The sequence below is a fragment of the Allobosea sp. GW823-FHT01F03 genome (assembly GCF_058798075.1).
On the sequence record NZ_CM179505.1, the window covers coordinates 3041333 to 3096112 of the forward strand.

54 protein-coding genes (2 of these 54 only partly in view) are annotated in these 54780 nt (G+C 67.8%); 22 read left to right on the forward strand and 32 right to left on the reverse strand.

All coding sequences use genetic code 11. The annotated features are described in order from the left end of the window. The 6 genes from tssC to tssH form a co-directional block, all read left to right on the forward strand. Window positions 1-327, forward strand: partial view of a type VI secretion system contractile sheath large subunit gene (gene tssC, locus AC3RCC_RS14585; protein ID WP_492255719.1) — the end only. It extends 1176 nt beyond the left edge of the window; the window shows 327 of its 1503 coding nt (coding positions 1177-1503); the start codon falls outside the window, past its left edge; the stop codon is at window positions 325-327. Between the two features lie 156 nt (window positions 328-483). Beyond that, window positions 484-966: an Hcp family type VI secretion system effector gene (locus tag AC3RCC_RS14590; protein WP_291634810.1), complete on the forward strand. Its 483-nt coding sequence runs from the start codon at window positions 484-486 to the stop codon at window positions 964-966. Between the two features lie 184 nt (window positions 967-1150). Next, a complete protein-coding gene (tssE, locus tag AC3RCC_RS14595) occupies window positions 1151-1696 on the forward strand; it encodes a type VI secretion system baseplate subunit TssE (protein ID WP_291634807.1) in 546 nt (181 codons plus the stop codon). Between the two features lie 6 nt (window positions 1697-1702). After that, a complete protein-coding gene (gene tssF / locus AC3RCC_RS14600; RefSeq protein WP_492255720.1) occupies window positions 1703-3664 on the forward strand; it encodes a type VI secretion system baseplate subunit TssF in 1962 nt (653 codons plus the stop codon). Continuing rightward, window positions 3661-4773, forward strand: coding sequence for a type VI secretion system baseplate subunit TssG (gene tssG / locus AC3RCC_RS14605; RefSeq protein WP_492255721.1), 1113 nt, complete (start codon window positions 3661-3663; stop codon window positions 4771-4773). The genes tssF and tssG overlap by 4 nt, the downstream gene beginning before the upstream one ends. A 12-nt stretch (window positions 4774-4785) precedes the next feature. Next, window positions 4786-7473 carry a type VI secretion system ATPase TssH gene (gene tssH, locus AC3RCC_RS14610; RefSeq protein ID WP_492255722.1) on the forward strand — a complete coding sequence of 896 codons (2688 nt, stop codon included), beginning with the start codon at window positions 4786-4788 and terminating at the stop codon, window positions 7471-7473. A gap of 36 nt (window positions 7474-7509) precedes the next feature. Here the strand turns inward: tssH and AC3RCC_RS14615 are convergent, their stop codons facing one another. After that, window positions 7510-8313: a tetratricopeptide repeat protein gene (locus AC3RCC_RS14615; RefSeq protein ID WP_492255723.1), complete on the reverse strand. Its 804-nt coding sequence runs from the start codon at window positions 8311-8313 to the stop codon at window positions 7510-7512. A gap of 271 nt (window positions 8314-8584) precedes the next feature. On the opposite strand from AC3RCC_RS14615, the gene AC3RCC_RS14620 reads away from it, so the two are divergent. Further along, on the forward strand, window positions 8585-9922 hold the full coding sequence (locus AC3RCC_RS14620) for a M23 family metallopeptidase (RefSeq protein ID WP_492255724.1): 1338 nt from the start codon (window positions 8585-8587) through the stop codon (window positions 9920-9922). Between the two features lie 168 nt (window positions 9923-10090). Here AC3RCC_RS14620 and AC3RCC_RS14625 read toward each other — a convergent pair whose 3' ends face one another. Next, window positions 10091-10276, reverse strand: a complete 186-nt coding sequence (locus AC3RCC_RS14625; RefSeq protein WP_291634797.1) for a hypothetical protein — start codon at window positions 10274-10276, stop codon at window positions 10091-10093. Between the two features lie 239 nt (window positions 10277-10515). On the opposite strand from AC3RCC_RS14625, the gene AC3RCC_RS14630 reads away from it, so the two are divergent. Genes AC3RCC_RS14630 through AC3RCC_RS14640 form a run of 3 tightly spaced genes read left to right on the forward strand, consistent with a single transcriptional unit; the run spans window position 10516 to window position 13879 of the window. After that, entirely contained in the window at window positions 10516-11349 is an 834-nt protein-coding gene (locus AC3RCC_RS14630) for a phosphoadenylyl-sulfate reductase (protein WP_492255725.1), read from the forward strand. After that, window positions 11346-12248: a sulfate adenylyltransferase subunit CysD gene (gene cysD, locus AC3RCC_RS14635; RefSeq protein ID WP_492255726.1), complete on the forward strand. Its 903-nt coding sequence runs from the start codon at window positions 11346-11348 to the stop codon at window positions 12246-12248. The genes AC3RCC_RS14630 and cysD overlap by 4 nt, the downstream gene beginning before the upstream one ends. Next, window positions 12248-13879, forward strand: coding sequence for a sulfate adenylyltransferase subunit 1 (locus tag AC3RCC_RS14640; RefSeq protein ID WP_492255727.1), 1632 nt, complete (start codon window positions 12248-12250; stop codon window positions 13877-13879). The genes cysD and AC3RCC_RS14640 overlap by 1 nt, the downstream gene beginning before the upstream one ends. A gap of 85 nt (window positions 13880-13964) precedes the next feature. Here the strand turns inward: AC3RCC_RS14640 and AC3RCC_RS14645 are convergent, their stop codons facing one another. After that, window positions 13965-14606 (reverse strand): UbiX family flavin prenyltransferase, encoded by a 642-nt coding sequence (locus AC3RCC_RS14645; RefSeq protein ID WP_492255728.1) that lies wholly within the window; start codon window positions 14604-14606, stop codon window positions 13965-13967. Further along, the gene (locus tag AC3RCC_RS14650) at window positions 14603-16123 is read right to left on the reverse strand and encodes a UbiD family decarboxylase (RefSeq protein ID WP_492255729.1); all 1521 of its coding nucleotides are present in this window, start codon (window positions 16121-16123) and stop codon (window positions 14603-14605) included. Before AC3RCC_RS14650 ends, AC3RCC_RS14645 begins: the two co-directional genes overlap by 4 nt. Before the next feature lie 111 nt (window positions 16124-16234). On the opposite strand from AC3RCC_RS14650, the gene ubiT reads away from it, so the two are divergent. The 6 genes from ubiT to AC3RCC_RS14680 all read left to right on the forward strand — a co-directional run bounded on the left by ubiT (window position 16235) and on the right by AC3RCC_RS14680 (window position 21035). Next, window positions 16235-16798, forward strand: a complete 564-nt coding sequence (ubiT, locus tag AC3RCC_RS14655) for a ubiquinone anaerobic biosynthesis accessory factor UbiT (protein ID WP_492255730.1) — start codon at window positions 16235-16237, stop codon at window positions 16796-16798. After that, window positions 16789-17766, forward strand: coding sequence for a ubiquinone anaerobic biosynthesis protein UbiU (gene ubiU, locus AC3RCC_RS14660; RefSeq protein ID WP_452116110.1), 978 nt, complete (start codon window positions 16789-16791; stop codon window positions 17764-17766). The genes ubiT and ubiU overlap by 10 nt, the downstream gene beginning before the upstream one ends. Before the next feature lie 30 nt (window positions 17767-17796). Beyond that, entirely contained in the window at window positions 17797-18693 is an 897-nt protein-coding gene (gene ubiV / locus AC3RCC_RS14665; protein WP_492255731.1) for a ubiquinone anaerobic biosynthesis protein UbiV, read from the forward strand. A 31-nt stretch (window positions 18694-18724) separates the two neighbouring features. Then, window positions 18725-19096 (forward strand): hypothetical protein, encoded by a 372-nt coding sequence (locus AC3RCC_RS14670; protein WP_291634779.1) that lies wholly within the window; start codon window positions 18725-18727, stop codon window positions 19094-19096. Between the two features lie 211 nt (window positions 19097-19307). Further along, window positions 19308-19736 (forward strand): pseudoazurin, encoded by a 429-nt coding sequence (locus AC3RCC_RS14675; protein WP_492255732.1) that lies wholly within the window; start codon window positions 19308-19310, stop codon window positions 19734-19736. Between the two features lie 93 nt (window positions 19737-19829). Continuing rightward, entirely contained in the window at window positions 19830-21035 is a 1206-nt protein-coding gene (locus AC3RCC_RS14680) for an NnrS family protein (protein WP_291645536.1), read from the forward strand. A 42-nt stretch (window positions 21036-21077) separates the two neighbouring features. On the opposite strand, the gene AC3RCC_RS14685 is transcribed toward AC3RCC_RS14680, so the two are convergent. The 14 genes from AC3RCC_RS14685 to AC3RCC_RS14750 all read right to left on the reverse strand — a co-directional run bounded on the left by AC3RCC_RS14685 (window position 21078) and on the right by AC3RCC_RS14750 (window position 32418). After that, complete coding sequence (locus AC3RCC_RS14685) at window positions 21078-21770, reverse strand: Crp/Fnr family transcriptional regulator (RefSeq protein ID WP_492255733.1); 693 nt, start codon at window positions 21768-21770, stop codon at window positions 21078-21080. A gap of 112 nt (window positions 21771-21882) precedes the next feature. After that, window positions 21883-22146 (reverse strand): hypothetical protein, encoded by a 264-nt coding sequence (locus AC3RCC_RS14690; protein ID WP_291645535.1) that lies wholly within the window; start codon window positions 22144-22146, stop codon window positions 21883-21885. 1 nt (window position 22147) lies between these two features. Beyond that, window positions 22148-22699: a cytochrome c oxidase subunit 3 family protein gene (locus tag AC3RCC_RS14695; protein ID WP_492255734.1), complete on the reverse strand. Its 552-nt coding sequence runs from the start codon at window positions 22697-22699 to the stop codon at window positions 22148-22150. Next, window positions 22696-23583, reverse strand: a complete 888-nt coding sequence (locus AC3RCC_RS14700; RefSeq protein WP_291645533.1) for an SUMF1/EgtB/PvdO family nonheme iron enzyme — start codon at window positions 23581-23583, stop codon at window positions 22696-22698. Before AC3RCC_RS14700 ends, AC3RCC_RS14695 begins: the two co-directional genes overlap by 4 nt. A gap of 62 nt (window positions 23584-23645) precedes the next feature. Further along, window positions 23646-24776 (reverse strand): copper-containing nitrite reductase, encoded by a 1131-nt coding sequence (nirK, locus tag AC3RCC_RS14705; protein ID WP_492255735.1) that lies wholly within the window; start codon window positions 24774-24776, stop codon window positions 23646-23648. Between the two features lie 125 nt (window positions 24777-24901). Beyond that, complete coding sequence (locus AC3RCC_RS14710) at window positions 24902-25186, reverse strand: metal-sulfur cluster assembly factor (protein ID WP_492255736.1); 285 nt, start codon at window positions 25184-25186, stop codon at window positions 24902-24904. Further along, a complete protein-coding gene (locus tag AC3RCC_RS14715; protein WP_291634761.1) occupies window positions 25186-25728 on the reverse strand; it encodes a DUF2249 domain-containing protein in 543 nt (180 codons plus the stop codon). The genes AC3RCC_RS14710 and AC3RCC_RS14715 overlap by 1 nt, the downstream gene beginning before the upstream one ends. Further along, window positions 25691-27082: a hypothetical protein gene (locus tag AC3RCC_RS14720; protein ID WP_492255737.1), complete on the reverse strand. Its 1392-nt coding sequence runs from the start codon at window positions 27080-27082 to the stop codon at window positions 25691-25693. The genes AC3RCC_RS14715 and AC3RCC_RS14720 overlap by 38 nt, the downstream gene beginning before the upstream one ends. A gap of 133 nt (window positions 27083-27215) precedes the next feature. After that, window positions 27216-27512, reverse strand: a complete 297-nt coding sequence (locus AC3RCC_RS14725; protein WP_291634757.1) for a DUF2249 domain-containing protein — start codon at window positions 27510-27512, stop codon at window positions 27216-27218. A gap of 106 nt (window positions 27513-27618) precedes the next feature. After that, entirely contained in the window at window positions 27619-27774 is a 156-nt protein-coding gene (locus AC3RCC_RS14730) for a hypothetical protein (protein WP_184231634.1), read from the reverse strand. 11 nt (window positions 27775-27785) lie between these two features. Continuing rightward, window positions 27786-29681, reverse strand: coding sequence for a nitric oxide reductase activation protein NorD (locus tag AC3RCC_RS14735; RefSeq protein ID WP_492255738.1), 1896 nt, complete (start codon window positions 29679-29681; stop codon window positions 27786-27788). A 9-nt stretch (window positions 29682-29690) separates the two neighbouring features. Next, on the reverse strand, window positions 29691-30509 hold the full coding sequence (locus AC3RCC_RS14740; RefSeq protein WP_465247469.1) for a CbbQ/NirQ/NorQ/GpvN family protein: 819 nt from the start codon (window positions 30507-30509) through the stop codon (window positions 29691-29693). A gap of 69 nt (window positions 30510-30578) precedes the next feature. Beyond that, window positions 30579-31943: a cbb3-type cytochrome c oxidase subunit I gene (locus AC3RCC_RS14745; protein ID WP_291634748.1), complete on the reverse strand. Its 1365-nt coding sequence runs from the start codon at window positions 31941-31943 to the stop codon at window positions 30579-30581. A gap of 22 nt (window positions 31944-31965) precedes the next feature. After that, window positions 31966-32418 carry a c-type cytochrome gene (locus AC3RCC_RS14750; protein WP_291634747.1) on the reverse strand — a complete coding sequence of 151 codons (453 nt, stop codon included), beginning with the start codon at window positions 32416-32418 and terminating at the stop codon, window positions 31966-31968. Between the two features lie 253 nt (window positions 32419-32671). Between AC3RCC_RS14750 and AC3RCC_RS14755 the strand changes: the two genes are divergently transcribed. Next, window positions 32672-32902 (forward strand): DUF2934 domain-containing protein, encoded by a 231-nt coding sequence (locus AC3RCC_RS14755; RefSeq protein WP_291645525.1) that lies wholly within the window; start codon window positions 32672-32674, stop codon window positions 32900-32902. 85 nt (window positions 32903-32987) lie between these two features. Here AC3RCC_RS14755 and AC3RCC_RS14760 read toward each other — a convergent pair whose 3' ends face one another. The 8 genes from AC3RCC_RS14760 to AC3RCC_RS14795 all read right to left on the reverse strand — a co-directional run bounded on the left by AC3RCC_RS14760 (window position 32988) and on the right by AC3RCC_RS14795 (window position 43238). Beyond that, the gene (locus tag AC3RCC_RS14760; RefSeq protein ID WP_492255739.1) at window positions 32988-34193 is read right to left on the reverse strand and encodes an MFS transporter; all 1206 of its coding nucleotides are present in this window, start codon (window positions 34191-34193) and stop codon (window positions 32988-32990) included. 104 nt (window positions 34194-34297) lie between these two features. Next, window positions 34298-36013 carry a Na/Pi cotransporter family protein gene (locus AC3RCC_RS14765; RefSeq protein ID WP_291634741.1) on the reverse strand — a complete coding sequence of 572 codons (1716 nt, stop codon included), beginning with the start codon at window positions 36011-36013 and terminating at the stop codon, window positions 34298-34300. A gap of 158 nt (window positions 36014-36171) precedes the next feature. Then, window positions 36172-37239, reverse strand: a complete 1068-nt coding sequence (locus AC3RCC_RS14770; RefSeq protein ID WP_492255740.1) for an ABC transporter ATP-binding protein — start codon at window positions 37237-37239, stop codon at window positions 36172-36174. Between the two features lie 15 nt (window positions 37240-37254). Beyond that, a complete protein-coding gene (locus tag AC3RCC_RS14775; RefSeq protein WP_492255741.1) occupies window positions 37255-39456 on the reverse strand; it encodes an ABC transporter permease in 2202 nt (733 codons plus the stop codon). A gap of 33 nt (window positions 39457-39489) precedes the next feature. Next, the gene (locus tag AC3RCC_RS14780; RefSeq protein WP_291634734.1) at window positions 39490-40530 is read right to left on the reverse strand and encodes an ABC transporter substrate-binding protein; all 1041 of its coding nucleotides are present in this window, start codon (window positions 40528-40530) and stop codon (window positions 39490-39492) included. A 70-nt stretch (window positions 40531-40600) separates the two neighbouring features. Next, window positions 40601-41401, reverse strand: a complete 801-nt coding sequence (locus AC3RCC_RS14785) for an inositol monophosphatase family protein (protein WP_452116501.1) — start codon at window positions 41399-41401, stop codon at window positions 40601-40603. Window positions 41402-41403: 2 nt separating this feature from the next. Then, entirely contained in the window at window positions 41404-42402 is a 999-nt protein-coding gene (iolG, locus tag AC3RCC_RS14790) for an inositol 2-dehydrogenase (protein WP_492255742.1), read from the reverse strand. 35 nt (window positions 42403-42437) lie between these two features. After that, the gene (locus AC3RCC_RS14795; RefSeq protein ID WP_492255743.1) at window positions 42438-43238 is read right to left on the reverse strand and encodes an SDR family oxidoreductase; all 801 of its coding nucleotides are present in this window, start codon (window positions 43236-43238) and stop codon (window positions 42438-42440) included. Window positions 43239-43369: 131 nt separating this feature from the next. Here AC3RCC_RS14795 and AC3RCC_RS14800 point away from each other — a divergent pair, with 131 nt between their 5' ends. The 5 genes from AC3RCC_RS14800 to iolB are packed head-to-tail and all read left to right on the forward strand — an operon-like array spanning window position 43370 to window position 49697. Continuing rightward, window positions 43370-44218: a MurR/RpiR family transcriptional regulator gene (locus tag AC3RCC_RS14800; RefSeq protein WP_452116126.1), complete on the forward strand. Its 849-nt coding sequence runs from the start codon at window positions 43370-43372 to the stop codon at window positions 44216-44218. Beyond that, window positions 44211-46112 (forward strand): bifunctional 5-dehydro-2-deoxygluconokinase/5-dehydro-2-deoxyphosphogluconate aldolase, encoded by a 1902-nt coding sequence (locus tag AC3RCC_RS14805; protein WP_492255744.1) that lies wholly within the window; start codon window positions 44211-44213, stop codon window positions 46110-46112. Before AC3RCC_RS14800 ends, AC3RCC_RS14805 begins: the two co-directional genes overlap by 8 nt. 11 nt (window positions 46113-46123) lie before the next feature. Beyond that, complete coding sequence (iolD, locus tag AC3RCC_RS14810; RefSeq protein WP_492255745.1) at window positions 46124-47965, forward strand: 3D-(3,5/4)-trihydroxycyclohexane-1,2-dione acylhydrolase (decyclizing); 1842 nt, start codon at window positions 46124-46126, stop codon at window positions 47963-47965. 15 nt (window positions 47966-47980) lie between these two features. Continuing rightward, a complete protein-coding gene (gene iolE / locus AC3RCC_RS14815) occupies window positions 47981-48880 on the forward strand; it encodes a myo-inosose-2 dehydratase (RefSeq protein ID WP_492255746.1) in 900 nt (299 codons plus the stop codon). Window positions 48881-48893: 13 nt separating this feature from the next. Continuing rightward, window positions 48894-49697 carry a 5-deoxy-glucuronate isomerase gene (gene iolB / locus AC3RCC_RS14820; RefSeq protein ID WP_492255747.1) on the forward strand — a complete coding sequence of 268 codons (804 nt, stop codon included), beginning with the start codon at window positions 48894-48896 and terminating at the stop codon, window positions 49695-49697. Window positions 49698-49792: 95 nt separating this feature from the next. On the opposite strand, the gene AC3RCC_RS14825 is transcribed toward iolB, so the two are convergent. From AC3RCC_RS14825 to AC3RCC_RS14850, 6 genes are all read right to left on the reverse strand, one after another. Beyond that, window positions 49793-50245, reverse strand: a complete 453-nt coding sequence (locus tag AC3RCC_RS14825; RefSeq protein WP_492255748.1) for a RidA family protein — start codon at window positions 50243-50245, stop codon at window positions 49793-49795. Between the two features lie 86 nt (window positions 50246-50331). Next, complete coding sequence (locus AC3RCC_RS14830) at window positions 50332-51978, reverse strand: benzoate-CoA ligase family protein (RefSeq protein ID WP_492255749.1); 1647 nt, start codon at window positions 51976-51978, stop codon at window positions 50332-50334. Window positions 51979-52133: 155 nt separating this feature from the next. After that, entirely contained in the window at window positions 52134-53324 is a 1191-nt protein-coding gene (locus AC3RCC_RS14835; protein WP_492255750.1) for an acyl-CoA dehydrogenase family protein, read from the reverse strand. A gap of 1 nt (window position 53325) precedes the next feature. Next, window positions 53326-54159 carry an enoyl-CoA hydratase family protein gene (locus AC3RCC_RS14840; RefSeq protein ID WP_291634713.1) on the reverse strand — a complete coding sequence of 278 codons (834 nt, stop codon included), beginning with the start codon at window positions 54157-54159 and terminating at the stop codon, window positions 53326-53328. After that, window positions 54156-54701 (reverse strand): MarR family winged helix-turn-helix transcriptional regulator, encoded by a 546-nt coding sequence (locus AC3RCC_RS14845; RefSeq protein WP_492255751.1) that lies wholly within the window; start codon window positions 54699-54701, stop codon window positions 54156-54158. Before AC3RCC_RS14845 ends, AC3RCC_RS14840 begins: the two co-directional genes overlap by 4 nt. Before the next feature lie 2 nt (window positions 54702-54703). Further along, window positions 54704-54780: the 3' portion of an SDR family NAD(P)-dependent oxidoreductase gene (locus AC3RCC_RS14850; protein WP_492255752.1), read on the reverse strand. The gene runs 685 nt beyond the window's last position; the window shows 77 of its 762 coding nt (coding positions 686-762); its start codon lies off the right edge, out of view — the gene reads right to left on this strand; the stop codon is at window positions 54704-54706.

Consider the following 54780-nt stretch of genomic DNA (forward strand, 5'->3'; position numbering starts at 1 on the left):
CGGCTGCCCTACATGTTCGCCGTCTCGCGCTTCGCGCACTATCTGAAATGCATGGTGCGCGACAAGGTCGGCTCCTACAAGGAGCGCGAACCCCTGCGTCGCTGGCTGCAGGAATGGATCACCGACTATATCGACGGCGATCCGGTCAATTCCAGCGAGGAGACGAAGGCGCGCCGTCCGCTTTCCGATGCGCGCATCGACGTCTTCGAAGACGAGGAGAACCCCGGATATTATTCGGCCAAGTTCTACCTCAGGCCGCATTTCCAGCTGGAGGGCATGGATATCGGCCTGAGCCTGGTCTCGCGCCTGCCCGCGCCCAAGAATTAAGGCGTCGCGCGCCTTCGGGCGCGCGGAGTCTCCAGGCCTGTGCCTACCCCGCGCGGATCGCGCCGGGGCTGAGCGGTCGCGCGCCGGTACCACCCCGCGGGCGAAGCGCAGTCGCAATCGACTTCGTCGGATGACGGTCAAACACTGGAGAGAACGATGGCCAGCGACTTCCTGCTCGAGATCGAGGGAATCAAGGGCGAGAGCCATGATTCCAAGCACAAGGAAACGATCGAGATCGAATCCTTCTCCTGGGGCGCGAGCAATTCGGGCACGCATTCCGCAGGGTCCGGCGGCGGCGCCGGCAAGGTCAGCTTCCAGGACCTGCATTGCACGGCCAATGTCAGCAAGGCGTCGCCGGTGCTGATGCTGTCCTGCGCCTCGGGCAAGCACATCAAGAAGGCGGTGCTGTTCGTGCGCAAGCAGGGCAAGGACCAGCAGGAATTCTACACCGTGACGCTGCAGGACCTGCTGGTCTCGAGCTATCAGTCCGGCGACTCGACCGGTGGCAACCCGGTGCCGACCGACCAGTTCTCGCTGAACTTCGCCAAGATCAAGTTCGAGTACAAGTTCCAGAAGGAGGACGGCACGCTCGGCGCGCCCTCGACCGGGACCTGGGACATCAAGGCCAACAAGGAGTGAGATGACGGCCTGGCCGCCTGTGCGGCCAGGCCTCGTCTTCGCTCCGGCAGCGCTGCGGCCGCCTTTCGTCCGGCGCCGGGCGACTGTTCGAATGTCGCGCCTTGGGAGGGCCGACCGCTCCCTCGGGTGTCGTGGAGAAGGGCCGGGCGCCGGGCCGCCCGGCTGGCGGTTGGAGGGCGTGAGGATGGATGCCAGAGCGAAGAACCGGCTGCGTCCGCCGCTGATGTACGCGTTCCGGGAGGCGCATCGCAGCAAGGATGCGAAGACCGCGCTCGATCTGCGCGACGCCGGCGGCGAACGGATCATCGCCGGGCGCCGGGCCGCGCCGCGTGCTGCCATCACCGAGCAGAAGCTGAGGCAGGAAATTGCGGCCGATCTCGACGCGCTGGTGAACACCACCAATCTGGCTTCGTCGATCGATCTCTCGGGGTTCGAGCATGTCCGGCGCTCCGTGCTGAACCACGGCTTCCCCGATATCGTGAACCGCTCGATCGACGAGCATCGGGTGGGCTCGATCAAGGACGAGTTGCGCGAGGTGCTTATCGGCTACGAGCCGCGGCTGATCCGGCAGTCGATCAGCGTGCAGCGCGATGAAAGCATCGACCGGTCCGAGCTGACGATCCGCTTCCTGGTCCGTGCGGACCTGGATTGCGAGCCGGTCAATGTGCCGCTGCAATTCGTGGCCGATGTCGAGCTCGATACCGGCAAGATCGCGATCAAGAACCGATAGCGCCTCATGAACCAAGAATTCCTGGACTTCTACAATCGCGAGCTTCGGCTGTTCGAGGAGCATGCCAAGGAGTTCGCCGAGGAGTATCCGGGCATCGCCGAGCGGCTCGGCGGCCTGGTCGGCGAGCACATGGACCCGATGGTTCGTGGCTTGCTCGAGGGCGCGGCCTTCCTTGCGGCCCGTGTCCAGCTCAAGCTCAAGCACGAGTTTCCCGAATTCACCAACAATCTGCTCGAGCAGTTGCTCCCGAACTATCTGGCGCCGACGCCGTCGGCACTCCTCGCTGGGATCGCGCCGCCCTATGGCGATCCGGCCTTGCGCGAAGGGGTGAGGATTCCGCGCGGAGCCTATCTCGATGCGACCTATCTGGAGCGCGACCGGCGCGTCGCCTGCCGCTATCGGCTGGGAGCGGACATCGCGCTCTGGCCCTTCGATGTCTCCGCTGCCGAGTATATCGCCGCACCCGGCCCGCTCCAGGCGCTCGGCCTGCCGAGCGACGGGCGGGTTCTGTCGGGCCTCAGGCTTTCGCTGACCCACCGGATCGCGGGCGACCCCGCCGACGAGCCCAGCGCCGCCCAGGCGGCCAAGCTGCCGAGCAGCTGGTTTGCCGGCTGCAAATGCCGAGAGCTGACCATTCATCTGCTCGGCGGCGAGGCCGAGGCGATCGCCCTCTATGAGCAGCTGTTCTCCAATTGCCTCGGGGTCTATTTCCGTCATCTCGACGAGTTCGGCGACCCGGTGATCACCCCGGCGACGGAGTGCACGCTCGAGCAGCCGGGCTTCGACGAGGACGAGGCACTACTGCCGGCCGACAGCCGGGTGTTCCGCGGCTTCGACCTTCTGCGCGAATATTTCTGGTTCTCGCGCAAATTCCTCGGCTTCCGGCTGCGCGGCCTGGAGCGGGTCATGGCGCGGCTCAAATCCAAGAATGTCGACGTGATTTTCGTCTTCGACGAGGTCGATGCGCGGCTTGCGGCGCCGGTGCGTCGCGAGATGTTCGCGCTCTATGCCGCGCCGGCGGTCAACCTGTTCGAGAAGACCACCGACCGCATACCCGTGCGCATCAACGAGCACGAACACCATGTCGTCCCCGATCGCAGCCGGATGCTCGACTTCGAGCCGCACAGCATTCTCGACGTCCACGCCCATTATGTCGGCGGGCGCGAGAAGCAGAAGGTCGCTCCGCTCTACTCCTCGCCCGAAGGGGCGTCCCCGGCGTCCGGGCTGCTCTACACCCAGCGCCGGTTGCCGCGCCGACGTTCGGCGGCCGAGCGCCGGGAGGGCAGGGCTTCCGACTATACCGGCACCGAGATGTTCATCTCGCTGGTCGAGCCCGCAACGATCGCAGATGCCCACGCCGTGGCCGAGCTCAGCGTGCGGGCTCTGTGCTCGAACCGCCATCTCACGGAACATCTGCCGACGGGGGCGGGTGGGGCGGACTTTCGCCTGATCGACAATGTCGCACTCGACATTGCCTGCCTCGCCGGGCCGACGCCGCCACGCGAGCCGATCGTCGCACAACTCAGGCTGCGCTCCGAGACCGCGAGTACCGGTGTCGTCGCCTGGCGGCTGATCAACCTGCTCAGCCTCAACCATCTCGGCCTCGTCCAGCACGGCGCCGGGCGCAATGGCGAGGCGCTGCGCGAATTGCTGGCGCTCTTCGCCGATCTCAGCGATGGGGCGACGGAGCGCCGGATAAGGGGCATCAAGAGCGTCGACAGCCGGCCGGTCGTCAGGCGGTTTCCGCAACGCGCCGGCACCGGAGCGGCGCGGGGGCTCGAGATCACGGTGCTGTTCGACGAGAAGGCCTTCGAGGGCAGCGGCGTCTTTCTGCTTGGCGCAGTGCTCGACCGCTTCTTCGCCGAATATGCGGCGATGAACCATTTCACCCAGACCGTGATCCGCACCGTCGAACGCGGCGAGGTGATGCGCTGGCCGCCGCGCGCCGGCACGAGGCGGATCCTGTGAGCGCGGGCGCTGGCAGGCCTCCGGCGGTCGCGTCCGAGGGCGAGCGTGTCGAGCCGCCTTTCGTCGAAAGCTTGCGGGCCGAGCCCTGGCGCCATGATTTCTATGCGGTGCTACGGCGCATCGAGCGCAGCTTTCCCGAGCGCGAGCGCATCGGCGACGTCGCGGCGCGGCGCGACGAATATCTGGCACTGGGCGAGCAGGCCTATATGGATTTTCCGGCCTCGACCTTCGCCGAGGCGGGCAGGGACGGGCAGGGTCGGCTGCGGCTCTTCGTCAAGTTTCTCGGCCTGCTCGGGCCGCAGGGGGCTCTGCCGCTGGCGACCACCGAGGAGAGCTATCACTGGCAGCTCGCGCATGACGATGCCTTTCCGCGTTTTCTCGACATCTTCAACCACCGCTTCCTGCAGCTCTTCTTCCGGGGCTGGGCGGATTCCCGGCCGGCCGCGCAGCACGACCGGCCCGATCTCGACCGTTTCGTCGCCTATGTCGGCAGCGTGGCCGGGCTGGGCTCCAGGCCCTATCAAGACCTCGACAGCGTGCCGGATGCCGGAAAGCTCGCCCATGCCGGGCTGAGCGGTGCGCAGGCCAAATCCGCTTCGCGCCTGCGCAGCCTGCTCGCCGGGCTGTTCGACATCGAGGTCGAGGTCGAGCAGTTCGTCGGCATGTGGCTGGCCTTCGATCCGGCGGATCGCAGCCGGCTCGGCCGGGGCCATTGCGGGCTCGGGCGCGATGCCCTGGTCGGTGCCAGCGTCTATAGCGTCGAAGACAAGTTCAGGCTGTGCATCGTCGCGCGCGACATCGAGCAGTTCAGCCGCTTCCTGCCCGATGGCGATCGCTGCGAGCCTCTGGCCGATGCGGTGTTTTTCTACCTCGGCGAGCTGTTCGAATGGGATGTCGAGCTCGCCTTGCCGGTCGGACAGGTTCGTCCGCTACAGCTCGGCCGCTTCGGCGCGCTCGGCTGGTCGAGCTGGATGGCGCCGAACTGGAATGTGCCCGACGGGACGCTTCGGCGCGATGCTCGTTTCCACCCGGCCGAACGGATGCGCCAGAAGCGGAGCCGGAAAAACCAGGATTCGCGGCCCGAGGACATGCGTCCGAAGAACCGATGACAGGGGGCAGACATGGCCGACATCAGTCTCGAGGCCGTCACCGGCAAGCTCAACCGCGTCGGCTATGAAGCCTTCATCCAGGCCCTGCGCCAGGCCAAGGGGGCAGGCAACCGCAATGTCGAGCTGGCGCATTGGCTCGCCCAGATCCTGCAGCGCCGTTCGACCGATATCGGCCTGACCGCCCAGCATTACGGGCTCGACATGGCAAGGCTGGCTTCCGATATCGGCGGCGTCATCGAAGGCTTCCGCAAGAACGAGACGGAGATGCCGGGCGTCGCCAACAATGTCGTCGACGTGCTCGACCGCGGCTGGCACTACGCCACCCTGTTCTTCGGCGAGACGCAGATCCGCACCGGCCATGTCCTGGTTGCGGCCCTGAAATCGCTGGAGTTGCGCCGGGCGCTGACCGCGATTTCAAAGGAGTTCGGCAAGATCCCGGTCGAGGAACTGGCTGCCGGCCACGCCAGGATCTGGAAGGATTCGGAAGAAGAGAATCTGCGGCCGATGGATGGCTCGGGGCTGCGGGCCGCCGGGACGCCCGGCGCCGAGCAGGCGCAGGGGCCGAAGGGCACGACGGCGCTCGACCGCTTCTCGCAAGACCTGACCGAGAAGGCGCGCTCGGGCGCGATGGACCCGATCCTCGGGCGCGACGACGAGATCCGCCAGGTGATCGACGTGCTGATGCGGCGGCGCCAGAACAACCCGATCCTCACCGGGGAGGCCGGCGTCGGCAAGACGGCGATCGCCGAGGGCTTCGCCCAGCGCGTCGCTTCGGGCGAGGTGCCGCCGCCACTGCGCGGGGTCAAGGTCTGCGCGCTCGATATCGGCCTGATGCAGGCTGGTGCCTCGATGAAGGGCGAGTTCGAACAGCGCCTGCGCTCGGTGATCGACGAGGTGCAGTCCTCGCCGACACCGGTGATCCTGTTCATCGACGAGGCGCATACCCTGATCGGCGCCGGCGGCCAGGCCGGCACGGGCGATGCCGCCAATCTGCTCAAGCCCGCTCTGGCGCGCGGCACCTTGCGCACCATCGCGGCGACGACCTGGTCGGAATACCGCCAGTATTTCGAGAAGGATCCGGCCCTGACCCGACGCTTCCAGCCGGTGCAGGTCGGCGAGCCGGATGTCGCGCGCTGCTGCACCATGCTGCGCGGGCTGATCGGGCCGATGGAGAAGCATCACAAGGTCCGCATCTCGGATGCGGCGATCGTCGCGGCGGTGCAATTGTCAGCCCGCTATATCCCGGCGCGGCAATTGCCGGACAAGGCGGTGAGCCTGCTCGACACGGCCTGCGCCCGCGTCGCGATCAGCCAGACCGCGGTGCCGGCCGCGATCGAGGATGCCCGCGTCGGCCTTGCGGCGCTTGAGAAGGAGAAGGCGGCGCTGATCGCCGACCAGGATCTTGGCGACGTCTCGGATGAGCGCCTCGCCGAGATCGAGGAGGAGAGCGCTGCGCTGAAGGCGAAGCTCGAAATGCGCGAGGCCGACTGGGCCTCCGAGCTGGCGCTGGTCGAGGAGATCACGCTGCTGCGCGGCAAGCTCGGCGAGGCGGCCGCATCGGCACCAGGCGAGGGCGCCACCGAGCCACCGCCGGGTGACGCCGCGGCCGATCCCGAAGCGACGCGCGCCAGCCTGAAGCAAAAATTCAACTCGCTCGGCGAGATCGATCCGGCCAGCCGGATGATTTACGCCCATGTCGACGAGCAGTCGGTCGCCTCCGTCGTTTCCGATTGGACCGGCATCCCGGTCGGCCGCATGGTCAAGGACGAGATCGAGACCGTGCTCAACCTCGCCGAGACGCTGAACAAGCGCGTGGTCGGGCAGGGGCACGGCATTGCGATGATCGCCAGGCGTATCGAGACCAGCCGGGCCAAGCTCGACAATCCCGGCAAGCCGATCGGTGTCTTCATGCTCTGCGGCCCGTCGGGCGTCGGCAAGACCGAGACGGCGCTGGCGCTGGCGGAATCGCTCTATGGCGGCGAGCAGAACGTCATCACCATCAATATGAGCGAGTTCCAGGAGGCGCACACCGTCTCGACGCTGAAAGGCGCGCCGCCCGGCTATGTCGGCTATGGCGAGGGCGGGCGCCTGACCGAGGCGGTACGCCGCAAGCCCTATTCGGTCGTGCTGCTCGACGAGGTCGAGAAGGCGCATCCGGACGTGCACGAGCTGTTCTTCCAGGTCTTCGACAAGGGCCAGATGGAGGACGGCACCGGCAGGCGGATCGATTTCAAGAACACGTTGATCATCCTGACCTCGAATGTCGGCACCGACGAGATCATGCGCATGGCCGGAGACGCGGAGAGCCGGGCGGATCCCGAGGCACTCGCAGTGGCGCTACGGCCGGCGCTGCTGAAAGTCTTTCCGCCGGCGCTGATCGGGCGCCTCGTCACGATCCCCTATTATCCGCTCTCCGGCGAGATGCTGGGCGGCATCGTGCGGCTCCAGCTCGGCCGCATCGGCAAGCGCCTGCGCGACAATCACAATGCCGCCTTCCGCTATGACGACGCCGTCGTCGCCCACATCGTCGCCCAGTGCAATGATCCGGACTCCGGCGGACGGATGATCGACAACATCATCACCAATTCGATGCTGCCGGCGCTGTCGCGCAGTATCCTCAACCTGCAATTGGAGAAGAGGCCACTGACCGAAGCAGTCGTCACGGTCGAGGACGGCGAGTTCCGCTATCTCTGCAGCTGAGCCTCGAGGCCGGGCCCCGAGCCGGCCTCGAGGCCTCTAGTCCGGCCGCATCGCGGCGTCGTCGATCTTCTTCATCGCCGCGACTGTCAGGTTGTTCTGGGCCCAGGCGGCCGTCTTGGTGTTCGGAAAGACCCTGATCAGATCGCGAAACTGCCTGACCGCCGCATCGTACTGCCCGCGATACACATAGCCCTGGATGATGCGGTTCTTGTAGGCCTCGGCCGAGCGCTCCTGGGCGGCGAAGTCCCAGGTCCGGGTGTTCTCGTCCTGGAGCAGGAATTTGCCGTTCGGCTGGACCGTGACGGTCCGCCCCTCATAGCCCCAGCCCGACATGCCGACGGACTGCGCGTTGACCGCTGCCGTCGTCGGCACATTGAACAGCGAGGCGATGCGCCTCAGCAGCCAGAGCCCATAGCCGTCGGCATCGCCGGTGAAGGTCCCCGGAATGATGTCGGAGATGCTGACGCTGGCGGGATCGGCTCCCGGCCGCAGCACGCTGGTTTCGCTGGCGAGCCCGCAGCCATGCAGTTCGAGCCGTGCCAGCGGAGCCCAGAGCTTGTCCTTCGGGATGTCGCCATAGGTTTGCGAGCAACTGTCGTAATTGCGCAGATGCGGAAAGTAGAAGGTGCCGCTGTTGCCGTGCGCGACGATGCGCATCACCTTGATCCGGTCGCCGTCGGCCACCTTGCGAATGGCGCCGACGATCTGCGCTGCCGTGCTCGTCGCATAGGCGCCGACCGCACCCGTCGGCAGACGATCCGGTGATGGCAGGTTCTGCTTGTAGAGCTTGGCGAAGCCGACATCGGACATGTCGTAGAGATGGATCGCGACATCCGCCATGGACCGCTCCTTGCCGCCGCTCGCCGCAGCCTGCGAACGGCGAGACCCGCTTCGCTCGCGCCGACGTTCAGCCTCAAGACGGCGGATGCGGTCGTCGCCAGGGCGTCGAAGCTGCGCCAGGGCGGTCGATGCCGTATCCCCGGAACGGGCGATCGGGGGCGGGATGCCAGGCTACCGCCTCAGATTAGCGCAGGATTCGTCGCGGCCAAGCCCCATATGCGCTATCATCAAATCGGCAGGCTTGCTCCGGCCGCCGATCCGGACGGGGACGATGCAACCAGTTCGCCTGAAGCGGCGTGGCGAGGCGGCAGCTCCTGCCGCCACGGCGTCGAGCGAGACAGAGCGCGCACCGCAGCGGCGCTTGCGCGGCTCTGGTCGGACTGGTGCGCCGCGCGGCAGCAGCCCCTGGCCCTGGTGCATCGCCGCCGCGGCTTGTCTTGCCGCCGGCGTGACCGGCTATCAGCTCTATCGGGAGAAGGGGCGTCTCGCCGTGCTGGAGCAGGAGCAGGCCCTGCTGCAAAGCAGCTATGACGAGAAACTGAAGGCGCTGCAGCGCCGTCTGGTCAGTGCGATCATCGCCCAGGGCACGACGCCGGGCGCGCCGGCACAGCCGGGCCAGTCGCTCTCCGCCGGCGCGAGAGGGGCGCAGGACCATCTCGCCGATCTGATCACCCGGCAGATCGAGCTCGAGGCGCGCCAGGCACTTTTGGGGGCACTGGCCGGGCAGGCCGTCGGGCCGGTTCTGCCCCAAGGCGGGGCGCAGGCTCCGGGCGGCAATCAATTTGCCGGTGCGGTCAACATCATCGAAAAGATCAATCCGGCCGTATTGGCGCAGCAGCGGCGTCAGGTCTCGGCGCAGGTCAAGGCGAGCGAGCCTCTGCCGCTGGAAGAGCGCATCGCGCTGCTCGGCCAATCACTCGACCGGGTCGAGACCGGCCAGTCGCAGCAGATCGCCGGGCTCGGGCGGCAATTCGTCGGCCGGGTGCAGGAGGTCAGGGCGGCGTTGGGCGAGGTCGGGCTCGATCCGGCAAGGGTCAAGCTGCCGGCGGCGCGCGCCGGCATGGGCGGGCCACTGGTGCCGCTCTCGGCCTCGATCAAGGCGGGCAGCTTCGAGCACGCGCTGATGCAGCTCAACCAGGCGCTTTCGGTTTATGGCCGCTGGCGCGACCTCGCCAGCATCGTTCCGTTCCAGCGGCCGCTCGAAGGCGACGACAGCACGACCAGCAATTTCGGCCCGCGCAGCGACCCGTTCACCGGGCAGACGGCGATGCATGCCGGCATGGATTTCCGCGGCGAGACCGGCACGCCGGTACGCGCCGGCGGTGCCGGCCAGGTGCTGCGTGCGGAAGTCTCCGGCGGCTACGGCAATCTCGTCGAACTCGATCACGGCAATGGCGTCACCACGCGCTATGCCCATCTCAGCGCCTTCGACGTGAAGGTCGGCCAACTCGTCGCCGCCGGACAGGTGATCGGCCGTGTCGGCTCGACCGGCCGCTCGACCGGTCCACATCTGCATTACGAGACGCGGCTCTCCGATCAGGCTCAAAATCCGCTCAAATTCATCGAGACCGGCGACAAACTCTCGGTCGGGCTCGGCGGCCTCCGCTAGCTCGCCGCGCGTCCGTTCGGGAGCGGTCGCGGTGATCTATCTCAGTGTTATCGCATCGGACCGATTGAATCCGCCGCCGTCCGCAGTGACTTCATAGAGAAGGGCGGCGGTCGGATCGGCAGGCCGTCAATGCGGTCCTGGTGCGGCCGTCTGAAGATTTGCGCGGTATCAGGCGCGCCGCTGCTTCGGGGAGCCGGGCGTGGTCGGCGAGACCGGGGCGGCCGGGTCGCTGGCCGGGAAACTCTCGCGCAACGCTTCGTCGAGCCGTTTCTCGGCCGAACCGTTGCCTTCCCTCTTCTGCTCGCGCTGTTCCTTGCGCAGGCTCTCGACGGCTTTGCTGGCGGGCTTGTTCATGGCTTCCCCCTGTCGATCACTGTGATGTGCCGGCCGGCTTTCGGCCGGCTCGCTTCGTCTTTGAAAACGCCGTCCCCCTCTGGAAGGTTCCGACGCGCCTGCTCCGGGGCGCTGCGGGTCGGCGGAAGAAATTCTCCGTGGCCGGGAAAATATGAAATTTCACGCTATCATTCGTGAATTGAGCTTTGGGCAGCGTGCGGCTATTGAAGTGTTCGTTTTACAGAACGTTCGAGTGCCCGATGAAGCGATTAGCGGAGGCTGATGACGGTAGCGCGATCCCGGCTACTCGCCGCGTTCCGGCAAGCGGGAACGAGCCGGAAGCGCTGCGCGCGAAAGTGGAGGAGTTGGTCGCGGCGTTCGGAACGGCGGATGCGGCTGCAAGGCTCGCAGGGCTCTGCGCAAAGATCGATGGCCGGCTCGTCTTCACCACCAGCTTCGGCCTCGAGGACCAAATCGTCACCCATCTGATCGCGGCGCAGGGGCTGCCGATCGAGATCGTCACGCTCGATACCGGCCGGCTCTTCGCCGAGGTCCACGCGCTCTGGGCGAAGACCGAGGCCCGCTACGGGCTCGCCGTCAAGCCGTTCTATCCGCGCCATGACGAGGTCGAGGGCTTCGTAAGCGAGCATGGCATCAACGGCTTCTACGCCTCGATCGCGGCGCGCAAGGCCTGCTGCGGCGTACGCAAGGTCGAGCCGCTCGCCCGTGCGCTGGAAGGCGCTGCCGCCTGGATCACCGGATTGCGCGCCGATCAGTCGGCGGCGCGCGGCGGTGTTTCGCTTGCGGAGGCCGATGCCGGGCGCGGCCTCGTCAAGTTCAACCCGCTGCTCGACTGGTCACGCGAGCAGGCTCTGGCCTTTGCGCGGGCGAACGAAACCCCGGTCAACCCGCTGCATGAGCGGGGCTTTCTCTCGGTCGGCTGCCAGCCCTGCACGCGTGCTGTCCGTCCGGGCGAGCCGGAGCGGGCGGGGCGCTGGTGGTGGGAGGAGGAGGCTGCGAAGGAGTGCGGACTGCATGTCGGCCCCGATGGACTGCTCGTTCGGGCGAAGCCGGCTCTGGAGGTTTCGGCGTGATCCAGCTCAGCCATCTGCAAAAGCTCGAAGCCGAGGCGATCTTCATCATCCGCGAGGTCGCCGCGACCTGCGAGAAGCCGGTGCTGCTCTATTCGATCGGCAAGGATTCCGCCGTCCTGCTGCACCTTGCGATGAAGGCCTTCCATCCCGGCAAACCGCCTTTCCCGCTGCTCCATGTCGATACGACCTGGAAATTCCGCGAGATGATCGCCTTTCGCGACGAGACCGCGCGCCGGCTCGGGCTCGACCTCATCGTCCACATCAACCAGGAGGGCGTAGGCGCCGGGGTGAACCCGTTCAGCTCGGGCTCGAGGCTGCACACCGACGTGATGAAGACGCAGGGGCTGAAGCAGGCCCTCGACAAGCATGGCTTCGATGCCGCCTTCGGCGGCGCCCGCCGCGACGAGGAGAAGAGCCGGGCTAAGGAACGGGTGTTCTCGCTGCGCTCGGCGCAGCATCGCTGGGATCCGAAGAACCAGCGGCCGGAACCCTGGCGGCTGTTCAATACGCGCAAGGCGGCAGGCGAGAGCTTTCGCGTCTTTCCGCTGTCCAACTGGACCGAAAAGGATGTCTGGGACTACATCGCGCTCGAGAATATCCCGGTCGTGCCGCTCTATTTCGCCGCCCCGCGCCCGGTCGTGCGCCGGAACGGCGCCTGGATCATGCGCGACGATGAGCGCATGGCGCTTTTGCCCGGCGAGATGGTCGAGACCAGGCAGGTCCGCTTCCGCACGCTCGGCTGCTATCCGCTGACCGGGGCGGTCGAGAGCGAGGCGGCGAGCCTGACCGACATCATCGCCGAGATGCGCGCTTCCCGATCGTCGGAGCGGGAAGGCCGCGTCATCGACCATGACGGCTCCGGCTCGATGGAGCAGAAGAAGCAGGAAGGCTATTTCTGATGGGCGCGCTCGCCGAAACAAGAGGCGCGCCGGCGCCCGCGGGCGCCTTCCGCCCGGCCAATGACGAGGGCCAGAACGCAGAAGGCAGCGCCCGCGCCCTGCTGCGCTTCATCACCTGCGGCTCGGTCGATGACGGCAAGTCGACGCTGATCGGCCGCATTCTCTACGAGGCCGGCGCGGTCTTCGACGACCAGCTCACCGCGCTCGATACCGATTCCCGCAGGTTCGGCACGCAGGGGCAAGCGCCGGATTTCGCGCTGCTGGTCGACGGGCTGAGCGCCGAGCGCGAGCAGGGCATCACCATCGACGTCGCCTATCGCTATTTCTCGACGGCGCAGCGCAGCTTCATCGTCGCTGACACGCCCGGCCACGAGCAATACACCCGCAACATGGCGACCGGTGCCTCCACCGCCGATCTCGCCATTATCCTGGTCGACGCCCGCAAGGGGCTGCTGCCGCAGACAAGGCGCCATTCCTTCATCGTCTCGCTGGTCGGCGTGCGCCGGATCGTCGTCGCTGTGAACAAGATGGACCTCGCCGGCTATGACGAGGCGGTCTTCCGCCGGATCGAGCAGGACTACCGCGCCATGGCGGCCGGGCTCGGCTTCACGGCGATCGACTTCATCCCGGTCTCGGCCCGCGACGGGGAGAATGTCACGCAGGCCTCGCGCCTGACGCCCTGGTATCGCGGGCCGGCGCTGTTGCCTTTCCTCGAAGCCGTGACGCTCGCGGGCGAGGCGCCCGAGGCGCCGGGCTTCGCCTTGCCGGTGCAATGGGTCAACCGGCCCGATCTCGATTTCCGCGGCTATGCCGGCATGGTAGCGCAGGGACGGTTGCGCTCCGGCGACAGCGTGGCGGTGCTGCCCACGGGACGCCGCAGCACGATCGCCCGCATATTCGCCCCCTCGGGCGAGGTCTCGCAGGCGAGCGCCGGGCAGTCCGTCACCGTGACGCTGGCCGATGAGGTCGATGTCTCGCGCGGCGACGTCATCGCCTCGCTGGCCGATGGGCCGCTCATCCGGCAGGACTTGCGGGCACGGTTGCTCTGGACCGGCGAGACGCCCTTGCGAGAGGGGGGCGAGTTCATCCTGAAGCTCGCCACCGCGACGGCGAATGCCAGCGTCACGCAGCTGCAGCACAGGCTCGATGTCGAGAGCTTTGCCGAAGTGCCGGCCGACGATCTGCCGATGAACGCGATCGGCCTGGTGAGTTTGCGGCTCGACCGGCCGCTGGTTGTGCAGGATTACGTGCAGAGCCGCGAACTCGGTGGCTTCATCCTGATTGAACAGCTGAGCAATCAGACGGTAGCCTTTGGTTTCATTGATGAAGGTCTGTCGACGCAGCGCGGGGCCGGCATCGCCGTACAGGAGCCGAGCCTGCGTCGCGCGCTGGTGCGCGAGCTCGGCCGGCCGGGCTCGGCCCGGCGCCGCGCCTTCGTCAGCGGACTGAGCTGGCGTGCGGGGTCGAGCCTGATGCTGGCCGGGGCGACGATCGCGCTCGGCGCGTCCGAGGGCCTCGCAGCGACGCTCGCTATCGGCGATTTCGTGCTGCGGCCCCTGGCGCACAGGGTGCATGAGCGGCTCTGGCGCCGGGACGATGCCGGGGCCTTGCAGGATGGAGCGGGGATCTAAGTTCGGCCCGCTTCCGTGCGATAGCAGCAGCATGGCGGCGGCGCGGCCGCGATGACGAGGCGATCTTCACAAGGGTCGGCAGGCGCTATGCGCCGGTGGATACGCAGTTCTCCAGTGCCGGCTCGCCCTCCCAGGCAAGGGGGGCGATCTCGTCGAGGCCGAGGCCGAGCAGGCCGATGGCGCGCAGCGCGATCTGGTCGATGATCGCGGCGATGTCCGGCGGGCGCAGATAGAAGGCCGGTACCGGCGGCGCGACGATGGCGCCATATTCGGTGACCTGCGCCATGGCGCGCAGATGGCCGAGATGCAGCGGGCTCTCCCTTGCGATCAGGACGAGGCGGCGGCGCTCCTTGAGCTGTACATCGGCGGCGCGCACCAGCAAATTGCCGAGCTGGCCATAGGCGATGGCGCAGAGCGTGTGCATCGAGCAGGGAGCGACGATCATCCCCGCCACCGGGAAGGAGCCGCTGGCGATCGAGGCGCCGATATCGCAATGGTCGTGATGGACGTTCGCCAGGGCGAGCGCCCGCGCCAGCGCGTCGGGGCCGACCTCGGTGGCAAGTGTGCGCTCGGCCGCACGCGAGATCACGAGATGGGTCTCGACCCGGCCCGAGGCCGCGATCCGCTCGAGCACGCGCAGCCCGATCGCTGCGCCGGATGCGCCGCTCAGCCCGACTATGACGCGCAGCGGTCGGCGCGAGGCGGCAGGGGGCGGAAGCGGGTTCATGGGGAGGCTCCAGGTGGCGTTGCGAGGCCGAGCGAGGGCCAGAGCGCGTCGATGCGGGCGCTGACTTCAGGATCCATCGCCATCGGCGCGCCCCATTCGCGCTCGGTCTCGGGTGGTAGCTTGTTGGTGGCGTCGATGCCGAGCTTGCCGCCGAGGCCCGGCTTGGGCGAGGCGAAGTCGAGATAGTCGATCGGTGTGTCGGCGATCGTCACGAGGTCGCGGCTGGCGTCGGAGCGGGTCGCGACAGCCCACATCACCTGCGCCCAGTCGCGCGGGTCGATGTCGGCGTCGACGACGATGATCAGCTTGGTGTAGCTGAACTGCGGCAGCATCGACCACAGGCCGAGCATCAGTCGGCGCGCCTGGCCGGGATAGCGCTTGGCCATGGCGACAACCGCGATCCGGTAGGAGCAGGCTTCCGGCGGCAGCCAGAAATCCACCACTTCCGGGAACTGCCGCTGCAGCAGGGGCAGGAACAGTGTGTTCAGCGCCTCGCCGATGCGCGAGGGCTCGTCCGGCGCACGCCCCGTGAAGGTCGAGAGATAGAGTGGGGTCCGGCGCATCGTCACCGCGGTGACCCGCATCACCGGGAACGGCTCGACCGCGTTGTAGTAACCGGTATGGTCGCCGAAGGGCCCTTCCGGCGCGGTCTCGTCGGGCGAGACCAGCCCCTCGATGACGATCTCGGCCGCAGCCGGCACAGCGAGCGGCACGCTGACGCAATTCGTGAGGGCCGGCCGTTCGCCGCGCAGCAGGCCGGAAAAGCGCATTTCCGAAACGGTTTCCGGCAGCGGCAGCACGGCGGAAAGGATCGTCGCCGGGTCGGCGCCGATCACCACCGCGACCGGCATGTCACGGCCGAGTCTTCGCCATTGCGCATGATGGCGGGCGCCGCCGCGATGGGCGAGCCAGCGCAGGATGGCGCGGTCCTTGCCCAGCACCTGCATGCGATAGACGCCGAGATTGCACTCGTCCTCGGGCGTCGGCTCGGGCGGCGCGGTGATGACCAGCGGCCAGGTGATCAGCGGGGCGGGCTCGCCCGGCCAGCAGGTCTGCACGGGAAGAGCCGTCAGGTCGATGTCGTAGCCCCGGAACACCTGCTCCTGCACCGGTGCCCGGCTCTCGCCGCGCGGGCGCATGGACAGTGCCGCGCGCGCCAGCGGCAGGGCCTTCCAGGCTTCGGCGAGGCCGCGGGGTGGGCGCGGCTCGCGCAACTCGGCGAGCGTTCGGCCGAGGGCGGGCAGTTGCTCGCGCGTGCGGCCGAGCCCCCAGGCGACCCGCTCGACCGTGCCGAACAGATTGGTCAGCAGCGGGATGGGCGAGACCGTGCCGTCGGGCCGTACCGGGCGCTCGAACAGCAGGGCCGGCCCTTCCTGCGCGATGACGCGGCGATGGATCTCGGTGATCTCGTGCACGACGCTGATCGGCTCGGCGATCCGCCGCAACTGACCGGCGTCATCGAGATGGGCGAGGAAGGCGCTGAGGTCGCGGAAGCGGGGCAGTTCGCGGATCGGCAAGGGCAGGGGCTCCGGTTGCCGCACCTTGCTCCCTCGCATTCCTCGCCGTCTTTGCGATGGCGCAACGATCGGGAGCGTCTCTGCCGCGATCTTGCGGGCCGGAGGAGACCGATGCCGAACAGCGCAACGCCGAATGCAGCACCGCCTGGACCCCCCGTCCTGCCGCCTTGGCTCACCCACGCCATGGCACCGCTGCCGCTTGGGCCGCTGCAGCCGCTGCTGACGCTGACGCTGTCGCGCATCGGTCGCCTCCACCCCGATCTCTATGGCCGCCTCGGCGAGCACGCCGAGAAGCGTTTCGGCATCGCACCGACCGATCTGCCTTTCGCCTTCGTGCTGGAGCCGCGGCCGGAACGCCCGCAGGCGCGCGTGGTGCGGCGGCTGCCGCCCGGGCTCGACGTCCGCATTCGCGGACCGCTGTCCGGCCTGATCGGCATGGCCGAGGGCCGGCTCGACGGCGATGCGCTGTTCTTCTCGCGGACGCTGTCGATCGAGGGCGACATGGAGGCGACGCTCGCTTTGCGCAACGCGCTCGACGATGCCCGGCTCGATTTCGGCGTCATCCTGCTCGGCTGTCTCGGCCCGCTCGGCACCCGCGTCGCAGAGATGCTGCGTCGTCAGACCGGCCAGTCGCGCCCCGCATCTGCCATATCCGGAGGTTCGTCTTGGAACTGATCTGCCCGGCCGGCACCCCGGCGAGCCTCGAGGCCGCTGTCGAGGCTGGCGCGGATGCGGTCTATTGCGGCTTTCGCGACGAGACCAATGCCCGCAACTTTCCCGGCCTGAATTTTTCGCGCGACGAGCTGCGAAGAGGCATCGCATTCGCGCATCGCCACGGCGTCAAGGTGCTGGTCGCGATCAACACTTTCGCACGGGCCGGTGCCTTCCATCTCTGGCAATCGGCGATCGACGATGCCGTCGCGGCCGGCGCCGATGCCCTCATCCTCGCCGATCTCGCAACGCTCGCCTATGCCGCACGTCGCCATCCCGGCCAGCGCCTGCATGTCTCGGTACAGGCAGCTGCGGCCAATCCCGACGCGATCCGCTTCTATACCGAGCGTTTCGGGGTGCAGCGCGTGGTGCTGCCGCGCGTGCTCGGCGTGATGGAGATCGCCTCGATCGTCCGCGAGACCGCCTGCGAGACCGAGGTCTTCGTCTTCGGCGGCCTCTGCGTGATGGAGGAGGGGCGCTGCTCGCTCTCCTCCTACGCCACCGGAAAATCGCCGAACATGCACGGCGTCTGCTCGCCCGCCGGCGATGTCGCCTATGCGGAGCAGGATGGCCGCATCGTCTCCAAGCTCGGTGGCTTCACCATCAACGCCTTCGAAAGGGGGGAGCCCGCCGGCTACCCGACCCTGTGCAAGGGCCGCTTCGTCACGCCCAGGAGCACCGGCTACATCTTCGAGGAGCCGGTCAGTCTCGATGCCGGCGTCCTGCTGCCGGCGCTGCGCGATGCCGGCGTGACGGCGTTCAAGATCGAGGGGCGCCAGCGCGGGCGGGCCTACATCGCCGGCGTGGTCCGCTCCTTCCGCGATATTCTCGCCGCCCTCGACCAGGGCCGCAGCGCGCCGATGACGGGGCTCGTCGCCATGTCGGAGGGTCAGGCCAACACGGTCGGGGCCTATCGCAAGGCCTGGCGTTAGCCAGCTCGTCCTCGATCAAGGAAATTGCCGATGCAACTCACTCTCGGCCCCGTGCTCTATCATTGGTCGCCGGAGCAATGGCGCGATTTCTATTATCGCATCGCCGACGAGGCGCCGGTCGAGACCGTCGTGGTCGGCGAGGTCGTCTGCTCCAAGCGGGCGCCGTTCAAGCAGGATCTTCTGCCCGACGTGATCGAGCGGCTCGAGGCGGCGGGCAAGCAGGTCCTGCCGGCCTCGCTGATCCTGGTCTCGCTGCCGCGCGAGCGCCGCCAGAGCCGCGAGCTGATGCAGGCCGAGGGCAGCATGGTCGAGATCAACGACCTGACCTGCCTCGCCTCGCTGAGCGGCCGGCCCTTCGCCGTCGGTCCGTACGTAAACGTCTACAATGAGGGCACGGCGGGCTTCCTGGCTGAGTGCGGCGCGAGCCGGATCTGCCTGCCGCCGGAACTGCCGCTGCCGGCGATCGCGACCATCGCCGCTTCCCTGCCGCAGCTGGCGATCGAGGTCTTCGCCTTCGGCAAGGTGCCGCTGGCGATATCGGCGCGCTGCTATCATGCCCGCGCCCACAAGCTGACCAAGGATAATTGTCGTTTCGTCTGCGAGCTCGATCCGGACGGCATGCCGGTCAAGACGCTCGACGGTACCGGGTTCCTCTCGGTGAACGGGGTGCAGACGCTCTCGCATGGCTGCGCCAGCCTGCTGCGCGACATTCCGGCGCTGCGCGATGCCGGCGTCGCCTCCTTGCGTCTCTCGCCGCAGGCTTGCGACATGGTCGCGGTCGCCAGGCTGTTCCGCGATGTCGCCGATGGTCGCCTTGCTGGCGAGGAGGGCGAGCAGCGTCTCGCCGAGCTCTATCCCGAGGTGCCCTTGGCGAATGGGTTCCTGCATGCGGTTCCCGGGCATCTTCGGGTCGGAACGGGCATCTGAACCGCCGGTGAGGGCGGAAAAGGAGGCGGGCATGAACGGCGGCCAAGGCGGAGCAGCGCGTCCCGGCTTCGAGCCGACCAGCCGGGCGACCCCCGCGAGCGAGCTGATCGACCGGTTGCGCCGGGTGCTGCGGCCGGAGGACCTCGACTGCGCCTGCCGCGAGCGGCTCGACGGCGCGCTCGAGCGGTTCGACCAGCTCGAACGCCGGCGCGAATCCCGCCGGCAGCTCGCCAAGGCGCGCGATCACAAGGAGCGGATCGCAGCGCTGCTCGGCTTCCTATCCGATCTCGACTCGCTGACCGAGGCGGAGAACGACCGCAGCGTTTTCGAGGAGCTGGCTCTGCTCTTCGCCGAGATTGGCCGCAGCGCCCAGGCGGGCGCGGCGGCGCTGCGCGAGCTTTAGATCGCGCTTCAGGTTTCCTCCCCAAGCGATTCCACGGATGCGAAATTCCGGCCGTCTGGGCGCGGTTCCGGAGACACGTCCGCCGCTGCAGGGGCAGGCCGCGGCCAATCTTCGCGATGTTTGCCATTTCGCAAAGTGCATCGCGCCGCCGCAGCTAATGTTGCGGTGCAGCGAGGGGCTGACGAACCCGCTGCGCTGAAGGAGAAAAAAGATGTTCAAGATGATTCTGGCCGGCGCGTTGATGACCCTGGCCGCGGCCGGCGCGAATGCGGCGGAAGTCGAGGTCAAGATGCTCAACAAGGGCGCTGCCGGAGCCATGGTGTTCGAGCCGGCGCTGATCAAGATCGCGCCCGGCGACACGGTGAAATTCCTGCCGACCGACAAGAGCCACAATGCCGAGAGCATCCCCGAGATGATGCCGGCCGGCGCGGCGCCCTTCATCGGCAAGCTGAACGAGCAGGTCGACATCATTTTCAAGGAGCCCGGTGTCTACGGCATCAAGTGCAAGCCGCATTACGGCATGGGCATGGTCGCGCTGGTCGTGGTCGGCGACCCGACCAATCTCGATGCGGCCGCGGCGGCCAAGCACCCGGGCAAGGCCAAGGCGATCTTCGCCGATCTGGTGGCCAAAGCGAAGTGAGCCGGCCGCGCAGATGCGCCGCCGACCATCATCAGGCTCGTGAAGAGAAGGCGCGGCCGGCCGGCCGCGCCTGTTGCCGCTGGGAGAACCATCATGGCGCCCATTCCGCGACTGCGCTCCTATGAGGGGCCCGCTCTGCTCTCTTATGGCTTTCGTCCGTTCTTTCTGCTCGCGGCGCTGCAGGCCGGGCTGACGATCCTGGTCTGGCTGCCCTTCGTCACCGGGCATCTCACCGTTCCGACGGCGTTCGGGCCGATCGACTGGCATATCCATGAAATGCTGTTCGGCTATCAGGCCGCTGCGATCGCCGGCTTCCTGCTGACCGCGATCCCGAACTGGACCGGCCGGCTTCCGGTTCAGGGCACGCCCTTGCTCGTCCTCGTCCTCGCCTGGCTCGCCGGCCGTATCGCCGTCTCGGCCTCGGCCTGGATCGGCTGGCGCCTGGCCATGGCGGTCGACGCGCTTTTCCTGCTGCTGCTCGCGGCGGCGGCCGCGCGCGAGATTCTGGCCGGCCGCAACTGGCGCAATCTCAAGGTCGTCGTGCTGGTCTGCCTGCTGCTCGCCGCCAATCTCGCCTTCCATCTCGAGGCCGGCCTGACCGGAGGCGCCGAAATCTCCCGGCGGTTCGCCATCGCCGTCGTCCTGATGCTGGTCCTGCTGATCGCCGGCCGGATCGTGCCGAGCTTCACGCGCAACTGGCTGGCGCAGCGCGGCGCGGGGCGCCTGCCCGTGCCCTTCGCCGGTTTCGACAAGCTCGTGCTGGCCGCCAGCGCCATCGCTCTGGTGCTATGGGTCGCGCTGCCGGACTCTCCGGCGAGCGGCCTCGTGCTCGGGATCGCCGCCTTGCTCAATCTCGTCAGATTGGCGCGCTGGGCCGGCGACCGCTGCTGGCGCAATCCGCTGCTGATCATCCTGCATGTCGGCTATCTCTTCGTGCCTGTCGGCTTCGCCCTGACGGCGGCTGCGAGTTTCGGCTTCGTCAGCACCGGCGCCGGCCTTCATGCCTGGACTGCCGGCGCCTTCGGCACCATGACCCTCGCGGTGATGTCGCGGGCCAGCCTCGGCCATACTGGCCGGCCGCTCGTCGCAACGGCCGCGACCCAGGCCTGTTACGTCCTTGTCGTCATCGGCACGGTCGCGCGGATCTGCTCGGCGCTGGGCCATGGCCCGGCCGCGTTGCTGCATGTCGCGGCGTTGTCCTGGTCGCTGGCGTTCCTGGTGTTCGCGCTGGCCTATTGGCAGGTGCTGACCGGCGCCCGCCTCGGCGCGAAGGCGCCATCCGTCGCGCAGCAGGCCTGATTCTCAAGACGGCTGCGAATGGCGTACCGCTCCGGCGGTGCGCTATTCGGCGTTCTCGGCCAGCCGGGTGAGGGCGGCGGCATCGCAGACCACCAGCCGCTGGCGCCCACCCTCGACCAGCCCTTGCGTCTCCCAGGCGCTTAGAATGCGCGAGACCGTATGCAGCGTCGTGCCGGTCATTTCGGCGATGTCGCGGCGCGAGATCGGGAAGTCGACGCGCATCCCGGTCTCGACACGCATACCGGCCTGCTCGACCAGTCGCAGCACCGCATGGGCTACGCGGCGTTCGACCTCCTCGGTCGACATTTCGCGGATGCGGGTATGGGCCTCGTCGAGGCGCTGGCCGATGGTGCGGATCGCGCTCATCGCGAGCTGCGGATTGTTCTCGACGAAACCGTCCCAGGACTCGGTCGGCCAGCTCGCGACCAGACTGTCGACCGCTGCCGTCGCCGTGCCCGGATAGTCGGGGCGGCCGAGGGCCCGGGTGAAGCCGAACAGGTCGCCGGGATGCACGACGCGCACGATGATCTGCTGGCCGTCGCGGGTGACTTGCGTGACCTTCAGCCGGCCGTGCAGCAGGAGGTAGAAGGCCTTGGCCGGGTCGCCCTGCTCGAAGACGGATTCGCCCTGAGGGACCCGGCGTGCATTCGCCTGCGCCGTCATGCGGTCGAGCTGTTCGTCGCCCATCGCCGCGAACAGCGGAATGCTGCGCAGGACGCTGCGGTCCATTCCCACGGTATCGTCTTTCCTTTTGGCGGGCCGGACATCTCGCCCGCGACAAAGCCGCCGGACCCGGCCGGCGGTGCCGGATTTGAGCGCAACCATTGCCAGCATTCAAGCCCGCGCGCTACGCGGAAAGGGCGATCCGCAGACCTGCCAGGGCGCAGAGCAGGGCCGCATAGCCGATGAGCGCTCCGGCGAGCACCCGGCTTTCCTGCTGCAGCCGCATGAAGCCGATCACGAGGAGCGCCGCCTTGACCAGGCTCAATGCGGCGATGGCGAGCCCGCGCGGCAGCGGCGCAAGGTGCAGGCTGGCGAGCAGGCCGAGCCCGGTCGCCAGAAGCAGGGCGCCGAGCACGATGGGGAGCGGCAGATCGCGAAGGGACGACATCTCACCCCAGATAGATAATGGGCAGGATCAGGAGCCAGACCAGGTCGATCGCGTGCCAGATGGCGGCAATGGTCCCGGTCCGGCGCGGCATCGGCCGCCAGGCGATGGCGAGCATGATCAGCGCGACGAAGAGCACATGGGCGAGATGGAAGCCGGTGATCAGGAAATAGAGCTCGACGAGGCGGCTCTCCACGGCGGTGATGGCGGGGATCTCGTGACTATAGGCGACGAGCTTGAGCGCGACGAAGCCGAGCCCGCCGAGCGCGGCGGCGACCAGGTTCCAGCGCGGCCGACGGCCGAAGGCGGCGCGGGCGGCGAAGAAGCCGCTGGTGAGCAGTATCGCCGTGGCGGCGCCGGCGAGCGGCAGGTCGAGTGCGCCATGCAGCTTTGCCAGTGCCGGCGGATCGATCAGCCCGAGGATCAGGAAGGCGACGAGAAACGCGCCGAAGACGGCGAACTCGCTCCAGATCAGGATCCAGAGCAGGAGCTCCATGCCGCCTTCGCTGGTCGGCTGGCCCACGGTGAGGCTGGCCGGCGGAGTGTGTGCGTTCATGCCGGCAGCAGCCTGCGCAGCCCGGCCGGAACCCGGTCCTGCCAGCGCTGCTCCTTGACCAGGCGGAAGCCGAGATTGTCCGGCGGGGTGCCGACCGAGCAGCCGCCGCTCTTGGGATTGCGGATGAACGAGGTCATCACGGCGCGGTGCTGGCCCTCGACCACATAGGCTCCGCAATTCGTGGTCTCGCCGGTCGTCTTGCCGGCGGCGTCGAGCGAGACGCGGCGCAGGCAGCTCTGGGTCCATTCCCAGACATTGCCGGCCATGTCGTGGACGCCGTGCTCATTGGCGCCGAAGCTGCCGACCGGCCGCGGCGCAGGATCGCTCGCCTGCTTGCGGGCGCTCTCGCGGTCATAGTCGGCGAGCCAGCGCAATGCGGGATTGGCGTTGTCGCCGTCGAAGCCACGCGCATCGTCGATGAAGCGCGTGCCGGCCGCGTGAGCCCATTCCCGATCTGTCGGCAGCCGCCATCTCAGCCCCGTCGAAGCCGACAGCCAGGCGGCATAGTCGCTGGCGTCGCCATGGCTGACGCCGGTCGCCGGCAGGTCGCCGCGCGCTGCCTTGCCGTCCAGTCGCTTGCAGGCTCCGGCCGCGACGCAGCGCGTATAGTCGGCGACGGTGACCTGGTAGCGCATGATCACCAGCGGCTTGTCGAGCGTGACAGCGACGCGCGGCGCATCGACCGGCCGCCCGACGCGCAGATATTCGCCGTCGAGCCTGTGCATCATAGTCATCGGCGGCACGATCGCCGTCTGGGGCAGCGGCACCAGCGGGACGGAGGGCCGTGGCTGCGCCGTCAGCAGCAGCGTGGCCGCTCCCGCCATGAACAGGAGTCCGAGCGAGGTCGTCAGCACCGGAAGTCCCATGCGCAGCGTCGTGGCCATCATCGCCTCCTGTTGCCGAAAGAAAGAGCGCCTCCCCGCACGAGGTGGGGAGGCATGGCCGGTCAGATGCCGGCGGGCGCGATGATCTGCTTCATCAGATCGTCATTCCACTCGCCCTCGACCTTGAAATGTCCGGCGGCGCCGAGCTCGAAGGCCTCGATCAGGTTGTGGTTGACATAGGCGTAGATGCCCGGCTGCAGGAAGGTGTAGAGCGCTGCTCCCGCGCAGCCGCCGGGGATGAACCAGGTCTCAAGGTCGCGCTCCGGCGGGTTGCGGAACTTGCCGGTCGCCCAGACATAGTCGCCATGGCCGCCGATCAGATGCGGGCGGGTGTCGCGATTGGCCTGCGAATGGACGATCAGCACGGTTTCGCCAACCTTGGCGGTCAGGGCCGCCTTGCCGGTCAGGGCACCGACCTTGCCGTTGAAGACGACATGGGTCGGGGTCAGGGTACGCATCGCCTTGACGACGTCGTCATGCGACTCGCCGACGCTGGCATAGCGCTTGAAGTTGCCCTTCTCGTCGCGAGGCACATAGAAGTCCTGCTCGCCGACATAGTAGACCTTGTCGTATTTCAGCGCCTTGCCCTGATGGTCCTTCAACCCGTCGCGCGGCAGCACCATGATGGCGCCGTTCATGCCGGCGGTGACGTGCCAGGGGACCATGCCCGGAGGGGCGCAGTGGTAGACGAAGACGCCCGGCCGGGTGGCCTTCCAGCGCAACACGACCTTCTCGCCCGGGTTGACCTCGGTCAGCCCGCCGCCGCCGAGCGCACCTGTCGACGAATGGAAGTCGATATTGTGCATCAGCTCGTTGGTTTCGGCGTTGATCAGCGTCAGCTCGACATAGTCGCCTTCATGCACGACCATCAGCGGGCCGGGGACGGTACCGTTAAAGGTGAAGGCGAAGGTCTCGGTGCCGGCGTCGTCGATGACGATCTTCTTCTCATGGATAGTCATCTCGAACTCGACGAGCTTCGGACCGCCGGTGGCGATCTGCTCATGCGCGTGGACGAACGGGGGATCGACCAGCTTCGGCTTGACGCGCGGCAGCTTGGCCACGTCGGTAGCGCTCGCCTTGGTCATCACGCCCTGGGCCTGCGCCGGAGCGGAAGTCGCGGCCTGGACGATCGCCCCGGTGGCCGCCGCTCCCGCCAGAATGCTGCGGCGGGTCAGTTTGAACTCTTCGCCCATGGCTTGTCTCCTTGCCAACGGCCGGACATCGACCGGTTGAGAAGACTTTAGGACCAGGGCTGAATCGCTCTTTGTCGCAGCGCAACATTTTTGACGATCATGCGCTCAGCGCATGATCGTCGGGGTCATTCGGCGGCAATCATCGCCGGTTCCCAGGCGGGTTCGTAGGTCAGCGCGACCTCCACCGAGGCGACCCCGCTTATGGCGCCGGCTGCCACTGCGACAGCCTCCTTGAGGAAGCCGGCGAGGGGACAGCCGCGCGTGGTCGTCGTCATGGTGATGGCGACCGCGCCTTCAGGCGTCGCGGTGATGTCATAGATCAGGCCGAGATCGACGACGCTACGGCCCATTTCGGGGTCGAGCACGTCGCGCAGGGCGATCTCGACCAGACGTTCCAGCGGGGCGCTCATCAGTGCGCGCTCCCGCCGCCATGGCGGACCAGCAGGCGATAGGTCGCGCCCGGTTCGTCGAAATTGCCGGCCCATTCATGCTGGCGCTTCGCCAGCTCCGGAAACAGGAACACCGGCTCGCGCGCCAGCAGGGCGAACAGCACGTCGCCGGCCTGCAGATCTTCCAGCGCTTCCAGGATTCGGACCATCGGCTCCGGCGGATCGAGATCGCGCAGATCGAGCTCCTCGATCGGCGTTCCCCAGGATACGGCCGAGGGGCTGCTGCCGACGGCGAGGCCCGCCCTGTCGTCCTGCTCCGCCGCAACCGGTGAGAAGGTGACCTCCCAGTCGCCATTGCCGATGGCGCGGTCGCTCGCGGCGAAACCGCGATTGGCCATCACCGAAAACAGCGGCACTGGCCGGAACGGTGCGATCAGGCGCAGCGACTGGCCGGGCGCCAGCGTGCTGACGGCGTCCATGATCGCCTGGAACGGCTCCTCGCCGGCACGCAGCGCCGGCCTGACGTCAAGCTCGCGGATTTGCAGCGGTTCGGTCGTCGACATGAGGTTGTCTCCTTTCCTCGGCGCGTGCCAGCAGCAGCCGCGGGAATTCATGGAAGGGCGGCCGTTGCTCGGCCTTGATTTCGGACAAGCGCCGCACCCTCATCAGCTCGCAGGCGATGCCGGCGGTTCCGAACAGGGCCGGCAGCATGGCATATCTGAAGGCGGTGGCGAGCCCGGCGGCGAGCGCGACGGTCCCGAGCGCGACGCCGGCATAGTAGAGCATGAACCAGAGCCCGGAGCGGGGCATGGCGACGAGATCGCCAACCCGCGGCGCCGGTCCGCGCCCGAGTCGCGAGGCATAGGTTTCGAGCCAGGTCATGAAGGAGACGATCTTCATGAGCTGCGCCAGGGTCAGTCCGCCGAGCCAGCCGAAAACCAGGAGGAAGATCGATGCTGCGAGCCAGCTCTCCGGTGCGTCCGCCGCGGTCACGACGGGCAGAAGCGGCAGCCCGATGCCGAGCGCCGCGAAGGCCGGAATGCTCGCCAGCATGTTGATCTCGAGCGCTTTGCGCCGGCGCGCGCGATAGAGGACGATAATATCGCGGCCATAGAAGGCACTTGCGAGTGCCAGCGCCCCGAGCGGCGCCACGGCGAAGCCGGCCCCGAGCCCTACATCCGCAAGCGGGGCGAGCAGCCCGGCGAGCGCGAGGCCGAGACCGAGGCCGCCGAAGATCAAAACGAGGCGAACCTGCCCGGCCGGCGGCTCCGGCGCCATCAGGAACATGACGAGGAGCCGATAGCTGACGCCGAAGGCGATCAGTCCGAGCCAGCCGCCGAAGCCGAGCAGGGCATGGAAGGGCAGGCCGGCGGGCAGGAGGGCGATCTCTCCGAGCCAGTCGCCGCGGCCGGAGAGGATGGCGGCGAAGGTCGCACCGCTGATAACGGTGACGAGCAGGCAGCCGAGCCCGACCAGGACGAAGCGTGCGAACAGCGTCACCGGCCTCGCGCTCAGCAATGTCGCGACGAGCATCAGCCCGAGCAGTAGGACGCCGCCGAGCAGCGCCAGGGCGGCCAGCGGCAGCAGCGCCACCGGCCAGTCGGTCCAGCCGGCGAGGCTGGCGAAGCCGGCGCAGAGCAAAAGGAGCCCGGATAGAAGCGCAAGCAGCGCCGGCAGGGCGAGCCCCGGAAAGGCGAGGGGGCGCGCGACCAGCACGGGAACGAACTGGAGCAGCGCGCCGGCCATGGCGAGGCTGAGCCAGCCGATCGCCACGACATGGACGACCACGAGAGTCGCGGGTTCGAGGAGCCCGGCGCCGGGATAGCCGATGCCGGCGATGACGAGAAGCTCGGCCGCTAGCAGGAAGCCGAGCGCGGCCGCGAAATAACTCATCGTCCAGCGGGACAGCGACGCCATCGGCATAGCCGGGTCTCCCGAGCGAGGCAGGAGCATCGGACCGGAAAGTGGTTTCGGCTTTCCGGTCCGATGCTGCGAGACAGAAAATGGATCGCCAGTCAGCGGCTCGTCCGGCGCGGCGACCGGGCAGGCATCAGTGGCCGCAGGTGCAGGCCTGGCCTTCGTCATGGCCGCCGCAATCGGCCTCATTGGCCCCGGCATGACCGATCTCGACCTGCCAGATCTCGGGCCCCTGCACGATGTAGGACCAGCTATAGGTGCCGGGATAGCGCGCCTCGATCTGCCGGCGCAGCGGCGCCGGATCGTGATCGTTGACGATACTGAAGCTCTCGCCGGGCGGCAGGCGTTCGAGGATCCCGAAGATCGTCGCATGGCGAACGACCGGCGGGATCATGCGGACGTCGAGGGGTTCGAGCGGCATTGTCGTCATGGTTGTCGGCTCCGGTAGACCCCGAAAATGCGGGGAGCCTGACGAGCCTAGCGGCGTTGCGCCTGCGGCAATTTGTCGAATCTCAAAGAGCGCGCAGGCAACCGCCTCATTGTTCGAGAAACAGCATGGTCGCGATGGCGAGCGACATCAGCACCGCAGCAGTGACGCCGCCCTTCTGGAGCACGCCCATGCGATAGAGCAGCAGCGCCATCACGATGATGGCGGGCGTGGCGACGGCGAGACCCATCTGGGCATCGGTCATGACAGGGCTCCTCAGGCTGCCAGCGCGCGGTAGATCGCGGGCAGGGCGGTCGGCAGACGCTCCAGCTTCGAGACCACGGCATGGCCGTTGCGGCCGAACAGATAGGGGATGTAGGCGCGCGACTCGCGGTCGACCGTCACGGCGAAGACGCAGATGCCGGCGCGGCGTGCCTCGATCACCGCCATGCGGGTGTCCTCCATGGCGAAGCGGCCCTCGTAATGGTCGATGTCGTTGGGCTTGCCGTCGGTCAGCACCAGCAGCAGCTTGCGACGGTCGGGGCGGGCCTTGAGCCCGGCTGCGGCATGGCGGATCGCTGCGCCGATACGGGTGTAGTAGCCCGGCTTCAGCGCGGCGATGCGCGCCTCGACCGCCGGTCCCATCGCCTCGTCGAAGCGCTTCAGCGTCTCGATCCTGACCCAATCGCGCCGGCGCGAGGTGAAGGTCAGGATCTCGTGCCGGTCGCCGCAGGCGGCGAGGCCATGGGCGAAGACGGTGAGCGCCTGCTTCTCGACATCGAGCACGCGCAGATCGTCGAACCAGGAATCGGTCGAGAGCGAGACGTCCATCAAGGTCGTCACTGCGAGATCATGCGCCTGCGGGCGGCTCGCGATATGGATGCGGTCGCTGCCCGGCCCGCCGGCGGCGAGGTCGGCCTGGCGACGCACCACCGCGTCGAGATCGAGATCCGGCCCGTCGATCTGGCCGCGCTGCGGCTCGCGCAGGGGGCGCAAGGCCTCGAACTGGCGGCGCACCTGTCGGACCAGCGCCTGCGTCGCCGGATCGGGGGTGGGGGCAGCGAGTTCCCGCCCGGCGATGGCCGACAGGACGCGGCAATAGTCCTCGCGATAGCTCGCGCTACGAAAATCCCATTCCGGATAGGTCAGAGGCCCGGCCAGCACCGTCTCGTCCATGGCTTCCGGCGGCAGGTCGAGGTCGAAGCGGAAGCGCGAGGCCGGGCGGCCCTTGCGCTCGCTCAGCACCATGTCGTCGAGCTCGTCGGCCGCTTCGGGATCGTGTTCGTCGCTGTCGTCGGAAGGGCGGTCGACTGCGACCATCTCCGACATCGCCAGGATCTTCTCAAAGCGGTTCAGGATGAAGGGGCTGCGTTCGCTCCAGGCTTCCGCCGTCTCGTCGCGGCTGGCGGCATAGGTCTTCATCTCCTCGGCCGCAGTGGGCGGAGTGCCCGGAAGCGGCCTGTCCTCGTCATTGCGGCGCGAACGCGCCAGCTTGCTGGCGCTGGCGAGCGGCCAGAGCGCGACGTCGAGTGCCGGCAGGTAGCCGGGCGGTGCCTTCGCCGGCCAGTCCCCGGCCTCGATGGCGATGTCCTCGCCCCGCAGCAGAGCGCCGATCAGCGCTTCGACCCGGGCTTCGGTCGCCGGCAGGCCGGCACGTCGGCGGGTTTCCAGCGTCGCCGTGGCGAGCCGTCGATAACTCGAAGCGAGCCCCGGGAAGGTCGCCAGGACATCGCCGACCAGTCGGCTCGCTGCGGCAATCAGGGCGAGGTCGCGCCGCAGCGGATCGGTCTCCGTAACGGCGCGCGGCGTCATCCGTGCCATGCAGGCGGTCAGCCAGACATAGAGATCGCGGTTCAGGGCGGCCTCGGGGAAGATGGCGATCTCGGCCGGCAGCTGCAGGCTGTCGGAGGCGCGCAGCGCCTGGGCCAGGCGTTCCTCGCCGAGGCCGACGCGCTGGCGCAGATTGAGCCGGTGGGTCGCGACGCGCTCGCGGGCGGGGACGATCCTGACCCCGGATTCGCCGCCGAAACCACGGAAGCAGACGGCGAGCGCCGGCGCCATCGCGGCCAGGCTCACCGCCGCCTGAGGGTGGTGCGCCAGGCTGCCGGTGTCGCCGACCAGCTTGTGCCAGAAGCGCCCGACGGTTTCCTCGAGCTCGAGGAAGTCCAGCATGGCGCTCTCCTAGCCGAGAACCGCACGAGCGACCTCGACGAGGCCGGCGCGCACTTCGGGCTCATCGGTCAGCGGCTCGATGATCGCCGCCATCACCGCTTCCCGCCGCGGCAGGCCGGCTGCGATCAGGCTCGCGGCATAGACGATCAGGCGGGTCGAGACGCCTTCCTCGATATCCTGGCCCTTCAGGCTGCGCAGCCGCCGGGCGAGGTCGACGAGCGGCGCCACCGCGCTGTCGTCGAGCCCGCTCTCCTGCGCGACCACGGCGATCTCCTTGTCGCGCGGCAGGAAGTCGAAGCTGATCGAGACGAAACGCTGCCGGGTCGAGGGCTTCAGGTTCTTCAGGAGATTCTGGTAGCCGGGGTTGTAGGAGACCGCGAGCATGAAGGCGGGCGGGGCCGTGAGCAGCTCGCCGGTGCGCTCCAGCGGCAGGATGCGCCGGTCGTCGGTCAGGGGATGCAGCACGACGGCGACGTCCTTGCGGGCTTCGACGATCTCGTCGAGATAGCACAGACCGCCTTCGCGCACGGCGCGGGTCAGCGGCCCGTCGACCCAGACGGTCTCGCCGCCCTTGAGCAGATGCCGTCCGGTCAGGTCGGCGGCTGAGAGATCGTCATGGCAGGCCACGGTGAAGAGCGGCAGGCCGAGGCTCGCCGCCATATGGCTGACGAAGCGGGTCTTGCCCGAGCCGGTCGGCCCCTTGAGCAGCAGCGGCAGCCGCTTCTCCCAGGCCTTCTCGAACAGGGCACGTTCATTGCCGGAGGCGCTGTAGGCGGGGATGTCGTAGCCGTCGGCGGGCGGTGCCGCGAGCGGCGGGGGCGAGATCATGTTCATCGGGCAAGTCCCTGGGAAAGCTGTGGGCGAGGGCCCGCCGGCCGGAGCCGGCGGGCCGGGGCGTCATTCCGCCGGCTGGGCGAGGCCGAAGGCTTCCGGCTCGCGCTCGCGGCCGGGCACGAGCACCGCCCAGGCGAACATCAGCGCGGCGATCACCACGACGATCCCGGAGCCGAGCCGGACCCAATAGAACAGGCCGAGCTGGTCCTGGACCTCCATGTAGGACTGACCGAGCACGCGCTGGAGATGGGTCTGCACCACGCCGGCGAAGGTCAGGGCGAAGGTCATCACCATCATCGCCGGCACCATCAGCCAGAAGCTCACGATCGAGAGCCACTGGTTGTAAGGCGCCCGGTTCTTCAGCTCGGGAATGGCGTAGGCCATCACCGCGAGATTCAGCATCACATAGGCGCCGAAGAAGGCGAGGTGGCCATGGGCGGCGGTGAGCTGGGTGCCGTGGGTGTAGTAGTTGGTGAAGGACAGCGTGTTCAGGAAGCCCCAGATGCCGGCGCCGATGAAGGCCATCACCGAGCAGCCGATCGACCAGAGCAGCGCTGCGCGGTTGGGATGGTTACGGCCGGCCTTCCAGGTCATGTGGACGGTGAACAGCACCATGGTGAAGAAGGGCGCAACCTCGAGCGTCGAGAACAGCGAGCCGATCCACTGCCAGTATCCGGGCGCGCCGATCCAGTAATAGTGGTGGCCTGTGCCGAGGATGCCGGAGAACAAAGCGAGGCCGACGATGACATAGAGCCACTTCTCGACCACCTCGCGGTCGACGCCGTTGAGCTTGATCATCAGGAAGGCCAGGACCGAGGCCATGATCAGCTCCCAGACGCCTTCCACCCAAAGGTGGATGACGTACCACCAATACATCTTGTCGAGCGCGAGATTGATCGGGTTGTAGAAGGCGAACAGGAAGAAGATCGCCAGGCCCCACAGGCCGAAAAGCAGGATGTTGGTGACGGTGGTCTTGCGGCCCTTCAGCGAGGTCATGGTGATGTTGAACAGGAAGATCAGCACCACCACGACGATGCCGACCTTGATCGCAAAGGGCTGCTCGAGGAATTCGCGGCCCTCATGGATGCGGAAGAGATAGCCGACCACCGCGACCGCGGCCGCGATGAAGAACAGCCAGAACTGGATGACGGCGAGCTTGGTACTGTAGAGCTCGGTCTGCGCTTCCTCGGGCAGCAGGTAATAGGTCGCGCCCATGAAGCCGAGCAGCAGCCAGACCACCAACGCGTTGGTGTGGATCATGCGCACGATGCTGAAGGGCAGAAGCTCGGACAGCGTATTGGGCAGGACGTAGATCAGCCCGGCGAGGGTTCCGAACGCCACCTGCGCGACGAACAGCGCCAGCGCGCCGTAGAAGTAGAGCATCGCGACGCTTTGGGTCTTGTATCTCGTTGTGTTGTAGCCACTCATGGCTCTCTCCTGTCGCGCTGTCTCAACCGGCATCGTTGGGCGGCCAGTTCTGGGTCTTGATCCGGCTCGTCCATTCCAGGAAATCGGCGAGATCGTTCAGCTCTTGATCGGTGAGGTTGAACTGCGGCATCTGCCGCCGGCCCTCGATCCCGCTCGGCTGCGCAGCCATCCAGGCCTTCAGGCTCTCGCGGGCGCCGGCATGGTCCTTGTCGCCGCCATAGCGCTTCCAGACATTGCCGAGCTCCGGTGCGAAATAGGCGCCTTCGCCGAGCAGCGTATGGCAGTTGATGCAGGAGTTGCGCTCCCAGACATGCTTGCCGCGGGCGACCGCCGGGGTCAGCGTCGCTTCATCGGTCGACTGGGTTCGGATGAACCAGTGGCTATGGGCCGTGAGGCCGACGAAGATGGCGAAGAAGAAGATCGAGCCGCCATAGAAGACGTTTCGCGCCCCCGCCTTTGTCAGACGTTCGGCCATGCATTTCCCCTTCCGCTGAATAGCCGTTGCGGCGGCAAACCGACGAAGGCCGGTGCCGCACTCCCGTCCTGTCGCGAAAGGGAGCGGCCCAGCGATAGCGGGTCGTCCTCCGGGCTTGTTTGCGCATTGGCAAACAGGAACGCGGTGGCCGGCGGCTGTGGACCGTTCTGGAACAGGCGGCGCTTCCGGCCGGGAACCATGCGGCCGGCCAAGCGTTGTCCCAGACCTGCAGTGGCAAGCCAAGGAGGACGACATGGCCGATGTCGGCAATGCGCAGCGGGAGATCCGCAAGATCGCCTACCGGCTCTGGATGGAAGAAGGGCAACCCGAGGGCCGCGATCGCGAGCACTGGGAGAGAGCCAAGGAGATCTGGAACTTTCGCCATCGCAATGACGAGGCCGAAGTCTCGGATCGGCAGATGGAGGCTTCGGGCGGCCGGCACGCCGCGCCGAAAGACGCTACGCCACGGCGCCAGACGCAGTAGCAGCTAGCCGCCAGGCAAGGCGAGGCTAAGTCCTGGAGTTAAAAGGAAGTGCTGGCGTTGCGCGCGATCGCGCGCGGCGCTGAACTCAGGATGCGTTCGGCATGCGCGGCAGCAGGAAGGCCAACAGGCCGACGGCCGGCAGCCAGGAGCAGAGCTTGAAGACCGCGATGATGCCGATCTGGTCGGCCAGCGCGCCGATGCCGGCTGCGGCGATGCCGCCGAGGCCGAAGGCGAGCCCGTAGAACAGGCCGCCGACCAGCCCGACCCGGTGCGGCACGAGATCGATCGCGTAGATCAGGATCGCCGAGAAGGCGCTGGCCATGATCAGGCTGATCAGGATGCTGAGCACGCCGGTCCAGAACAGATCGGCATAGGGCAGCATCAGGGCGAAGGGCAGCGAGCCCAGGATCGAGATCCAGATCACCCGGTCGCGGCCGATCCGGTCGCCGATCATGCCGCCGATGATCACCCCCACCGCACCGACCACGAGATAGAGGAACAGCATGATCTGCGAGAGCTGCAGGCTGATCCCGAAGCGCTCGATCAGGTAGAAGGTGTAGTAGGAGGTGAAGCCCGCCGTGTAGGCGTTCTTCGAGAACAGGATGATGATCAGCATGGTCATCGCCAGCGCGATATGGGCGCGCGGGAGCCGTGCGGCAGCCGGCTCGGGCGGCCTGTCCTTGCTCGCCGCCGCCTGGTCGCGCCGCATCGCGGCATAGCGCGCGCCGGTCCAGGCCATCAGCACCATCGCGGCCAGGGCGACCACCGAGAACCAGGCGAGGCTCTGCTGCCCCCGCGGCACGACGATGACGGCGGCCAGCAACGGGCCGATCGCGTAGCCGGTATGGCCGCCGATCTGGAAGACGCCCTGGGCGAAGCCCTGGCGGCCGGCGGCGGCGTGGCGGGCCATCCGCGTGGCTTCCGGGTGGAACACCGCCGAGCCGAGCCCGACCAGTCCCGCCGAGACCAGCACCATCTCGTAGCTGACCGCGAAGGAGAGCCCGAGCAGGCCGAGCAGGGTCGAGCCCATTCCCGCCACCATCGCATAGGGCCAGGGCCTGCGGTCGGTGATGTAGCCGAGTACCGGCTGGAGCAGCGACGAAGTCACCTGGAAGGCCAACGTGATCAGACCGATCCGCGCGAAGTCGAGCTGATACGCCTCCTTGATCAGCGGGTAGAGCGCCGGGATCATCGACTGGATCAAGTCGTTGAGCAGATGCGCCATGCTGAGCGCCGCCAGCATCGGCATCAGTGGGCGGGCGGCGCGAACATTCAGCGGGATCGAGGTCATGGCGCAGGCTTGGCGGCGGGCGGTCGTTACGTCAATTGGCGGGCGCTGCATCCGGCGCATGGCGACCATGGCGCCAAAGCCGAAATCGCGTCCGCAGGCCGATTTTAGCGGCCCGGTTGTGGCGCTGCCGCCAGCTTGACCTCCGACTTCGACTCTTCATCAGCCTTGAGCCGGCTTTCGCGCAGTGCATTGGCGCTTTCCAGGATCGGATAGCCGATCGCCACCGCGTGGCCATGGATGCGCTTGAGGTCGCGGATGATGTCGAGATGGATCGCGCTGGTCTCGATCGATTCCGGCCGGCCGCTGCGCAGGCGCTCGAAATGGCTCTCGGCGGCGTGGCGCTCGGCGTCGCGCATCGGCGCCTTCTCGGCGAAGAGCTGGCGCGCCAGCGCGACGTCGCGGGTCGCGAAGACGTTGAGCGCGAGGCGTAGCCCGGAGGCGACGCGCTGGTGGAAATCGCGGATCTCGGCGAGGCCTTCCGGCGAGAAGGCGTAGCGCTTGCGGATCTTCTTCTCGCCGAGCTCGCGCAGATTCTTGTCGATGATGTCGCCGATATGCTCGAGATTGGTGATCAGCGTGATGATCTCGACCAGCCGGCGGCTCTCGGCCTCGCTCAGCTCGTTGCGCGAGACCTTCACCAGATAGAGCTTGATCGATTCATGGATGGCGTCGACGCCGTCATCCGCCTGGGCGATGGCGCGCGAGAGCTTGAGCTCGTCCTTGCCGATCATCTCCATGGTGTCGTGCAGCATGGCCTCGACGCGGTCGCCGAGGCTGAGCGCCTCGCGCATCGCGCCGGCCAGCGCCTCGGTCGGACTGTCGAGCACGCTCGGGTCGAGATGACGCGGCTTGACGACGGCGTCGGTCGCCTTCTGGCCCGGCATGAACCGCGCGACGAGAGCCGAAATCGGTCCGACGAAGGGCAGGAAGATCAGCGCGCCGACCAGGTTGAGCGCGACATGGAACTCGATGGCGAGGCGCGGGTCCTGTCCTGGCAGGGCCTGCAGCCAGGCCGAGAGCGGCTTGGCGAAGGGCAGCAGGACGGCGACGAGGATCAGCCGCGTCAGGAGGTTGCCGATGGCGGCACGGCGCTGCGCGGCCGGCGCGCCGAGCTGGTTGAGCACCGGGATGAGCGCATTGCCGAGATTGGCGCCGAGCACCAGCGCGACCGCCGTCGCCGGCGGAAACAGGCCGGAGGCCGCGAATGTCGCGATCAGCAGGATGATCGCGATGCTCGAATGGGTCAGCCAGGTCGCGGCGACGGCGACCAGGATCGCCAGCAGCGGCTCGCCGGCGAGCGCGCCGAGCACGGTGCGGAAGGTGGGCGACTGGGCCAGTGGGGCGGCGGCGGCGTTGAGCTCGATCAGCGACAGCAGGATCAGCCCGATTCCGACGAGGACGCGCCCGATATTGCGGGCCCGGTCCATCGCTTCATGGCCGAGATAGAGCGCGACGCCGAGCGCGACGCACACGCCCCAGACCCAGCCGAGATCCATCGAGATGACGAAGGCGGCGAGCGCCGTGCCGAGATTGGCGCCGAGCAATACCGCCAGTGCCATGGCCGGGACGATGAGGTCGCGGCCGGCGAAAGAGGAAACGAGGAGCGTCGTCGCCGTCGAGCTCTGCAAGACCATGGTGACGGCGATACCGCTGCCGAAGGCGGCGAAGCGATTGCGGGTGAAGCTCTGCAACGCCTGCCGCAGCGAGACGCCGAAGGCGCGCATGGCCCCCGTTCGCACCAGCCGCACCGCCCAGATCAGCAGCGCGACGCCGCCGGCAAGGTGGATGAGAATGGTGGTGGCGTTGTCGCTTGGGTTCATCGTGCAGAGGGTCTTTCCGAGATTTTATCGACTCAGGGCCGCAGCATAGCCCGGATTCTTGAGATTTTCATTAGCCAGCTTACCGCCTATGCACGCCAAACATGCTGATATTGCGGCAGAAATCAGCGATCTGAGAATCGTGATTCTTCGTGCTCAGGTCAGGCGGGCGGGATCAGGGTGATGCCCGATCCGGCGAAACCGAGCGTCACCGGTGTGCCCGGCGCCAGCATGCCATGGGTACCGTGGCGGACGACGAAAAGCTCGCCGAGCTCGGTGGCGACCATGATGTCCTGATGGTTGCCGAGATAGGTGCATTTGCGCACCGTGCCGGGCAGCGAAGCGCCGGCCGCCGGGCCGTCGATGAGAAGGCTCTCGGGGCGAATCGCGATCCGGGCGGGGCCGGGAGGCAGGCCGCGCGCCGGCAGCGACAGGATCGCAGGGCCGAGCGCCGTCTCCGCGGTGTCCCCGGCGACCGAGCGGATCGTGACGTCGAGCAGATTGGCGTCGCCGATGAAGTCGGCGACGAAGGCGTTGACCGGCTGTTCGTAGAGCTCTCGCGGTGCACCTTCCTGAGCGATCCTGGCGTTCGACATCACGATGATCCGATCGGAGACGGCGAGCGCCTCCTCCTGGTCGTGGGTGACATAGGCGACGGTCAGGTTGAGGTTCTGCTGCAGCTCGCGGATTTCCTCGCGCACGCGCCGGCGCAGCTTGGCGTCGAGATTGGAGAGCGGCTCGTCGAAGAGCAGCACCTGCGGCTCCAGCACCAGCGCGCGGGCGACCGCGACGCGCTGCTGCTGCCCGCCCGACAATTCCGACGGAAGGCGCTTCTCGAAGCCCTTGAGGCCGACCAAGGCGAGCTTCTCCAGCGCCATCTCGCGCGCCGTTTCCTTCGGCAGGCCCTTCACGATCGGCCCATAGGCGGCGTTCTCCAGCACGTTCATATGCGGAAAGAGCGCATAGGACTGGAACACCATGCTGACGTCGCGGTCGGCCGCCGAGAGCTTGGTGACGTCCTTGCCGCCGATCAGGATCTGGCCTGCGCTGGCGATCTCGAGCCCAGCGATCATCCGCAGCGTTGTGGTCTTGCCGCAGCCGGAAGGGCCGAGCAGCGTCACCAGCTTGCCCGCCTCGATGTCGAAGCTGACATTGTCGACGGCCGTGACCGCACCATAGCGCATGCTGACATTGCGGAATTCGACGGAGGCGGGGCCCTGCCTGGTCATCGCAGTACGGTATCCTTACTTGACTGGCTCGGCGGCCGAGGTCGCGAGGGCTGGCGCGCTGCGGCGGCCGAGCTTGCGCTCGCCGACGCCGAGCTGGATCAGGCTGATGCCGATGGCCATGACCACGATCAGCACCGAGGAATAGGCGATCGCCAGCCCGAACTCGCCGGCCTCGACCCGCCCGACGATATAGGCGGTGGCGAGGTTGTACTCGGCCGAAACCAGGAAGATCACGGCGCTGACCGTCGTCATGCTGCGCACGAAGCTGTAGACCAAGGCCGCGACGAGGGCGGGGCGCAGCAAGGGCAGCACGACCCGCCAGAGCGTGGTGAAGCTGCGGGCCGAGAGCGTGGCCGAAGCCTCGTCCAGGCTCTTGTCGATCTGCGAGAGGCCTGCGATGCCGGAGCGCACGCCGACCGGCATGTTGCGGAAGACGAAGGCGATGACGAGGATCAGGCCGGTGCCGGTGATCTCGACCGGCGGCACGTTGAAGGCGAGGATATAGGCGACGCCGAGAACAGTGCCGGGAATGGCGAAGCTCAGCATGGTCGCGAATTCCAGCGCGCCGCGGCCGGCGAAGCGCTGGCGCGTCAGCAGATAGGCCGTCAGCAGGCCGACCAGCGCCGTCAGCGGCGCCGAGATCGCCGCCAGCTTCAGCGTGGTGAAGAAGGACGGCCAGGCCGAGCCGTCGAAATGCAGGCCGCGGCTGAGATCGACCGAGAAGCCGGTGATGTAGTGCTGCAGCGTCGGGGTGTAGTCGCGCCCCATCGTCTTCACGAAGCCGCCCATCAGGATGACGATGTAGATGATCGCGGTCAGTGCTACCCAGGGCACGATCACCAGCGCGGCGATCCAGGTGATGCGTCGCGGCAAGGGGGTCGGCAGGCCGGAATCGCCCTTGCCGGTGACGGTCGTGTAGGACTTGCTGCCGAGCCAGCGCTGCTGCGCCCAGAAGGCGGCGAGCGTGAAACCGAGCAGCACGATGGCGAGTACCGCCGCCTGGCCCTGGTTATGCGCGGCGCCGACGACGGCAAAGAAGATCTTGGTCGAAAGCACCTCGAAATTGCCGCCGAGTACCAGCGGGTTGCCGAAATCGGCCATGCTCTCGACGAAGCCGAGCAGGAACGAGTTGGCGAGGCCGGGCCGCAGCAATGGCCAGGTCACGGTGCGGAACGTCGTCCAGCGCTTGGCGCCGAGCGTCTGCGAGGCCTCTTCCAGGCTGGGCGCGATGCCTTGCACCACGCCGATCAGGACCAGGAAGGCGATCGGTGCGAAGGCGAGCACCTGCGCCAGCAGCACCCCCGGCAGGCCGTAGATCCAGCGCGAACGCGGGATGCCGAACCACTCGAACAGCACCGTCGAGACCAGGCCGGAGCGGCCGAAGAGCAGGATCAGCGCGAGGCCGATGACGAAGGGCGGCGTGATGATCGGCAGGACGGTGAGCAGGCGCATGGCCCGCTTGCCGGGCATGCCGGTGCGCAGGATCAGGAGCGCACAGGCGAGGCCGAGCAGGGTGGTGATGATGCCGGTCAGCACCGCCAGGATCAGCGTGTTCCAGGCGACGCCGCAATTGGTGTTGGCGGTGAGGCAGCCGAGTCCCCAGATGCTGGGGCTGAGGAAGCGCTCGCCGAAATCGGCGAGCGCCAGCGTCCCGTCGGAATCGACGAGCGCGCTCTGCAGGATCGTCGCCACCGGCAGGAAGATGAACAGGCTGATCAGCAGCACGACGATGCCGATCGAGGAGGTCGTGAACAGATCGCCGCGGCAGACCCCGCGATAGGCCAGGCCGTGGCAGAGCAGCAGCAGCAGCGACAGCACGGTCAGGAAGGCGCCGAAGCCCATCCCGGGCTGGGCGGCGCCGGCACCGCCCAGCAAGGCCGCGAGCCAGGGAATGCCCTGGCCCTTCAGCGTGACGGCGAAGCCCTGGGCGAAGAAGAGGACGAGACCGGCGAAACCGGCCCAGGCCAGAATCTTCCCCGTGGCGGGGGACGACTCCCTGCCGCTCAGCAGAGTCGCGACGAGCAGGACGAGGCCGATCGGCAGCAGCCAGGGCGCGGCGCCTGAAAGCGCCAGCGCCAGTGCGGTTCCGGCCTTGCCGAATGGGTAGCCTGCGAGCCAGCCGAATCCGGTCAGGCTCATCCCCTCGGCAAGATACCAGGGGATGAGCGCATAGCCGAGCCAGCCGACCAGCAGCGCGAGCCGGGTCGCGGAACGCATCGTCTTCAGTCCTCTCGTCTCGATCGTCGGCGCTTACTTCGGCAGGGACTTGACCTCCTTGTCCCATTTGCTGAGCAGCCGGACACGCTCGGCCGAGGAACCGTATTTGACGAAGTCGTAGTCGATCAGCTTCATCTCCGACATCTTCGGGGCCTGCGCGGGGACGGGCGCGTTCTTGTTGGAGGGAACCTGATAGGATTTCGCCGGCGCCGCCAGCGCCTGCGCCGCGGGCGTCAGGGCCCAGTCATAGAACTTCTTGGCGTTGTCGAGATTGCGCGCGCCCTTGACGATCGACATCGAGCCGATCTCGTAGCCGGTGCCCTCGCAGGGTGCGACCGGCTTGATCGGGTCGCCCTGGACCGCGAAGACCACCACGTCGTGGATGAAGACGATGCCGACGGCGGTTTCGCCGAGGCTTGCCGCCTTGGCCGGCGCGGCGCCGGACTTGGTGTACTGGCTGATGTTCTTGTGCAGGGCCTTGAGGTAGTCGAAGCCCTTCTCCTCGCCCATCAGCTGAACCACGGTGGCGAGCAGCGTATAGGCCGTGCCCGAGGAGTTGGGATCGGCGACCTGGACGTCGTCCTTCAGCTTGGCATCGAGCAGATCGGCCCAGCATTTCGGCTCAGCGAGACCCTTGGCCTTGATCTGCTGGGTGTTGTAGCCGAAGCCGAGCGCGCCGGCATAAATGCCGATCGAGCGCTTCTTGGCGGCGTTCCACTGCGAGGTCGCCCAAGGATGAAGATCCTTGTTCATCGGCGATTCGTATTCCAGCGTCAGCCCTTCCTCGGCCGCCTGCAGATGTGGGTCGCCGGTGCCGCCCCACCAGACGTCGCCGCGCGGATTCGAGGCTTCGGCCTTCACCTGGGCGTAAATCTCGCCCGATGATTTGCGGGTCATGGCGACCTTGATCCCGGTCTCCTTCTCGAAGGCCGAGCTCATCGCGCGGCACCACTCCTCCTGGACGGCGCAATAGAGCACGAGCGAGCCCTGCGCCTTTGCCGGCGTCCCGGCGAGCAGTGCACCGCCGGCGAGCGTCGCCAGGAGCCCTGCCCGGAGCCAGTTGGATTTCTGCATGTCGTCCTCCCCGATGGTTGATTTTTGTTCTTTTGTTCTTGGAGCGATACTGATCGTTCGCCCGAAAAGATCAATCACCCCTGCGCCGGCAAATGATGCCCGTGATCCGCTCCAGCTCGGCCGAGAGTTCCGGCGTGCAGCAGAGGATCGGGTTGCCGGAACGAATGCCGTCTCCGGCGAAGAAGTCGTTGAGGTCGGCGCCGGCTTCGGCCGCGATCGCCATGGCGGCCGCGACGTCCCAGGCATTGATATGGCGCTCGGCATAGCCGTCGGTCCGGCCGGCGGCGACATGGCAGATGCCGAGCGTACCCGAGCCGACGCGCCTGATCGATGCGCCGGCCGCCAGCGTCCCTTGCACGGTGGCGAGATAGTCCGCGTGCGAAATCCGCGTCGACCAGCCGATCTCGATGCAGGAGCGGGCGATGTCGGCCTGGCCGGAAACCCGAAGCGGTTCGCCGTTCAGGGTCGCGCCTCGGCCGCGTCTGCCGACATAGATCTCGTCGAGGGCCGGGGCGCAGACGATGCCGATCTCGGGCACGCCGTTCAGCAGGAGGCCGATCGAGATACACCAGTTGCGGTCGCCATGGGCGAAATTGGCGGTGCCGTCGATCGGATCGATGATCCAGACCGCATCGGCCGCTTCGCCGCCGCCTTCCTCGCCGATCACGGCGTCGTCGGGAAAGAGCACCGCCAGGCGCTCGCGCAGCAGGGCCTCGACGGCGCCATCGGCGACGGTGAGCCAGTCCTGCGCGCCCTTCATGGTGATGCCGAGGCTGTCGCTCTTGCGGAAATAGCCAAGCGCCAGGCGGCTGGCCTCCTGGACGAGGCCGAGAACGGCGAACTGGCGCAGGTCGAGATCGGCGGCAAGCATGGTCAAATCGTCTCCAGAGCGACGCCGACCGGCTTGCCGGTGCGGCGGGATTCCGTCGCGGCATCGGCCAGGATCTGGGCCTTGAGCCCGTCCTGCCCGGAAGGCGACGGTTGGCGCCGGTCGCGCACGGCGGCGATGAAGGCGTCGAGCTCGGCGCGGTAGGCGCCGGCATAGCGCTCGAGGAAGAAATTCTGCACCGGGTCGGCGCGGAAGCCAGCGCCGGTCGCGATCTCGACCGTGGTCTCGTGGATGTTGCCGGCGCGCAGCATGCCCTGCGAGCCATGCACCTCGATGCGCTGGTCGTAGCCGTAGGATGCGCGGCGCGAGTTCGAGATCTGGGCGATCCTGCCGCTCGCGGTGCGCATCAGCACGGCGGCGGTGTCGACGTCTCCGGCGGCGCCAATGGCCGGGTCGACCAGGGCCGAGCCGAGCGCGAAGACCTCGACCGGCTCCTCGGCGAGCAGGAAGCGCGCCATGTCGAAATCATGGATCATCATGTCGCGGAACAGGCCGCCCGAGCGCTTCACATAGTCCACCGGTGGCGGTGAGGGGTCGCGCGAGATCACGCTGACGATCTCGATCGCGCCGGCCCCGCCCATGCGCAGGCGCTTTTCCAGCGCGGCGAAGTTCGGATCGAAGCGGCGGTTGAAGCCGATCATCAAGGGCTTGCCGGATTTCGCGACGACATCGAGGCAGCGGCGGATGCGGGCAGCGTCGAGATCGACCGGCTTCTCGCAGAACACCGCCTTGCCGGCCGAGACCGCTGCCTCGATCAGATCGGCATGGGTGTCGGTCGGCGTGCAGATCAGCACGGCGTCGATCGAGGAATCGGAGAGGATCGCCTCGGCGCTGGCGACCTTGGCGCCGGAGGCGGCGGCGAGCGAGGCTGCGGCGTCCTGCGCGGCATCGGCCAGCGCGACCAGGGTGGCATCGCCGCGCGCCGCGACGTTCAGCCCATGAATCCGGCCGATCCTGCCGGCGCCCAAAAGACCAAATCGCATCGTGATTCCGTTTCCCGTCGTCGTGGTCCGGCCGCCTAGTCGTGCGCGCCTAGAATGGTCTGGTCGAAATCGATGTTGGCGCCGGTCATCAGCCCGGATTCGCCCGAAGCGAGATAGGCGACGGCCTTGGCGACCTCGCGCGGGTCGATCAGCCGCCCGAAGGGCTGGCCGCCGGCGGCCTTGTCGAGCCAGCCATCCTCGGCGCCATGGCGCAGGCGCATGATCGCATCCTCGCCCGGCGTCGCCATCCAGCCGATATTGAGGCCGTTGACGCGGATTCGGTCGGCGAGCAGCCCGTAGGCGGCGTTTTTCGTCAGTGTCGCCAGCGCGCCCTTCGAGACGCTGTAGGCGGCGAGGAAGGGCTGGCCGCCATGGGCCGACATCGACTGGATGTTGACGATGCTGCCGGCGAGCTTCTCGCGCCGCATCAGCGTCGCCGCGTCCTGGATCAGGAAGAACGGCGCGGTCAGGTTGACCGCCATGATGCGCTCATAGAGCTCGGGCGAGGTGTCGAAGATCGTGCCGCGGTCGGTGTCGCCGGCGGCGTTGACCAGGATGTCGACCCGCCCGAAGGCCTTGTCGGCAGCCGGAACGATCGTCCTGACGCCGGTGAGGTCGGCGAGGTCGACGCTATGGAAGCGGGCATCGCAGCCGCCGGAGCGCAGGCTTCGGGCCACCGCTTCGCCGCGTTCGCGGTTGCGCCCGGTAACGATCAGGCCGGCGGCGCCGCGTTCGGCGAATTCGCGGGCGACGGCCTCTCCCAGGCCCTGGCTCGCACCGGTGACAATCGCGATCTTGCCGGCCAGACTGCGGCCGAAGCTCGGTGTTTCCGACAATTGACGCCTGCTCCCCGAGACCGCTTTCGGCACAGATTTTTTGTTCTGCTTGACTAGTGGAACAAATATTTCAATCTTCCCACCCGCAAGTCAAGGCCGCCGCAGAGCCGGCCGGACGCGAACGGGGCCCCATGTCCGCAGAGCTTCAGCAGGGAACGCCAAGGCCGGATTTCGAGGGCTTCGTCGCGCTGCTGCGCGAGCGTGCCCCGCTCCTGCCGCGGCGGCTGCGCCAGGTCGCCGACCATGCCCTGGCCCATCCCGACGACATGGCGTTGAACACCGCTTCGCAGATCGCGCAGAGGGCCGGTGTGCAGCCCTCGACGCTGGTCCGCTTCGCCCAGGCGCTCGGCTATTCCGGCTTCAGCGAATTGCAGCAGGTCTTCCGCACCAGGCTGCGCCAGCAATTGCCGGATCATCGCGAGCGCCTCGCGGCGCTCCGCAACGGGGGAGCCGCCGGAGCCGACATGGCTTCGGTTCTCCTCGACGGTTTCATCCATGCCAGCGAGGCCTCGCTGAAGCGGCTGCGCTCCGGTCTGCGCCCAGAGGACATCGAGACCGCGACGGACATGCTCGCCGCCGCGCGTACCATCGTGCTCGTCGGCGCGCGCCGCATGTTCCCGGTCGTCGCCTATCTCGCCTACGCCTTCGGCAAGGTCGGCATCCGCGCCGTGCTCGTCGACAACGTCGCCTCGCTGGGGGCCGAGCAGGCCGCGATGGCGCGTCCCGGCGATGTGATGATCGCGGTGAGTTGCGCGCCCTATACCCCGGCGACGATCGAGATGGCCGCCGCTGCAAAGGCTGCCGGCGTGCCGGTGATCGCCCTGACCGATAGCGCCCTCAGCCCGCTGGCGGCGCATTGCGATCTCTGCCTCGAAGTCAGCGAGGCCGATTATGGTGCCTTCCGCTCGATGGCTGCGACCTTCGCGCTCGCGATGACGCTCGCCGTCGGCACTGCCGAGAAAGTCCGCGACGATGTCTGACCCCGTGCTCGACCTGATCAGCATCGGCCGCTCCTCGGTCGACCTCTACGGCCAGCAGGTCGGCGGCCGGCTCGAGGACATGGCGAGTTTCTCCAAGGCGGTCGGCGGCTGCCCGACCAATATCGCCATCGGTACGGCGAGACTCGGCCTGAAATCGGCGGTGATCACCCGCGTCGGCGACGAGCAGATGGGCCGCTTCATCCTGGAGCAGCTGCAGCGCGAAGGCGTCGACACCAGGGGCGTCGTCGTCGATCCCAAGCGCCTGACCGCGCTGGTGATTCTCGGTGTGCGCGACGAGAAGACCTTCCCGCTGATCTTCTACCGCACCGACTGCGCCGATGCAGCGCTCGACGAGAGCGAAATCGACGAGGATTTCATCGCCTCGGCGAGGGCGGTGGTCGTCACCGGCACGCATTTCGCGATCCCGAATGCGGCGAAGGCGCAGAAGAAGGCGATCGCGCTTGCCCGCAGGCACGGCCGCAAGGTCGTGTTCGATGTCGACTACCGGCCCAATCTCTGGGGGCTCGCCGGCCATGCCGCGGGCGAGGAGCGCTATATCCGCTCGGACACCGTCACCCAGCATCTCCAGGCGATCCTGCCCGATTGCGACCTGATCGTCGGCACCGAGGAGGAATTGCACGCCGCCGGCGGCTCGGAGGATACGCTCGCCGCGATCCGCAACATCCGGGCGCTGAGCCGGGCGACCATCGTCTGCAAGCGCGGCCCGATGGGCTGCGTGGTTTTCCCTGGAGCCATCCCAGAATCAATCGAGGACGGCATCAAGGGCCCGGGCTTCCCGGTCGAGGTCTACAATGTGCTGGGAGCGGGCGACGCCTTCATGTCCGGCTTCCTGCGCGGCTGGCTCCGCGACGGGCCGGTCGAGACCTGCTGCAAATGGGCCAATGCCTGCGGCGCCTTCGCCGTCTCGCGCCTGCTGTGCTCGCCGGAGAGCCCGACCTTCGCCGAACTGCAGTTCTTCCTGAAGCATGGCTCGCCGCATCGGGCACTGCGCCACGACGTTGCGATCAACCATGTCCATTGGGCGACGACACGGCGGCCGCAGGCCGAAACGCTGATGGCGCTCGCCATCGATCACCGCGCCCAGGTCGAGGCGATGGCGGACGAGGCGGGAGTGCCGCGCGAGCGCATTCCCGCCTTCAAGCGGCTCGCCGTCGATGCAGCGGCGCGGGTCGCCAAGGGCGCGCCCGGCTTCGGCATGCTTCTCGATGGGCGCTATGGCCGCGAGGCGCTGTTCCGTGCCGGCGATCACGGCTTCTGGATCGCCCGGCCGCTCGAAGTCCCGGGCTCGCGGCCGCTGCGCCTCGAGACCGACGCCGACGGTTCGCTCGGGGCGACGCTGAACGAATGGCCGGTCGATCATATCGCCAAGGTGCTGGCCTTCTATCATCCCGACGATGATGCGGCGCTCAAGGCCGGGCAGGAGGCGACGCTGAAGCGTGCCGCTCTGGCCTGCCGGCAGGTCGGCCGCGAGCTCCTGGTCGAGATCATCTGCTCCAAGAACGGGCCGGTCGGCGACGACACCATGGCGAGCGTCATGCGCCGGCTCTACGAGATCGGCATCAAGCCCGACTGGTGGAAGCTGGAAGGCCAGCCGAGCGCAGCGGCCTGGGCCGCGGTCGATGCCGCGATTGCGCAGAACGATCCCTATTGCCGCGGCGTCGTGCTGCTCGGCCTAGACGCACCGGCCGCCGAGCTGGAAGCCGCTTTCCGGCTGGCCAAGGGCGCGAGCACGGTGAAGGGTTTTGCCGTCGGCCGGACGATCTTCGGCGATGCGGCGCGCGGCTGGCTTGCCGGCAAGCTCGACGACGAGGCGGCGACCGCGATGATGGCCGAGCGCTTCGGCCAGTTGGTCGGCGCCTGGCAGCGCGGCTGAGGAGAACGGCGATGGCCACGATCAGGCTCACCATGGCGCAAGCGCTCGTCGCGGCGATGGCGGCGCAGAAGACACGCGTTGGCGGACGGACCCTGCCGCTCTTCGCCGGCGTCTGGGCGATCTTCGGCCATGGCAATGTCGCCGGGCTCGGCGAGGCTCTGCATGGCGCCCGCGACATCCTGCCGACATTGCGCGCCCATAACGAGCAGGCGATGGCGCATGCGGCGATCGCCTTCGCCAAGGCCTCGCGCCGGCGCCGGATGATGGCGGTGACGAGCTCGATCGGCCCCGGCGCCACAAACATGGTGACGGCGGCCGCGGTCGCCCATGTCAACCGCCTGCCGCTGCTCCTGCTGCCCGGCGACGTCTTCGCCGGACGCCGGCCCGACCCGGTGCTGCAGCAGATCGAGGATTTCGGCGATGGCACCGTCTCCGCCAATGACTGTTTCCGCCCGGTCTCGCGCTATTTCGACAGGATTACCCGGCCGGAGCAGCTGATCCCCGCCTTCGAGCGGGCGATGCAGGTGCTGACCGATCCGTCCGACTGCGGCCCGGTGACCTTGGCTCTCTGCCAGGATGTGCAGACGGAAGCCTTCGACTATCCGGAAAGCTTCTTCGCCGAGCGGATCTGGCAGCCGCGCCGGGCGCGTCCCGACGAGCACGAGCTGGCGCAGGCGGTCGCGCTGCTGAAGGGGGCAAGGCGCCCGCTGGTCGTCACCGGCGGCGGCGTGCTCTACAGCGAGGCCGAAGGCGAGCTCGCCCGCTTCTGCCTGGCGCACGGTATTCCGAGCGCGGAGACACAGGCCGGCAAGAGCGCTTTGCCGCATGATCACCCGCTCAATCTCGGCGCGATCGGCGTCACCGGCACCGGCGCCGCCAACGATGCCGCGAAGAGCGCCGATGTCGTGCTCGCGATCGGCACGCGCCTGCAGGATTTCACCACGGGGTCGCGCGCGCTCTTCGCCGATTCGGACTGCCGGATCATCGGGCTGAACACCCAAGGATTCGACGCCGGCAAGCATGGCGCGCAGCCGCTCGTCGCCGATGCCAGGGCCGGCCTTGCAGAGCTGGAGGTGGCGCTGGCGGGCTGGCGGGCACCGTCTGACTGGACGGAGCAGGTGCAGGCCTCGCGCGATGCCTGGCTCGCCACCGCCGCCCGCTATATCGCGGCCGGCAATGCAGCGTTGCCGAGCGATGCGCAGGTGATCGGCGCGGTACAGCGCCAGAGCCGGGCGAGCGACGTCGTGCTCTGCGCCGCCGGCGGCCTGCCTGGCGAATTGCACAAGCTCTGGCAGGCCGGCGCGCCCGGCGGCTACCACATGGAATACGGCTATTCCTGCATGGGCTACGAGATCGCCGGTGGCCTCGGGGCCAAGCTCGCCGACCCCGCCCGCGAGGTCTTCGTCATGGTCGGCGACGGCTCCTATCTGATGATGAACTCCGAGATCGCGACCTCGGTCATGCTCGGGATCAAGCTCACCATCATCGTGCTCGACAACCGGGGTTTTGGCTGCATCAACCGCCTGCAGAACGCGACCGGCGGGGCCTCCTTCAACAACCTGCTGCGCGACGCCCGCCATGAGGTGCTGCCGGAGGTCGACTTCGCCGCGCATGCCGGCGCGATGGGCGCGATCTCCCGCAAGGTCGCGAGCCTGGCTGAGCTGGAAACCGCACTCGCGGAGGCCCGCGGCCACGATCGGACCAGCGTGATCGTCATCGACACCGACCCACTGATCTCGACCGATGCCGGCGGTCACTGGTGGGATGTCGCGGTGCCCGAGGTTTCTGTGCGCGACGAGGTCAAGGCGGCGCGTCAGCGCTATGACGGCGCGCTCGCCGCGCGCGACAACTGAGTCAAAGAGGACGACATGCCTATCCGTATCGGCGCCAACCCCATCGGCTGGTCGAATGACGATCTGCAGGACATCGGCGGCGCGACGCCGCTCGAAACCTGCCTGGCGGAGGCTCGGGAAGCCGGCTTCGTCGGCATGGAGCTCGGCCACAAGTTTCCGCGCGAGCCCAAGGCCCTGAAGGCTGCGCTCGCGCCCTTCGGCATGGCCTGCATCTCGGGCTGGTATTCGGCCGAGCTGCTGAAGCGCGGCGCGGATGAGGAGATGAAGCATCTGCGCCCGCATCTCGACCTGCTGAAGGCGATGGGCTCGACCGTGCTGGTCTTCGCCGAGACCTCGAACGCGATCCATGGTGACCGCAGCAAGCCCTTGTCGCAGCGCCCGGTGCTGGCGCCGGGTGATTGGGCGCAGTTCGGCAGGCGGATCACCGACGTCGCCGAGCGCACGCTCGCCGAGGGTGTCCGGCTGGTCTACCACCACCATATGGGCACGATCGTCGAGAGCGAGGCCGATATCGACGCCTTCATGGCGGCGACCGGCGAGGCGGCGCATCTGCTGCTCGACACCGGCCATGCGACCTGGGGCGGAGCCGATCCGGTCAGGCTCGCCGGGCGCTATCGCGCCCGCATCAGCCATGTCCACGCCAAGGATGTGCGCAAGGCGGTGATGGAGCAGGCGAGGGCGGAAGACTGGAGCTTCCTCGATGCGATCCTCGGCAAGGGTACCGATCTCGGCGTCTACACCGTGCCGGGCGACGGCATGGTCGACTACCCGGCAGTGTTCAAGGCGCTGCCCGGCTATTCCGGCTGGGTCGTCGTCGAGGCCGAGCAGGACCCTGAAAAAGCCCATCCCCTGACCTATGCCAAGAAGGGCGTCGCCCATCTCGAAGCGAGCCTGAAGGAGGCCGGGCTCGTTTGAGCCCGGGATCGCCATGCCGAAATTGCTGGTCAAACCGCAGGCCGCCGATGCCGATGGCTGCGTCCATGCGATCACCCCGGAAACCGCCGGCTGGGGCCATGTCGGCTTTGCCGTCCACCGCCTCGCCGACGGCCAGACCCTGTCGCGCGAGACCGGCGAGCGCGAGCATTGCCTCGTCCTGCTCTCGGGCAAGCTCGCAGCCCGGGCCGACGGCCAGGATTTCGGGGTCATCGGTGGCCGCACCTCGCCCTTCGAGCCCGATCCCTGGTCGCTCTATGTCCCGGCCGGCTCGGCCTGGAGCGTAGCTGCGCGGGGAGCGTGCGAGTTTGCGATCTGCTCGGCGCCTGGTATCGCGAACGTCCGGCCCGCAAGGGTCATCGCGCCGTCCGATGTCGGCTGCCTGACCCGTGGTGAGGGCAGCAATGTCCGACATGTCCGCAACATCCTCCCCGAAACCGAGGCCGCCGACGGGCTGCTCGTGGTCGAGGTGATCACCCCGGCCGGAAACTGGTCGAGCTATCCGCCGCACAAGCATGACGAGGACCGGCTGCCTGACGAGTCGCAGCTGGAGGAGACCTATTACCACCGGCTCAACCCGCCGCAGGGTTTCGGATTCCAGCGCGTCTACACTGACGACCGCTCGCTCGACGAGACCATGAGCTTCGAGAATGGCGATGTCGTGCTCGTGCCGAGGGGCTACCACCCCGTCGGCGCGCCGCATGGCTATGATCTCTATTATCTCAATGTGATGGCAGGGCCGAAGCGGATCTGGAAATTCGCCAACGATCCCGCGCATGACTGGCTGATGCCGCGCTGAGCGCGCGGCGCGCTTACGCCTGCCGGTCGATCCGGGAACGGTGCGGCTGCGCCGTCCGCACGCCGTGATCAGCTTGGAGAGGCCGGCTGAGCCCCTCAGTCCGCCAGCACCGCCGTCGCCTCGATCTCGACCATCGCCTCGGGCTCGACCAGGGCCGAGACGGCAACGACCGCCATGGCCGGGAAATGCCGGCCGAGATGGGCGCGGTAGACCGGGCCGAGCTCGGAAAGACAACCGCGATAGGCCTCGATATCGGTGACGTACCAGGTCAGGCGCATGATGTCGCTGACCTCGCCGCCGCCGGCTTCGACCACCGCCTTGATGTTGGCGAGCGTCTGGCCGACCTGGCCGAGGAAATCCCTGGCGAAGACGCCGTTCTCATCCCAGCCGACGAGGCCGCCGGTGGTCAGGACTTTTCCCTGGGCGATCATGCCGTTGGCGTAGCCGCGTGGCTGCGGCCAGCCATCCGGCAGGACGGGACGGGGCTTGCGCGTGGCGAGGTCGGAAGGCGGCAAGCCGCTGGTCATGGCGTGGTCCTGTCTGGTCATGGCGTCATCGCATCGTCATCGCGGCTGGAGCTAAACACCGGAACGGCGGATGAAGCGACGGCAAAGGCTCTGATAATCAAGGCGGGCTACGAAGCGGCGGCGGCTTCGGCCCGCGCCATCTCGCGCAGCGCAAAACGCTGCAGCTTTCCGGTGGACGTCTTCGGCAGGCTGGTCACGAAGGCGATGGCGCGCGGGTATTTGTAGGGCGCGATCATCGCCTTGACGTGGTCCTGCAGGGCCTTGGCCAATGCCGCGTCGGCGGTGAAGCCGGGCCGCAGCAGGACATAGGCTTTGACGATCTGGCCGCGATCCGGGCAGGGCGCACCGACGACGCCGCATTCGGCCACCGCCTCATGCGCGATCAGGCAGGCCTCGACCTCGGGACCGGCGATGTTGTAGCCGGCCGAGACGATCATGTCGTCCGAGCGAGCCTGGTACCAGAAATAGCCGTCGGCATCGCGCAGATAGGTGTCGCCGGTGATGTTCCAGCCATTCTCGACATAGCGGGTCTGGCGGCTGTCGGCGAGATAGCGGCAGCCGGTCGGCCCGCGCACGGCGAGGCGTCCGGGCGTGCCGTCCGGCACCTCCTTGCCCTCCTCGTCGACGATCCTGGCCTCGTAGCCCGGCACCGGCAGCCCGGTCGCGCCAGGTCTGATCCTGTCGCGGGGCGCGCCGATGAAGATGTGCAGCATCTCGGTCGCGCCGATGCCGTCCATCAGCGGCAGCCCGGTCTTGGCCTGCCAGGCCTCGAAGGTCGCCTTCGGCAGCGTCTCGCCGGCGGAGACGCAGATGCGCAACGAGGTGAGGTCGCGCGCCCCGGCCTGGGCGAGCATGGCGCGATAGGCGGTCGGCGCGGTGAAGCAGACACTGGCGCGGTGTTGCTCGATCGCGGCCGCAAGATCGGCCGGCGTGGTCTTCTCCGGCAGGACGATGGCGGCCCCGATGCGCAGCGGAAACAGCACGATGCCGCCGAGGCCGAAGGTGAAGGCGAGCGGCGGCGAGCCGATGAAGCGGTCATCGGGCGAGGCCTGCAGCACCCGCGCGCCATAGCTGTCGCAGATCGCCAGCAGGTCGCGCTGGAAATGCATGGTGCCCTTGGGCTCACCGGTCGTGCCCGAGGTGAAGGCGATCAGGCAGACATCGTCCTGCGCCGTGTCGGCGGCGACGAATTCACCATAGCCGGGCTTGGCCATCAGGGCTTCGAGCTCGCCGTCGCCCCATGACACGATGGTTGAGAGTTCAGGTGCAAGCGACTGTGCTGATTTAAGATCGTCGATTACACGATGGTCACATAGTGCCAGCGCGATCCTGGCCTTGCGGATCGGATAGGCGAGCTCGCCGGCGCGCAGCATCGGCATGGTCGCGACGGCGACGCCGCCAGCCTTGAGCACGGCGAGATAGGTGGCGACCATCATCGGCGTGTTGGCGGCGCGCAATAGCACGCGATGACCGGGGACGAGGCCGAGATCGCGGGTGAGCACATTGGCGATGCGGTTCACGGTCTCCGCGAGCTGAACATAGCTCCAGGTCTCGCTCGGCCCGATCACCGCGAGGCGGTCGCCGCGTCCCTCGGCGACATGGCGGTCGACCAGCTCGGTGACCACGTTTAGCCGCTCGGGATAGCTCAGCCCGGCGGCCGCGAGGTCGAGACGCGGCCAGCTTTCGCGCGGCGGCAGGTTCTCCCGCGCAAAGCTGTCCACATGTCCCGACCGCAAGAGATCTGCGGTACCCATCTCGTTCCCCTGGCTTTGTTCGTCTTATCCGCAGCCCTCATCTTGAGGAGCGCCCCCCAGGAGCACGTCTCGAAGAATGCTCCGGTTGGTTCCGGAGTCTCCCCGATCATCCGTCGGGACGCCGCTTTCGCGGCTCCTCAGGATGAGGGCTGGAGCTAGATTTTGCCCTTGTTCTGTCCGTCGGTGTTTTTCAGAAGGTCCCGCGCGATCACGATCTTCTGGACCTCGCTGGCGCCTTCGTAGATCCGCAGCGCCCTGATCTCGCGGTAGAGCTCCTCGACCTTGACGCCGCGCGTGACGCCGAGCCCGCCATGGATCTGCACGGCGCGGTCGATGACCCGCTGGGCGTTCTCAGTGGCGACGAGCTTGGCGAGCGCCGCCTCGCGGGTGATGCGGGCCGCGCCGCGATCCTTGGTCCAGGCGGCGCGGTAGACCAGCAGCGCCGCCGCATCGACCTCCGCCGCGCTGTCGGCAATGGCGGCCTGCGAAAGCTGGAGGTCTCCGAGCGTGCCGCCGAAGAGCTTGCGGCTGCTGGCGTGGCTCACCGTCTCGTGCAGGGCACGCCGGGCGAAGCCGAGCGCCGCTGCGCCGACCGTCGAGCGGAAGATGTCGAGCGTTGCCATCGCGACCTTGAAGCCGTCGCCCGGCCCGCCGATACGGTTCTCCAGCGGGATGCGGCAGGCGTCGAAGCGCAAGGTCGCCAGCGGATGCGGCGCGATCACGTCGATGCGCTCGGCGATCGAGAGGCCTGGCGTATCGGCCTCGACCAGATAGGCCGAGAGGCCGCGGGCCCCCGGCGCCTCGCCGGAGCGGGCGAAGACGACGTAATGGTCGGCGATGCCGCCATTCGAGATCCAGGTCTTCTCGCCATCGATGCGGATATGTGCGTTGCCGTCCGGGGTCGCTGTCGTCGCCATCGCGGCAACGTCGGAACCGGCCTCCTTCTCCGAGAGGGCAAAGGCGGCGATGCGCTTGCCATCGCGCACGCCGGGCAGGATGCGCAGTCGCATTGCATCGCTGCCGGCGATCGAGATCGAGCCGGTGCCGAGGCCCTGCATGGCGAAGGTGAAGTCGGCGAGCCCGTCGCGCGCGGCGAGAATTTCGCGGGCGAGGCAGAGCGTGCGGACATCGAGCGCGGCATGCAGGCCGCCATGGGCGGCCGGCACCGCGGCGCGCAGGAAGCCGGCCTCGCCCAGCGCCTTGACGCGGGCGCGGCAGGCGGCGTCGACATCATCATGCGGCAGGCCGGGCAGGGTGGTGTCGGCCCAGGCCGCGAGCTTTTCGGCGAAGTCGCGGTGGTGCGCTTCGAAGAATGGCCAGTCCAGCGTATCCCCGAGCGAGACCATGTCAGTTGCCCTCGAAGACCGGCTTCTGCTTGGCGGCGAAGGCGTGGTAGGCGCGGGCGAAATCTTCGGTCTGCATGCACAATGCCTGCGCCACCGCTTCCGCCTCGATCGCGGACTCGACCGACATCGCCCATTCCATTTCCAGCATTCGCTTGGTCATGGCGTTGGCGAAGGTCGGGCCGTCGGCGAGCTCGGCGGCGAGCGCTTGCGCTTCCGCCAGAACGTTCTCGCGGGCGAGAAGCCGGTTGAGGAAGCCCCAGCGCTCGGCCTCGTCGCCACGCAGGACGCGGCCGGTGTAGAGCAGCTCGGCGGCGCGTCCCTGGCCGATGATGCGCGGCAGCATCGCGCAGGCGCCCATGTCGCAACCGGCGAGGCCGACGCGATTGAACAGGAACGCGATCTTGGTCTCGGCCGTGCCGAGGCGCAGATCGGAGGCCATGGCGATGATCGCGCCGGCGCCGGCGCAGATGCCGTCGATCGCGGCGATGACCGGCTGCGGGCAGGCGCGCATCGTCTTGACCAGCTCGCCGGTCATGCGCGTGAACTTCAAGAGGTCCTTGGTCTCCATCGCGACCAGCGGCCCGATGATCTCGAAGACGTCGCCGCCCGAGGAGAAATTGCCGCCGGCGCCGGTAACGACGATGGCCTTGATCGCCTCCTCCTTCTGCGCCGCCAGGAAGAAGTCGGCGAGCTCGCGATAGCTGTCGAAGGTGAGCGGGTTCTTCTTCTCCGGCCGGTTCAGCGTCACGGTCGCGACCTTGCCGGCGATCGAAAGCTGGAAATGCTGTGGCTTGAAGCCGGCGAGCGGCAGGGTGACGGGATTGGCGCTGGTCATGTCTGGTCTCCCGCCGGATCCGGCGTGCCGCTCTGGCGGCGGGTGATGGCGTTGTGCAGCGAGGCCTTGGTGCGGCCGAGCAGGTGGAAGAGCTGCGCCGTCTCGGCCGGCTCCAGCCCGGCGAAGAGCTCGGCGATCCAGTCCTCGTGCCGCTCCGCCATCGCCTTGAAGGCGCGGCGGCCCTGGGCTGTCAGCGTCAGAACCTGCACGCGCCGATCCTGGGCGGCCGGGCGCTTGTCGACCAGACCATCGGCGAGGAGGCCGGCGACGACCGCGGTGACATTGCCGTTCGAGACCATCAGGCGCTGCGAGACCTCGCCGACCGTCATGCCGGTGGTCGATTTTTCGAGCTGGGCCATCAGGTCGAAGCGCGGCAGCGTCGTCTTGAACTCCTCGCGCAGGCGGGTGCGGATCTCGCTTTCGATCAGGGTCGAGCAGGTCAAAAGCCGCAGCCAGAGGCGCAGCTCGTCCTTGTGGTCTCCAGGGCGCTCGCTCGCCTTGGTCTCGCGGTCGAGCACCAGGGCGCTGACGGGAATTTCCATGGTCAGAACTCCCCGCCATTGATCAGGAGGGATTGGCCGGTGATGCCGCGGCTTTCGGGCCGGCAGAGATTGAGCACGC

What these genes read in the sequence shown, in the direction of transcription:
- AC3RCC_RS14590 (WP_291634810.1), top strand. Translation starts at nt 484, where the DNA reads ATGGCCAGCGACTTCCTGCTCGAGATCGAGGGAATCAAGGGCGAGAGC.
- tssE (WP_291634807.1), top strand. Translation starts at nt 1,151, where the DNA reads ATGGATGCCAGAGCGAAGAACCGGCTGCGTCCGCCGCTGATGTACGCG.
- tssF (WP_492255720.1), top strand. Translation starts at nt 1,703, where the DNA reads ATGAACCAAGAATTCCTGGACTTCTACAATCGCGAGCTTCGGCTGTTC.
- tssH (WP_492255722.1), top strand. Translation starts at nt 4,786, where the DNA reads ATGGCCGACATCAGTCTCGAGGCCGTCACCGGCAAGCTCAACCGCGTC.
- AC3RCC_RS14615 (WP_492255723.1), bottom strand. Translation starts at nt 8,313, where the DNA reads ATGGCGGATGTCGCGATCCATCTCTACGACATGTCCGATGTCGGCTTC.
- AC3RCC_RS14620 (WP_492255724.1), top strand. Translation starts at nt 8,585, where the DNA reads ATGCAACCAGTTCGCCTGAAGCGGCGTGGCGAGGCGGCAGCTCCTGCC.
- AC3RCC_RS14625 (WP_291634797.1), bottom strand. Translation starts at nt 10,276, where the DNA reads ATGAACAAGCCCGCCAGCAAAGCCGTCGAGAGCCTGCGCAAGGAACAG.
- AC3RCC_RS14630 (WP_492255725.1), top strand. Translation starts at nt 10,516, where the DNA reads ATGAAGCGATTAGCGGAGGCTGATGACGGTAGCGCGATCCCGGCTACT.
- AC3RCC_RS14640 (WP_492255727.1), top strand. Translation starts at nt 12,248, where the DNA reads ATGGGCGCGCTCGCCGAAACAAGAGGCGCGCCGGCGCCCGCGGGCGCC.
- AC3RCC_RS14645 (WP_492255728.1), bottom strand. Translation starts at nt 14,606, where the DNA reads ATGAACCCGCTTCCGCCCCCTGCCGCCTCGCGCCGACCGCTGCGCGTC.
- ubiT (WP_492255730.1), top strand. Translation starts at nt 16,235, where the DNA reads ATGCCGAACAGCGCAACGCCGAATGCAGCACCGCCTGGACCCCCCGTC.
- ubiV (WP_492255731.1), top strand. Translation starts at nt 17,797, where the DNA reads ATGCAACTCACTCTCGGCCCCGTGCTCTATCATTGGTCGCCGGAGCAA.
- AC3RCC_RS14670 (WP_291634779.1), top strand. Translation starts at nt 18,725, where the DNA reads ATGAACGGCGGCCAAGGCGGAGCAGCGCGTCCCGGCTTCGAGCCGACC.
- AC3RCC_RS14675 (WP_492255732.1), top strand. Translation starts at nt 19,308, where the DNA reads ATGTTCAAGATGATTCTGGCCGGCGCGTTGATGACCCTGGCCGCGGCC.
- AC3RCC_RS14680 (WP_291645536.1), top strand. Translation starts at nt 19,830, where the DNA reads ATGGCGCCCATTCCGCGACTGCGCTCCTATGAGGGGCCCGCTCTGCTC.
- AC3RCC_RS14690 (WP_291645535.1), bottom strand. Translation starts at nt 22,146, where the DNA reads ATGTCGTCCCTTCGCGATCTGCCGCTCCCCATCGTGCTCGGCGCCCTG.
- AC3RCC_RS14695 (WP_492255734.1), bottom strand. Translation starts at nt 22,699, where the DNA reads ATGAACGCACACACTCCGCCGGCCAGCCTCACCGTGGGCCAGCCGACC.
- AC3RCC_RS14700 (WP_291645533.1), bottom strand. Translation starts at nt 23,583, where the DNA reads ATGGCCACGACGCTGCGCATGGGACTTCCGGTGCTGACGACCTCGCTC.
- nirK (WP_492255735.1), bottom strand. Translation starts at nt 24,776, where the DNA reads ATGGGCGAAGAGTTCAAACTGACCCGCCGCAGCATTCTGGCGGGAGCG.
- AC3RCC_RS14710 (WP_492255736.1), bottom strand. Translation starts at nt 25,186, where the DNA reads ATGAGCGCCCCGCTGGAACGTCTGGTCGAGATCGCCCTGCGCGACGTG.
- AC3RCC_RS14715 (WP_291634761.1), bottom strand. Translation starts at nt 25,728, where the DNA reads ATGTCGACGACCGAACCGCTGCAAATCCGCGAGCTTGACGTCAGGCCG.
- AC3RCC_RS14720 (WP_492255737.1), bottom strand. Translation starts at nt 27,082, where the DNA reads ATGGCGTCGCTGTCCCGCTGGACGATGAGTTATTTCGCGGCCGCGCTC.
- AC3RCC_RS14725 (WP_291634757.1), bottom strand. Translation starts at nt 27,512, where the DNA reads ATGACGACAATGCCGCTCGAACCCCTCGACGTCCGCATGATCCCGCCG.
- AC3RCC_RS14730 (WP_184231634.1), bottom strand. Translation starts at nt 27,774, where the DNA reads ATGACCGATGCCCAGATGGGTCTCGCCGTCGCCACGCCCGCCATCATC.
- AC3RCC_RS14735 (WP_492255738.1), bottom strand. Translation starts at nt 29,681, where the DNA reads ATGCTGGACTTCCTCGAGCTCGAGGAAACCGTCGGGCGCTTCTGGCAC.
- AC3RCC_RS14740 (WP_465247469.1), bottom strand. Translation starts at nt 30,509, where the DNA reads ATGATCTCGCCCCCGCCGCTCGCGGCACCGCCCGCCGACGGCTACGAC.
- AC3RCC_RS14745 (WP_291634748.1), bottom strand. Translation starts at nt 31,943, where the DNA reads ATGAGTGGCTACAACACAACGAGATACAAGACCCAAAGCGTCGCGATG.
- AC3RCC_RS14750 (WP_291634747.1), bottom strand. Translation starts at nt 32,418, where the DNA reads ATGGCCGAACGTCTGACAAAGGCGGGGGCGCGAAACGTCTTCTATGGC.
- AC3RCC_RS14755 (WP_291645525.1), top strand. Translation starts at nt 32,672, where the DNA reads ATGGCCGATGTCGGCAATGCGCAGCGGGAGATCCGCAAGATCGCCTAC.
- AC3RCC_RS14760 (WP_492255739.1), bottom strand. Translation starts at nt 34,193, where the DNA reads ATGACCTCGATCCCGCTGAATGTTCGCGCCGCCCGCCCACTGATGCCG.
- AC3RCC_RS14765 (WP_291634741.1), bottom strand. Translation starts at nt 36,013, where the DNA reads ATGAACCCAAGCGACAACGCCACCACCATTCTCATCCACCTTGCCGGC.
- AC3RCC_RS14770 (WP_492255740.1), bottom strand. Translation starts at nt 37,239, where the DNA reads ATGACCAGGCAGGGCCCCGCCTCCGTCGAATTCCGCAATGTCAGCATG.
- AC3RCC_RS14775 (WP_492255741.1), bottom strand. Translation starts at nt 39,456, where the DNA reads ATGCGTTCCGCGACCCGGCTCGCGCTGCTGGTCGGCTGGCTCGGCTAT.
- AC3RCC_RS14780 (WP_291634734.1), bottom strand. Translation starts at nt 40,530, where the DNA reads ATGCAGAAATCCAACTGGCTCCGGGCAGGGCTCCTGGCGACGCTCGCC.
- AC3RCC_RS14785 (WP_452116501.1), bottom strand. Translation starts at nt 41,401, where the DNA reads ATGCTTGCCGCCGATCTCGACCTGCGCCAGTTCGCCGTTCTCGGCCTC.
- iolG (WP_492255742.1), bottom strand. Translation starts at nt 42,402, where the DNA reads ATGCGATTTGGTCTTTTGGGCGCCGGCAGGATCGGCCGGATTCATGGG.
- AC3RCC_RS14800 (WP_452116126.1), top strand. Translation starts at nt 43,370, where the DNA reads ATGTCCGCAGAGCTTCAGCAGGGAACGCCAAGGCCGGATTTCGAGGGC.
- AC3RCC_RS14805 (WP_492255744.1), top strand. Translation starts at nt 44,211, where the DNA reads ATGTCTGACCCCGTGCTCGACCTGATCAGCATCGGCCGCTCCTCGGTC.
- iolD (WP_492255745.1), top strand. Translation starts at nt 46,124, where the DNA reads ATGGCCACGATCAGGCTCACCATGGCGCAAGCGCTCGTCGCGGCGATG.
- iolE (WP_492255746.1), top strand. Translation starts at nt 47,981, where the DNA reads ATGCCTATCCGTATCGGCGCCAACCCCATCGGCTGGTCGAATGACGAT.
- iolB (WP_492255747.1), top strand. Translation starts at nt 48,894, where the DNA reads ATGCCGAAATTGCTGGTCAAACCGCAGGCCGCCGATGCCGATGGCTGC.
- AC3RCC_RS14825 (WP_492255748.1), bottom strand. Translation starts at nt 50,245, where the DNA reads ATGACCAGACAGGACCACGCCATGACCAGCGGCTTGCCGCCTTCCGAC.
- AC3RCC_RS14830 (WP_492255749.1), bottom strand. Translation starts at nt 51,978, where the DNA reads ATGGGTACCGCAGATCTCTTGCGGTCGGGACATGTGGACAGCTTTGCG.
- AC3RCC_RS14835 (WP_492255750.1), bottom strand. Translation starts at nt 53,324, where the DNA reads ATGGTCTCGCTCGGGGATACGCTGGACTGGCCATTCTTCGAAGCGCAC.
- AC3RCC_RS14840 (WP_291634713.1), bottom strand. Translation starts at nt 54,159, where the DNA reads ATGACCAGCGCCAATCCCGTCACCCTGCCGCTCGCCGGCTTCAAGCCA.
- AC3RCC_RS14845 (WP_492255751.1), bottom strand. Translation starts at nt 54,701, where the DNA reads ATGGAAATTCCCGTCAGCGCCCTGGTGCTCGACCGCGAGACCAAGGCG.